This is a genomic window from Allobosea sp. ASV33 (assembly GCF_016428755.1).
GTDB lineage: Bacteria > Pseudomonadota > Alphaproteobacteria > Rhizobiales > Beijerinckiaceae > Allobosea.
The window spans coordinates 1-42804 of record NZ_JAELTI010000040.1; the positions used below are offsets into that span (position 1 = coordinate 1).

Annotated in this window: 41 protein-coding genes and 1 tRNA gene; 22 read left to right on the forward strand and 20 right to left on the reverse strand. The window is 67.2% G+C overall.

Going from position 1 to position 42804, the window contains the following annotated elements; genetic code table 11:
• Together JHD80_RS13595 and JHD80_RS13600 are read right to left on the reverse strand one after the other, a co-directional pair.
• The coding region (locus JHD80_RS13595) for a TolC family protein (RefSeq protein WP_199088111.1) at window positions 1-1251 on the reverse strand (1251 nt) is incomplete at its 3' end.
• Window positions 1248-1466 (reverse strand): hypothetical protein, encoded by a 219-nt coding sequence (locus JHD80_RS13600; protein ID WP_199088113.1) that lies wholly within the window; start codon window positions 1464-1466, stop codon window positions 1248-1250. The genes JHD80_RS13595 and JHD80_RS13600, both read right to left, overlap by 4 nt.
• A 151-nt stretch (window positions 1467-1617) precedes the next feature.
• On the opposite strand from JHD80_RS13600, the gene JHD80_RS13605 reads away from it, so the two are divergent.
• The 3 genes from JHD80_RS13605 (at window position 1618) to JHD80_RS13615 (ending at window position 5597) form a co-directional block, all read left to right on the forward strand.
• Window positions 1618-2412: a response regulator gene (locus JHD80_RS13605; RefSeq protein WP_199088115.1), complete on the forward strand. Its 795-nt coding sequence runs from the start codon at window positions 1618-1620 to the stop codon at window positions 2410-2412.
• Complete coding sequence (locus JHD80_RS13610; RefSeq protein ID WP_199088116.1) at window positions 2409-3779, forward strand: ATP-binding protein; 1371 nt, start codon at window positions 2409-2411, stop codon at window positions 3777-3779. The genes JHD80_RS13605 and JHD80_RS13610 overlap by 4 nt, the downstream gene beginning before the upstream one ends.
• Before the next feature lie 204 nt (window positions 3780-3983).
• The gene (locus tag JHD80_RS13615) at window positions 3984-5597 is read left to right on the forward strand and encodes an FMN-binding glutamate synthase family protein (protein ID WP_199088118.1); all 1614 of its coding nucleotides are present in this window, start codon (window positions 3984-3986) and stop codon (window positions 5595-5597) included.
• A gap of 470 nt (window positions 5598-6067) precedes the next feature.
• Here JHD80_RS13615 and JHD80_RS13620 read toward each other — a convergent pair whose 3' ends face one another.
• The 3 genes from JHD80_RS13620 to JHD80_RS13630 are packed head-to-tail and all read right to left on the reverse strand — an operon-like array spanning window position 6068 to window position 8935.
• A complete protein-coding gene (locus JHD80_RS13620) occupies window positions 6068-6739 on the reverse strand; it encodes a 4-hydroxythreonine-4-phosphate dehydrogenase (RefSeq protein ID WP_199088120.1) in 672 nt (223 codons plus the stop codon).
• A complete protein-coding gene (gene pdxA, locus JHD80_RS13625; RefSeq protein WP_248311544.1) occupies window positions 6732-7769 on the reverse strand; it encodes a 4-hydroxythreonine-4-phosphate dehydrogenase PdxA in 1038 nt (345 codons plus the stop codon). Before pdxA ends, JHD80_RS13620 begins: the two co-directional genes overlap by 8 nt.
• Complete coding sequence (locus tag JHD80_RS13630) at window positions 7766-8935, reverse strand: four-carbon acid sugar kinase family protein (RefSeq protein ID WP_199088122.1); 1170 nt, start codon at window positions 8933-8935, stop codon at window positions 7766-7768. Before JHD80_RS13630 ends, pdxA begins: the two co-directional genes overlap by 4 nt.
• A gap of 75 nt (window positions 8936-9010) precedes the next feature.
• Here JHD80_RS13630 and JHD80_RS13635 point away from each other — a divergent pair, with 75 nt between their 5' ends.
• The gene (locus JHD80_RS13635; RefSeq protein WP_199088124.1) at window positions 9011-9892 is read left to right on the forward strand and encodes a LysR substrate-binding domain-containing protein; all 882 of its coding nucleotides are present in this window, start codon (window positions 9011-9013) and stop codon (window positions 9890-9892) included.
• A gap of 33 nt (window positions 9893-9925) precedes the next feature.
• Here JHD80_RS13635 and JHD80_RS13640 read toward each other — a convergent pair whose 3' ends face one another.
• The 7 genes from JHD80_RS13640 to JHD80_RS13670 form a co-directional block, all read right to left on the reverse strand.
• Window positions 9926-11158 carry an anion transporter gene (locus tag JHD80_RS13640; protein ID WP_199088126.1) on the reverse strand — a complete coding sequence of 411 codons (1233 nt, stop codon included), beginning with the start codon at window positions 11156-11158 and terminating at the stop codon, window positions 9926-9928.
• 6 nt (window positions 11159-11164) lie between these two features.
• Window positions 11165-12478: an MFS transporter gene (locus JHD80_RS13645; RefSeq protein WP_199088128.1), complete on the reverse strand. Its 1314-nt coding sequence runs from the start codon at window positions 12476-12478 to the stop codon at window positions 11165-11167.
• Window positions 12479-12744: 266 nt separating this feature from the next.
• Entirely contained in the window at window positions 12745-13191 is a 447-nt protein-coding gene (locus JHD80_RS13650; protein ID WP_199088129.1) for a hypothetical protein, read from the reverse strand.
• Window positions 13192-13255: 64 nt separating this feature from the next.
• Entirely contained in the window at window positions 13256-13954 is a 699-nt protein-coding gene (locus JHD80_RS13655; RefSeq protein ID WP_199088131.1) for a hypothetical protein, read from the reverse strand.
• A 99-nt stretch (window positions 13955-14053) separates the two neighbouring features.
• On the reverse strand, window positions 14054-15472 hold the full coding sequence (locus JHD80_RS13660) for a sigma-54-dependent transcriptional regulator (protein WP_199088133.1): 1419 nt from the start codon (window positions 15470-15472) through the stop codon (window positions 14054-14056).
• Window positions 15451-16926 (reverse strand): sensor histidine kinase, encoded by a 1476-nt coding sequence (locus JHD80_RS13665; RefSeq protein WP_199088134.1) that lies wholly within the window; start codon window positions 16924-16926, stop codon window positions 15451-15453. Before JHD80_RS13665 ends, JHD80_RS13660 begins: the two co-directional genes overlap by 22 nt.
• 316 nt (window positions 16927-17242) lie before the next feature.
• Entirely contained in the window at window positions 17243-17788 is a 546-nt protein-coding gene (locus JHD80_RS13670; RefSeq protein ID WP_199088143.1) for a MarR family winged helix-turn-helix transcriptional regulator, read from the reverse strand.
• 95 nt (window positions 17789-17883) lie between these two features.
• Between JHD80_RS13670 and JHD80_RS13675 the strand changes: the two genes are divergently transcribed.
• The 8 genes from JHD80_RS13675 to JHD80_RS13710 all read left to right on the forward strand — a co-directional run bounded on the left by JHD80_RS13675 (window position 17884) and on the right by JHD80_RS13710 (window position 25134).
• On the forward strand, window positions 17884-18402 hold the full coding sequence (locus JHD80_RS13675; protein WP_199088145.1) for a flavin reductase family protein: 519 nt from the start codon (window positions 17884-17886) through the stop codon (window positions 18400-18402).
• Window positions 18403-18435: 33 nt separating this feature from the next.
• Window positions 18436-19902, forward strand: coding sequence for a 4-hydroxyphenylacetate 3-hydroxylase family protein (locus JHD80_RS13680; protein WP_199088147.1), 1467 nt, complete (start codon window positions 18436-18438; stop codon window positions 19900-19902).
• A 99-nt stretch (window positions 19903-20001) separates the two neighbouring features.
• On the forward strand, window positions 20002-20382 hold the full coding sequence (locus JHD80_RS13685; protein WP_199088149.1) for a cupin domain-containing protein: 381 nt from the start codon (window positions 20002-20004) through the stop codon (window positions 20380-20382).
• Window positions 20383-20563: 181 nt separating this feature from the next.
• On the forward strand, window positions 20564-21838 hold the full coding sequence (locus JHD80_RS13690; RefSeq protein ID WP_199088151.1) for an ABC transporter substrate-binding protein: 1275 nt from the start codon (window positions 20564-20566) through the stop codon (window positions 21836-21838).
• A gap of 74 nt (window positions 21839-21912) precedes the next feature.
• Window positions 21913-22812, forward strand: a complete 900-nt coding sequence (locus JHD80_RS13695; RefSeq protein WP_199088153.1) for a branched-chain amino acid ABC transporter permease — start codon at window positions 21913-21915, stop codon at window positions 22810-22812.
• A 5-nt stretch (window positions 22813-22817) separates the two neighbouring features.
• A complete protein-coding gene (locus JHD80_RS13700; protein WP_199088155.1) occupies window positions 22818-23741 on the forward strand; it encodes a branched-chain amino acid ABC transporter permease in 924 nt (307 codons plus the stop codon).
• Window positions 23738-24484 carry an ABC transporter ATP-binding protein gene (locus JHD80_RS13705; protein WP_199088157.1) on the forward strand — a complete coding sequence of 249 codons (747 nt, stop codon included), beginning with the start codon at window positions 23738-23740 and terminating at the stop codon, window positions 24482-24484. Before JHD80_RS13700 ends, JHD80_RS13705 begins: the two co-directional genes overlap by 4 nt.
• Complete coding sequence (locus JHD80_RS13710; RefSeq protein WP_199088165.1) at window positions 24484-25134, forward strand: ATP-binding cassette domain-containing protein; 651 nt, start codon at window positions 24484-24486, stop codon at window positions 25132-25134. Before JHD80_RS13705 ends, JHD80_RS13710 begins: the two co-directional genes overlap by 1 nt.
• 278 nt (window positions 25135-25412) lie before the next feature.
• Here JHD80_RS13710 and JHD80_RS13715 read toward each other — a convergent pair.
• The 3 genes from JHD80_RS13715 to mnmA form a co-directional block, all read right to left on the reverse strand.
• Window positions 25413-25489: transfer RNA gene (locus JHD80_RS13715), tRNA-Met, on the reverse strand.
• A gap of 67 nt (window positions 25490-25556) precedes the next feature.
• On the reverse strand, window positions 25557-26213 hold the full coding sequence (locus JHD80_RS13720; RefSeq protein WP_199088167.1) for a class I SAM-dependent methyltransferase: 657 nt from the start codon (window positions 26211-26213) through the stop codon (window positions 25557-25559).
• A 38-nt stretch (window positions 26214-26251) separates the two neighbouring features.
• Window positions 26252-27436: a tRNA 2-thiouridine(34) synthase MnmA gene (mnmA, locus tag JHD80_RS13725; RefSeq protein ID WP_199088169.1), complete on the reverse strand. Its 1185-nt coding sequence runs from the start codon at window positions 27434-27436 to the stop codon at window positions 26252-26254.
• Between the two features lie 251 nt (window positions 27437-27687).
• On the opposite strand from mnmA, the gene JHD80_RS13730 reads away from it, so the two are divergent.
• The 8 genes from JHD80_RS13730 to flbD all read left to right on the forward strand — a co-directional run bounded on the left by JHD80_RS13730 (window position 27688) and on the right by flbD (window position 35587).
• Window positions 27688-29190, forward strand: a complete 1503-nt coding sequence (locus tag JHD80_RS13730) for a flagellar hook-length control protein FliK (protein ID WP_199088171.1) — start codon at window positions 27688-27690, stop codon at window positions 29188-29190.
• 15 nt (window positions 29191-29205) lie between these two features.
• Entirely contained in the window at window positions 29206-29874 is a 669-nt protein-coding gene (locus tag JHD80_RS13735; protein ID WP_199088173.1) for a flagellar hook assembly protein FlgD, read from the forward strand.
• A gap of 107 nt (window positions 29875-29981) precedes the next feature.
• Window positions 29982-30257, forward strand: coding sequence for a CtrA inhibitor SciP (gene sciP, locus JHD80_RS13740; protein WP_038359348.1), 276 nt, complete (start codon window positions 29982-29984; stop codon window positions 30255-30257).
• A 202-nt stretch (window positions 30258-30459) separates the two neighbouring features.
• Complete coding sequence (fliF, locus tag JHD80_RS13745) at window positions 30460-32139, forward strand: flagellar basal-body MS-ring/collar protein FliF (RefSeq protein WP_199088175.1); 1680 nt, start codon at window positions 30460-30462, stop codon at window positions 32137-32139.
• 14 nt (window positions 32140-32153) lie between these two features.
• Window positions 32154-33233: a flagellar motor switch protein FliG gene (gene fliG / locus JHD80_RS13750; RefSeq protein WP_199088177.1), complete on the forward strand. Its 1080-nt coding sequence runs from the start codon at window positions 32154-32156 to the stop codon at window positions 33231-33233.
• A gap of 1 nt (window position 33234) precedes the next feature.
• On the forward strand, window positions 33235-33816 hold the full coding sequence (locus JHD80_RS13755) for a FliH/SctL family protein (RefSeq protein ID WP_199088179.1): 582 nt from the start codon (window positions 33235-33237) through the stop codon (window positions 33814-33816).
• 11 nt (window positions 33817-33827) lie between these two features.
• Window positions 33828-34178, forward strand: coding sequence for a flagellar motor switch protein FliN (gene fliN / locus JHD80_RS13760; RefSeq protein ID WP_199088181.1), 351 nt, complete (start codon window positions 33828-33830; stop codon window positions 34176-34178).
• 44 nt (window positions 34179-34222) lie between these two features.
• On the forward strand, window positions 34223-35587 hold the full coding sequence (gene flbD / locus JHD80_RS13765) for a sigma-54-dependent transcriptional regulator FlbD (RefSeq protein ID WP_199088183.1): 1365 nt from the start codon (window positions 34223-34225) through the stop codon (window positions 35585-35587).
• Between the two features lie 16 nt (window positions 35588-35603).
• Here flbD and JHD80_RS13770 read toward each other — a convergent pair whose 3' ends face one another.
• The 3 genes from JHD80_RS13770 to JHD80_RS13780 all read right to left on the reverse strand — a co-directional run bounded on the left by JHD80_RS13770 (window position 35604) and on the right by JHD80_RS13780 (window position 37845).
• Complete coding sequence (locus tag JHD80_RS13770) at window positions 35604-35912, reverse strand: hypothetical protein (RefSeq protein WP_199088185.1); 309 nt, start codon at window positions 35910-35912, stop codon at window positions 35604-35606.
• A 135-nt stretch (window positions 35913-36047) separates the two neighbouring features.
• On the reverse strand, window positions 36048-37490 hold the full coding sequence (locus JHD80_RS13775) for an MFS transporter (protein ID WP_199088187.1): 1443 nt from the start codon (window positions 37488-37490) through the stop codon (window positions 36048-36050).
• A gap of 67 nt (window positions 37491-37557) precedes the next feature.
• Window positions 37558-37845, reverse strand: a complete 288-nt coding sequence (locus tag JHD80_RS13780; RefSeq protein WP_199088189.1) for a hypothetical protein — start codon at window positions 37843-37845, stop codon at window positions 37558-37560.
• A gap of 223 nt (window positions 37846-38068) precedes the next feature.
• Between JHD80_RS13780 and flhA the strand changes: the two genes are divergently transcribed.
• Window positions 38069-40198, forward strand: a complete 2130-nt coding sequence (gene flhA, locus JHD80_RS13785; RefSeq protein ID WP_199088191.1) for a flagellar biosynthesis protein FlhA — start codon at window positions 38069-38071, stop codon at window positions 40196-40198.
• Window positions 40199-40274: 76 nt separating this feature from the next.
• Entirely contained in the window at window positions 40275-41162 is an 888-nt protein-coding gene (locus JHD80_RS13790; RefSeq protein ID WP_199088193.1) for a DMT family transporter, read from the forward strand.
• 13 nt (window positions 41163-41175) lie between these two features.
• Here JHD80_RS13790 and JHD80_RS13795 read toward each other — a convergent pair whose 3' ends face one another.
• Both JHD80_RS13795 and copM read right to left on the reverse strand, forming a co-directional pair.
• Complete coding sequence (locus JHD80_RS13795) at window positions 41176-42213, reverse strand: lysylphosphatidylglycerol synthase transmembrane domain-containing protein (protein ID WP_199088195.1); 1038 nt, start codon at window positions 42211-42213, stop codon at window positions 41176-41178.
• A 159-nt stretch (window positions 42214-42372) separates the two neighbouring features.
• Window positions 42373-42747, reverse strand: a complete 375-nt coding sequence (gene copM, locus JHD80_RS13800) for a CopM family metallochaperone (RefSeq protein WP_199088197.1) — start codon at window positions 42745-42747, stop codon at window positions 42373-42375.
• Window positions 42748-42804: the final 57 nt, after the last annotated feature.

Genomic DNA, 42804 nt, shown 5'->3' on the forward strand with positions numbered 1-42804 from the left:
CGTGATGTCGTAATGGGCGCGGTAGGCGGTGTAGGCCTCGCGGGCTTCCGAGCGGATGTTGACCGCCTTCTCCGCCAGCCTGTTGGCGGCCTGCAGATAGGTCTGCTCGGCGAGCGCGACCTTGGACTGGCCGAAATCGTAGATCGGGATGTCGATCTCGAGTTCCAGCGTCCGGCTGCGGCTGCTCTCGCGCTCGACATGGCCGTGGTCGTTGATGCTGCGGCCACGGTCGTAGGTGCTTCGGCCGAGCAGGTCGATGTCGTTGACGAAGCGTGTCGCCTGGGTGAGGCCGAGCGACTTGGCGAGTGTGTCGAGTTCGGCCCGCGCGATCCGGAGATCGACGCGCTTGCGCAAGGCCTCGGCCTCGATTGCCTTGACCGATTGCAGGCGTGGCAAGGGCGGGAGGCTGCCGACGCGGAATGTCAGGTCGTCGCCCCAGAGGCCGAGCTGGCGAATGAGCCGCTCGCGCTCCTGGCGCTGCTGCTGGCGGGCCTGCGCGAGCTGCACGGTGAGTTCCGCCTCGAAGGCGAATTCGCGGGCCTGGTCGATCTTGTTGACGCCGCCGGATTCGCCGAGCCGCTTGAGCAGTTCGGAGGCCGCATCGGCGGAGCTTTTCGCCTCCTGATAGAAGGAAACCTGCGCGTTGGCGGCGGCTGCGCGATAGTACTGGCGGCGGGTATCGGCCGCGAGCTTCAGCACCGCCTCGGCCGTCCGCATCTTTGCGGTCTGAAAGCGGTCGCGGGCAATCTCGGCCCGTGCCGGCAGGGTCGCGAGCGCCAGCAGACTGCCGACGATCTGGCGCTCGATCTCGACCTCGAAGCGGCCGGAGAGCTTGGAGATGCCGAGGCGCGGATTGGGCGGCAGGCTCGCCGCGACCATCTGCGCCTCGGCCATGCCAAGCTCGTTGAAGGCGGCCTGCAAACCGCGATTGTTGAGCAGCGCGACCTGCACCGCCGCATCCGCCGTCAATGGCTTGCGCAGGAGCTGGTCGACGCGTCCCTTGGCGGTGAGCGCAGCCTGATCGCCATCGATCTTGGCGACATCCTTGCCGATATCGGCGTAAGTCGCGCTCTGGATAGCGCCCATGCCGCCATCAGCCGAAAAGCTCGCACAGCCGCCGAGCAGCGCGGTTGTGCCGGCGAGCAGGGCCCAGCGCAGCAGGTGGCGTGCCTGCGGAGCGCGAGAAGCGGTCGAGGCCGGCCTTTCGGCGGTCGTGGGCAAAGGCTGGGCGAGCACGTTGGGCAGGGTCATGGTTTCGGCCCGACCTGGCGGTTGAGCTCGCGCCAGTCCTTGGGGTCGGTTGGTCGCAGGGTCGCAGCGCCTGCCGTCACGCTGCCATATGCGACGGCGGGAACACGGATGTCGGGGTCAGCGGGCCGGGCCAGATGGTCCGGAACGGTGATGTTCGAGCAGGCTGCGAGTGCCAGACCGATCGCCGCCAGGAACGGCACCTTCTTCAACCTCACGACTCAGGCTCCCCCGTTTTCGGTGGAGCAGGGGTAGCAACGCCGCTCGGCGGGCGTCCGTTACAAATTGTTTCAAACCGGGGCGGGTCGCGGCGCCGCGGGCGCGCTATTGTCCGCCGCGACGGATGAGGAGAGCCCAGGCTCGCAAGGCATGGACAGTTCAGGCGACGCCCAGCATGAAATCGAGAAGCCGCCCGTCGCGCCGCTTGCCGACGATCACGGCCATATCCTGGTGGTGGATGACGATCCGCAGATCAGGCTCCTCGTCGCGCGCTTCCTGCAGCGCTACGGCTATCGCGTGACCGGCGCGCCGGACGGCCGCGCCATGATGGAGGCGCTGATGCACAGCGCCGTCGACCTGATCGTCCTCGACCTGATGCTGCCCGCGCGCTCCGGCGTCGAACTGTGCCGCGATGTGCGCGCGACCTCCCAGGTTCCGATCGTGATGCTGACGGCACGGACCGAGGAAAGCGACCGCATCACCGGCCTCGAAGGCGGCGCGGACGACTATGTCACCAAGCCCTTCAGCCCGCGCGAATTGCTGGCCCGCATCCGGGCGCTGCTGCGCCGGGCGCGGGCCGGGCAAGGCGCGACCGTTTCTCAGGCGAGCCGGTTCGTGACCTTCGACGGCTGGCGCATGGACCTCCGGCGCCGGGAGCTGCAATCTCCGGCCGGGACATTGATCGATCTCTCGACCGGAGAGTTCGATCTGCTCGTCGTCTTCGTCGAGCATGCCAACCATATCCTGTCCCGCGAGGCGCTGATGCAGTTCGCCAAGGCGCGGACGAGCGACGATCCGTTCGACCGGACGATCGACGTCCAGATCAGCCGCCTGCGCCGCAAGCTGGAGGCCGATGCGGGCGGCGGCCAACTGATCAAGACCGTTCGCGGTGCTGGCTATCTGTTCGCCGCGACGATCGGGCACGAGGAAGGACCGTCCGCTTGACGAGGTTGCTCGGACGCTTCTGGCCCGACACGGTGGCAAGCCGCGCGATCCTGATCCTGGTCGCGGCGCTGCTCGCTTTCCATCTGCTCGGCTACTGGGCCTTCCGCGTCGGCGTGGAGAGCTTCGCGTCGGCCGGGCGTGACGGCAGCCTCGCCGAGCGCATCGTCTCGATCAAGCGTGCGATCGCGAGCCTGCCGGACGGCGCCGAGCGCGATCGCGTCGCGCATGACCTGTCGAGCGCCAGCCTCGACGTGCACTGGAGCAAGGGAAGCCTCGTGCTCGGGAGCACCCCGGCCACCGAACGGACGCGCGCGCTGGAAGCGCGGCTGCGACAGTTCGCGCCCGATCTCGCCGCCGAATCCGTCCGCGTCGGGCCGGCGGATGAGGGGGCGGCCGCAACGGGCGCGGACGAGGCCGACAGGCACATGATGCTGGTCTCGATCCGGCTCGATGACGGCAGCTGGGTCAATTTCTCCTCGTCCACGCTCGGCGCCACGCAGCATCCGGACTGGAGCCTGACCGCGATCATGATCTGTTTCGCGGTCGGGATCGTCGTCGTCGCGCTGCTATTGCTGCGTTGGGCGACCCGGCCGCTGCGGGACCTGGCTGTTGCGGCCGAGCGCTTCAGCCTGGATCAGGCGCCGCAACCCCTGCCGGAGGACGGCCCGGCCGAAGTGCGCCGCGCCGCGCGGGCCTTCAACACCATGCGCGAACGCATCCAGCGGCTCGTCACCGAGCGGATGCAGGCGATGGCAGCCGTCTCGCACGACCTGCGCACACCGATCACCCGATTGCGACTACGCTCCGAACTCCTCGACGACGACGCGACCCGGCGCCTCATCGATGCCGATCTCGGCGAGATGGAGGAGATGATCGATTCGACGCTGGAATATCTGCGCGGCGGCATTTCTCGCGAAGCGCTCCGGCCGATCGATCTCGCCTCGGTGATCGAGACCATCGTCGACGAACACCTCGACCAGGGACACAAGGTCAGCCTGTCGGGCCTGAATTCGGCTCCGATTCTCGGGCGCGTCCTGCCGCTGAAGCGCGCCTTCTCGAACATCATCGGCAACGCGGTCAAATACGGCGGATCGGCCAGCGTCGCGATCGTCGAAGCCGGTAGCCATGTCGTCGTCACCGTCGAGGACGAGGGGCCGGGCATCGCGCCGGCCGAGATGGAGCGTGTCTTCCATCCCTTCGTGCGGCTGGAGGAGTCGCGCGGCCGCGAGACCGGTGGCTCGGGGCTCGGCCTCACCATCGCCCAGGCGGTCACCCGGTCGCATGATGGGACGGTCGTGCTGGAAAACCGGGCCGAAGGAGGGCTTCGCGTCGCCGTGTCCTTACCGAAGCTTGGTGATGGTGCGTGAGCCGACGCAGGCCATGCTGGCCGCGATCTGAAGGAGTGAGCCATATCAGATCGAGCCTGCGGCATCGGGGTCTTGACCGGGGCGATCCGATAACAGTCGACCTTCCGCGCTTTTATGGCGATGCTGACCGAAGCCATGCAGGCGAGACAAGGCATAGCCCCCCGGCTGTGCAGCGATCAGACCGATATCGGACGAGCTACCATCATGACATTGCGATTGAATCGGTTTTCGACGCTCGCCTTCTGCCTTCTCGTCGCGGTTGTGACCGTTCCTCTGGCCTTCCGATATCAATGGCTCTGGCTGCCAGCCCTCGTCGCCGCGGGCCTGACGCTGGTCGGCCTATGGGATCTCGTCCAAAGCGAACACGCGATCCGGCGCAACTATCCGGTGATCGGCCATATCCGCTGGTTCGCCGAGCTGATCCGCCCGGAGCTGCGCCAATATCTGTTCGAGGCCGACGAGGAAGCGGCGCCGTTTTCGCGGTCGCAGCGCTCGCTGGTCTATCGCCGTGCCAAGGGGATCGCCGGCGATCACCCGTTCGGCACCCTGCTGGACGTCTATCGCGACGGCTACGAGTTCATCAGCCACTCGACGCGACCGAAACCGGTATCGGATCCCGAAAGCTTTCGGATCGTCATCGGCAACGATCAATGCCTGCAACCTTACTCGGCCTCCATCTTCAACATCTCCGCCATGAGCTTCGGCTCGCTCTCCGCAAACGCGATCCGTGCCCTCAATACCGGCGCTCGCCTGGGCAAGTTCAGCCATGACACGGGCGAAGGCAGCATCAGCCCCTATCATCGCGAAGGCGGCGGAGACATCGTCTGGGAGGTTGCCAGCGGCTATTTCGGTTGCCGCGACGATCAGGGACGCTTCGACCCCGATCGCTTCGCGCGGCAGGCAGCGTCCCCCCAGGTGAAGATGATCGAGATCAAGCTCAGTCAGGGTGCCAAGCCCGGGCATGGCGGCATTTTGCCGGCGCCGAAAGTGTCGGCGGAGATCGCCGAAACGCGCGGTGTCCCTGTCGGGCAGGACTGTGTTTCGCCCCCGAGCCACAGCGCTTTCTCGACACCGCTCGAAATGATGAGCTTTATCGCGCAACTGCGAACCCTTTCCGGCGGGAAGCCTGTCGGATTCAAGCTCTGCCTCGGCCATCCCTGGGAGTTCATGGGCATGGTCAAGGCCATGCTCGCGAGCGGCATCGTGCCCGATTTCATCGTCGTCGACGGCGCTGAGGGCGGCACCGGCGCCGCGCCGGTCGAATTCAGCGATCATATCGGCCTGCCGATGCGCGAGGGCCTGCTGTTCGTTCATAACGTGCTGGTGGGTGCGGGGCTGCGCGACAAGGTCAGGATCGGGGTTGCGGGGCGCATCGTCAGCGCTTTCGACATCGCCAGCGCCCTGGCGATCGGCGCCGACTGGACGAATGCGGCCCGGGGTTTCATGTTCGCGCTGGGGTGTGTCCAGTCCCTCTCCTGCAACACCAATCGCTGCCCGACCGGCATCGCGACGCAGGACAAGGTCCGGCAGCGGGCTCTGGTCGTCCCGGACAAGGCGCAGCGGGTCCACCTTTTTCACGCCAATACCGTCAAGGCCCTGGCGGACATGCTGGCGGCGGCCGGCCTTTCGCATCCCTCCGAGCTCGGCCCGCACCATCTCGTGCGCCGCGTCAGCGCCACGGAAATCCGGATGTTCTCCGATCTCCATGTCTTCCTCGAGCCGGGCGAATTGCTGACGGGGGCATGCGAGCATGCCTTCTATCGTCGCAACTGGGACATGGCCCAGGCAGAAAGCTTCGACCGCCTCCCATCGCAATAGGCCGCCCTGCGCCCTAAGGCGACGAGAAGGGCTCCGGCAGCCGGCGATCGTTGAACCGGTCGACCCAGGTCGGCTTGGCGAGCTCGACGCACCGCCACGGTCGCTCCTCCCGGCTCGCAGAATGTGCCGCTGATCGTGTGGACCATCGCCTTCGCGGTCTGCGCGGTCGCTGCTGCCGCCGCCTGGTCTGCGCGTGAAACCTACCGCGTCCAGATGAGCGATCTGGGCAATCCCGATGCGGTTCCGGTCCGCGTTGCCAATCTAGATCATCCACCAGCGCGTGATGGCCGAGGCGCAGCGCTGGCTGCTCAAAATGACGGCTCCCGTCGGCTCGATCGCGGACGCGTCGGGCTTCAGGGATATCAGCTCCGTGGCGCCGCTTGTTTCGCGCGAATTCGCAAAGGGGGCTCGAAGGAATGGATACCTGCTCGGCAACCGATACCGCCAAACTGGACATCGCACCTGTTCGCTTAGAGACAGGAGGAGATCGCTTCGAGCTGAAAGCCTAGCGCTGATCCACGCGCCGGAAAGCGGCCGTCCAATGCCGATGTCCCGATGGTAAATCCGGCGGCACCCGCCCGGCGTACCGCCTCGATCTGCGCGGGCTGGTCGATCGAGCCTGCGATGATCACGGGCTTGTCCGTCGCTCCGCAGACGGCCGTCATCAGCGCCGGAACATCGACGGCGGAACGATAGGCTAGGAGATCGAGCCCTGCGACGCCGGCTCGGCTCGCAAGCGCGCGGGCACTGGCGGCGATTTCGGCGATCGAGCCGTTCAGGACGCTCGGATGGCCCGTAACCCGCCCCGGAAAGGGATAGTAGCGGATGCCGGTGTCCTGAAGCAGGGGCAGGACATCATCGACATGCGTTCCACCCAGCAGGTGATCGACGCCGATATCGATGGCCGCACGTACCGACATGATCTCGCTTGCACGGTCCAGCGAGACGACTTCGAGATAGCTCGATGCACCACCGGCCTTGATCGCGCGGCTGAGATTCCTGAGCTCGGCAATGGGCACTCCGACATCCTTGAAGCCGATATGCCGGACGCCCGCGGCGAGCGCGGTCTCCAGGTGGCCGGCGGCGCCAGGCACCGTCCGGTCGTTGCGTGTCAGCATGAAGATGAAATCGAGGTCAGCCATCGCGACGATCCTGGTCAGGCGTGGCCGCGAGGCGGCACGCATAGTCGAAAGCGGTTTCCAGACTGGCGGGATCAGCGATTCCTCGCCCAGCAATGTCGAAAGCCGTGCCGTGATCCGGGCTCGTGCGGACGAAGGGCAGACCGAGCGTGATATTGGCGCCGCGGTCGAGCCCGAGATATTTGACCGGAATGAGCCCTTGATCATGGTACTGGGCGACGACAACATCAAACCGGCCGGTGCGCGCCTGCATGAAAACGGTGTCGCCGGGCCAGGGGCCACTTGCATCGATCCCTTCGAGCTGCGCTGCCCTGACGGCCGGTGCGATAATCTCACGCTCCTCGAACCCGAACAGTCCGCCTTCGCCGGCATGCGGATTGAGACCAGCGACCGCGATGCGCGGAGCGGCGATGCCGAGGGCCCGCCCGCCTTGATGGGCCAAACGGATCGCCGACATTTGCGCCGCGAAATCGCCCCGCCCGATCGCCTCGCGCAGCGAACAATGGATGGTGACGAGCACCGTTCGGATTTCGTCGTTCACAAGCATCATGGCTACACGGCCTGCGCCGCCCCGCTCGGCCAGGATTTCCGTATGACCTGGATACTTGAAACCCGCAGCGGCCAGCGATTCCTTATGGATCGGGGCGGTGACGATTCCCGCGACCTGATCCTCCCTGGCGAGATCGATCGCCATGGCGATCGCAGCGAACGCGGCCTTGCCGCTCTCGGCGCTGACAGTCCCGAGAGTTGGGAGCACCTCAAGATGGGAGGATGCGATGATATCGATCGTACCCTGCTCGAAACGAGCCTCGCCAACCCTTGCGACGGTCCGAAGCCGGGGTGCGTCATGCCGCGACTGCAGAGCATGGCGCATGACCAACGGATCACCGACGACGAGGGCAGGCTGCACCCCGCCTTGGGCGAATGCCGCGGCATCGACCATCCGCCGGGCGAAAAATTTCGCCGTGATCTCTGGGCCGATGCCGGACGGGTCCCCCATGGTGATCGCAATGGGCAAAGCTGGAGACCTCATCGGGTAGCCTCCTGGGGCAAGCGAAGTCGCAACCGCAGCGCCGCATGGAGCAATGTCGCCGGATGGCCGAAGCCACCGGCCTTCATCGCCAGGAGGAGCGGCGAAGCTGCCTCCGCCATTGCTGCGTAGCCAAAGGGAAAGCCTGGCTCGAATTCCCCCGAAAGAGCGAGGCTGCTGATCGAGAGCCGCTGCAACACTGCGCCCATCGTGTCTCCGCCCGTGGCGAAGATCGCGTCGAAGTGCCAAGCTCTGACGGCCGCCCGCACCTCGTCCGTCAAGGCAGCCAGGATCGCGGCAGGATCGTCGCCGCGCGCTTGCGGAGCGCGCAGGCAAGCGATCTCGGCATCGGCAGCGAGGTCGGTGGAATGCTGCGCCACTTGGACGCCATTCTCCGCCAGAAACTCGCATTGCTGCCGGCTGACGGCGTTGGCGCTGCCGATAACGATCAGGACGCGACGGGCAAGTGGTTGGGGAGCTGAGGGGCGCTTGGGCAAAGCCGCGATCTGCGTCGCCAGCGCTTGCGCGAGGCCCGGAGAGCCGACCCACAGGATCGAGTCCGATTGAATAAGCAGAGCGACCCGACGATCGAGAACTTCCTGGCGGTCAGCGTCGAGGACCAAGATGCGGGAGTGGGCCAGCGCGGCGAGGACGGCCTCGTCGCTCATCCGCTGGGATGCGATGGTGACCGGTCCCAGCGTGGGATCAACGAGGTCGAGCAGGCGCGAGGTTCGCGCCGGGTGCAGTGGATCGCGGCCATAGTCCGTTTCCGAGACCGGGCGCCCGCCGACGAACTGAATGCCGCCGACCGTCTGACGTCCCGCTGCGGGAAAGGCCGGCGCGATGACGAGACGATCCCTGCCGCTGGCGTTGAACGCCGCCGCTATCTCCACCCTGACGTGACCGCGCAGGGTGGAATCCATCGTCTTGTAGAGGAGACTCCGTCCCGCCAGAGCAGCGATGGCCTGCCCGGTTGCCTTTCCGGCGGCACCCTCCGGCAGGCCGCGGCTGCCCGTATCGACCGCGACGACCGCCTCGGCCGTCTGCGCATGGGATCCGCGATGAATATGCGGCGTGAAACCGCGTTTCAGGAACGGGCCCGCTCCATCGGCCGCGCTCGTCAAGTCATCCGCTACGATGCCGATCTGCAGGGAATTCGTCGTCGCCATGATGGTGAGAATGGCAGAATAATTCTCGTTTAAAATCCATATGATCTGACGAATATTGGTGATAATTTCTGACGAATGAAGCGTTCTGAAATTCCCTCTCTCGACGATCTGCGCGCCTTGGAGGCGGTGGCCCGGCTAAGGTCGGTGCGGGCGGCTGCGACCGAGCTTGCCCTGACCCATGGCGCTGTCAGCCGGCGGGTTTCGAAGCTCGGCTTCGAGATTGGCATTCCTTTGCTCGAAGCGGATGGACGCGGCGTGCGGCCCACGCCGGGCGGCGAAACCCTGGCGCTGGCCACAGGCCAGGCGCTCGGCTTGATCGCGGGCGCGCTCGCGGCCATCCGGACAAGCGCCGCGCCTGCGCCCATCGTCCTGTCCTGCGAGCGCTCGCTGGCCATGCGCTGGCTGATCCCGCGCCTGTCCGAGTTCCAGGATGCCTATCCGGACATCGAGGTGCATCTCTCGACAGGTGGAGGCGCTCTGGATTTTGCGCGGGAAAGGGTGACGCTCGCGATCAGGCGGCTCGATTTCGCACTCGACCCGGACTGGGCGGTCACACCGCTGATGCCCGAGCGGGTCGGTCCCGTGATGCCGCCGTCGCTACGCCGAGCTTTCGATGGTGGCGACTATGCCGCACTGGGATCGAGAACCCGGCCGCAGGCGTGGCAGGCCTGGCTCAAGGCGCATCCGGACGTGCCTCGACCTCGCTCGATCCGGCTGCTGGACCATCATTTTCTGATGATGGAGGCTGCGCTCGGCGGCCTCGGCGTCGCGCTCTCGCCGCAAGCGATCGCGGTAAATGACGTCGCGGCAGGGCGGCTGGAGGCGCCGGCCGGCTTCACGCCGGACGGAACGTCCTATGGTCTCATCCATCCCCGTTCCGCGATGGTGACTCAACAGGTCGCGGCGCTGCGGGAGTGGCTCACCGCTCAGGCGAACCTGTTCCCAGCCTCGCCCTAGGGCGGGTCCTGACGGCGCCGGCGCCCTTCGAGTTTACGGTAGCACGATGATTCCGATCGCCAGGGTCGCGATCGTCAGGGGGGCGCCGACTTTGAAATAGGTCCAGAAGTCGATGGTGATGCCGTCCTTGGCGGCACGCTCGGCGACGATCAGGTTCGCGACGGAGCCCAGCAGTGTGAAATTGCCGGCGAGTGTCGAGGCCATCGCCACGACGAGCCAGGCGCGCTGGGGATCGTGCAGATGCTCGACGAAGGGCTTCAGTACGAGAACCGCCGGGACGTTGCTGACGAGGTTGGACAGGATCGCCGTCACGCCGGTCAGGATCGCGGTGTTGCCGAGGTCGAGGCGGGCGGCCTGCGCCAGCAGGTCGGGCGTCAACACGGCGTGCTCGAGCCCCCGCACCACGACGAAGAGGCCGGCGAACATCAGCAGGAGCGGCCCGTCGATCTCGGCATAGACCTTGCGCGGTTCGATCCTGCGGGTGAGCAGCAGCAGCGCCGCGGCGCAGATCGCCACCTTCGCCACCGGCTGGCCGAGGAAGAACAGGGCGATCATCGAGACGGAGACCAGCGCCGCCTTCGTCGCGAGCCAGCCGTGATAGTGAGCGGGAACCGTGACGCTGCGCAGCGCCTGCCGTGTCATGTACTCGCGCGGATTGAGCAGCAGCACGAACAGGATCGTCACCAGCAGCCCCAGCGCCGCGACCGGCAGCAGCGCGCCGGTGAAGGCGCCATAGGAGATGCCCGAGAGATTGCCGATGATCATGTTCTGGGGGTTGCCGGTGATCGTCGCCGTCGAGCCGACATTCGAGGCGAGCGCCACCGCGATGAGATAGGGCACCGGATTGCGGTCAAGCGCGCGGGTCAGCGTGATGACGATCGGCGCCATCACCAGGCAGATCGCGTCGTTGACGAGGAAGGCGGAGAGCACGCCGGTCGTCATCACCACGACCGAGAGCAGCAGCACCGGATGCCGCGCCCGGCCGGCTGCCCAGCCGGTCACCATGCGGAAGAAGCCCGAGAGCCGCAGATTGGCGACGACGATCATCATGCCGAGCAGCAATGTGATGGTGTCGAGGTCGATCGCCCGGTAGGCGTCCTCGAGCGAGAGCACGCCGCATCCGACCATGAGCGCCGCACCGATCAGCGCCGCCCCAGCACGGTCGACGCGCAAGCCGGGCATCCGGCCGATCGCAATGGCGACATAGGTCGCGAGGAAGATCGCGATCGCGAGGATCTGCGTCGCGTTGAGGCCCCAGCCGGTCATGTGCGATCAGGCCATTCTCTCGCTCGCCGCCGGCACCGGACGAGCGCCGTGGTCGGTCGGCGGCTCATAGCCGCGCGTCTCCGGCATGGCAACGAGATAGAGGACGAGGCCGCAGGCCGCGATGGCCGCGAGCGTGACGAAGGCGGCGGAATAGCCGGCGGTGACGATGATCACCCCCGCCAGCGACGCGGAGATCGAGGCCCCGACGCCCTGGACCGTCGCGACGGCGCCTTGCGAGACGTTGAAGCGGCCGGTGCCGCGCGTCAGGTCCGCCACCACGATGGGAAACAGAGCGCCGAAGATGCCGGCGCCGACGCCGTCGAGCGCCTGCACGGCGACCAGCCAGAACGGGTTGTCCGAGACGACATAGAGCGCACCGCGCAGCGCCAGCACGCCGAAGGCGACCAGGAAGATCGGCTTGCGGCCCCAGGCATCGACCTTGGCGCCGACCATGATCGCCATCGGCACCATGACGCATTGCGCCGCGACGATGCAGATCGCGATCAGCGAGGTCGCCTGCTCCTTGCCGGCGACGCGGGTGAGCAATTGGCCGACGGAGGTGAGCATCGCGGCATTGGAGAGGTGGAAGATGGCGCAGAGCAGCGCGAACAGCATGAGATAGCGGTTCTGGAGCAAGGCCTTGAGGCCGGATGGCTTCTCGTCGTCGACGGCCTCGTCGAGGCCGCGGGCGAGATCGTCGTCGATCTCCTTCTCCGGCACCATCAGCATGGCGCCGATGCTGAGGACCGCGAGCACGGCCATGAGCCAGAATACCACGATCGGCCCGAAGAAATAGGCGGTCGCGCCTGCGATCGCGGCCGAGGCCGCATTGCCGAGATGGTTGAAGGCCTCGTTGCGGCCGATGCGCTTGGAGAACAGCTTCGGCCCGACGAGGCCGAGCGTGATCGCGGCCAGCGCCGGCGGGAAGATCGCGCCCGCGATCGCGGCGACCGATTGCGTGCCGACGACGAGATAGAAATTGCCGATGAAGGGAAGCGCCAGGCAGGACAGCGTGACCGCGATGGCAGAGGCGATGACGATCGCCGGCTTGTGGCTGCCGCGATCGATCAGCGCGCCGGCCGGCGTCTGCGCGATCAGCCCGACGATGCCGGCGATGGTCATGACGAGACCGACCGTCGCCTCGTTCCAGCCCTGCTCAGGCCCGCGTACCGCGACCAGATAGATCGCGAGATAGGGGCCCAACCCGTCGCGCACGTCGGCGAGGAAGAAGTTCAGGGCGTCGAGGCCGAGAAGTGCCCGGGGGGACGGCGAACGTTCGCCCGATTTCGCCGGGGCGCCTGACTGGCTTTGCGTGGGCATGGGAGCGTCTCGCGGCAAGGAGAGGGGACGGAGGCGAAGAGACAGTCCGGCATGCGCCGGACAGGGTCATGGCGAGGACGTGGTGCGAAGGCCTTGTTCGGCGGGCGCGCCGCAACGCGCCGACGATCGACATGAGAACGGGACCAGCCGCGAGGGACCGGGGATCGTGTCGAGAGCTTCGGTCAAGACGTCCCGACACGGCCGCGGCTTCAAACCCGCGGAGCGTGCGGCGGTTCCCGCCCGATCCGCGAAATCCTGTCCATGCGTCACTCGGTGCCGAGGCGCGGCTTCGCATGCCGCACCTCGCCGGCGAAGGTGACGTGCATTTCGAAAAGCCTGCCGCCCTTCGCTGCATCGATTTCGAAGTGCTTCGGCTTGCGGCGCGGCTCGCCATTCGGCTCGAAGCCGGCCTGGCGAACGGCATCGATCGCCTTGTCCGGATCGGCCTCCGCCTCGGGGCCATGATGTTTGCCGGGCTTGGGCTTCGGCGTGATGTCGATCGCGGTTTCACCGCGCGTCAGGCGGCGCACCTTGATCTCGGAAGGTTTGCGCTCGCCTGCGATCTCGATGTTGTCGCCTGCGGAGAGGCTGATCAGAGCGAGACCTTCGGGCGTCAGGTCGGCCAAGAGCAGACCCTGGTCGGTTTCGAGGGTGAAGCGGTGGGCGAAGAGATCGCGCACCGTGCCACGGACATGAATATCCTGATGGGGCATTGGAAGATCCTGTCTTGAGGATGCCGGCCGCGTCTGAAATGGGCGGCCGGCGCGTTTCGGAAGGTCAGCCGCGCGGCCCGGGAGGCGGCGGGGGCGGAGCGCGGTCATCCGGACGCGGCGGCTTAGGACGGCGCGCGTCCAGTTGCGCCAGGCGGTCCGGCGTGGTGCCGAGCGCGGTCGCCTCGATCACGGTGCCAAGCGCGCTCTTCGTGCTTTCGCCGCGAACCGAGATCGTCTGATCCGGCTTGAGCAGGTCGGCGAAGCGCTCAGCCTCATGTGGCGGCAGCCGCAGCTGAGCGCCGTTGTCGAGAGCCGCCCCGTTGACCTCGCCGCGCTTGCCATGCAGCACGGCGACGATCTTGCTGGTGACGACCTCGGAGGCGGTCGAGCGTTCCTCGGGGCGGCCCTGGTCGAGCACCACGGCGCCGGTCGCGTCGTTGGTGACCGAGACGGCGTCGATCAGCGGCAGGGCCCGCGCCTTGAGGCCGCGAACCGTGACCGCATCGCCCGGCCGCAGCGCGAATGCCGTCTGGCTCGAGAGATGCGGCGGCAACTTGATCTCGGTTCCATCGGCGAGCAGCAGGCCGTCGATGTCGCCGCGCGGGCTGAGCGTGTACTGCTTCACGACGCCCTTGGTCTGCGGAAGCTGGGAAGCGTCATAGGCCAGGCCGCCGCGGGCCTGCGCGAAGACGGTGGCGGCCCCAAGTGCCGTGCCACCCAGCAACAAGAGGGCGGCGGCAGTGGATCGAACGCTGTTCGTCATGATTTCACCTGCTGTCGTGCCGGATGTCCGGCGGGATGACCATTCATCCGCAACCGGTGTGCCAGCAGGCAGGCTGTTTAATTTCAAAGGCTTACGCGATTAGTCGAGCTCTCGACCGTCCGTATTCCTGACGGCGCCCGTCACGGATCCGGACGCCTCGCCGGCGTCGAGGCCGTAGCGCTCGATCTTGGTGTAGAGGAGCTGCCGGTTGATGCCGAGGCGCCGGGCAGCCTCGGTGCGGTTCCCGGCGCAGGTCAGAAGCGCGCGGCGGATCATCTCGGTCTCGAGCCTAGCCACAGCGGTCGGCAGGTCTCCATCAAGCCATCCGGCAGGCGGGGCGGTCGCGCCCGTGTCGACGCCGGCATCGCCCATATCCGCAACGTCGAGCGTATCGCCCCGCGCCAGCACGACAGCGCGGTCGATGGCGTTCTTGAGTTCCCGGATGTTTCCCGGCCAGGAGCGCGAGAGCAGATAAGCCGCGAGAGCCCCGGTCATCCGTTTCGGACGTTCGCCCGGACGCGCCGCCAGGCGCAGGAAATGCTCGGCCAGCGGCACGATATCGGCGAGCCGTTCGCGCAGCGGAGCGAGCGGGATCGTCAGCACGTTCAGCCGGTAATAGAGGTCTTCGCGGAAGAGGCCCTGCGCGACGCGCTCGGGCAGCTTGCGATGCGTCGCCGCGACGATGCGGACATCGACCTGGACCGGGCGCCCCCCGACCGGCGTGACGATCTTGTCCTGCAGCACGCGCAGGATTTTTGCCTGCATCGCAGGCGGCATGTCGCCGATCTCGTCGAGGAAGAGCGTGCCGCCATCCGCATCGCGAAACGCTCCGTTGCGATCGGTGGTCGCGCCGGTAAACGCGCCCTTCACATGGCCGAAGAGCTCGGATTCGAGCAGATCGGAGGGGATGGCGGCGCAGTTGACGGCGATGAAGGGCTTGGGCTTGCGCCTGCTGTGTTCGTGCAGGGCGCGAGCGACGAGTTCCTTGCCGGTCCCGGTCTCGCCGGTGACGAGGACGGTGGTGTCGCTGTCGGCGACGAGCCCGATCGCCTTCTGCACCATCCGCATCGGCTCGCTCAACCCGACCAGGGTGAAGCGCGAGGCAATCTGCCCGTCATCCGTTGCCGCCGGAGCCGTCTGCTCCATCGCCCGCAATGCGAGCATCCGCGTCAGGTTGTCGGCGAGGTCGGCGCGGCCGATCGGCTTGGTGAGATGGTCGAAGGCGCCGAGCCTGATCGCCTCGATGGTGTTTTCCGCCGTCGCATAGGCGGTCAGGATCGTGATCGGGGGCGGCACGGGGAGCGCGCGGATCGCCTTGAGGACCGCAAGGCCGTCCATGTCGCCACCCAGGCGCAGGTCGAGCAGGACCGCGTCGATCGTCTCGCTGCGCAGGCGGTCGAGGCCGGTTCGCCCGGATGCGGCCGTCGCGGCGTCGTAGCCGAGATCGCGCACCGTCTCCTCCAGGCTCTCCCGCAGCCCGGCCTCGTCGTCGATGATCAGGATGGTCGATGGCGCCATGGCAGCTCGATCTCGAAATGGGCTCCTCGATCCGAGGGCAGCAGGCGCAAGGTGGCGCGATGGACGCCGGCGATCTCCCGGGCGATGGCGAGGCCGAGGCCGGTGCCTTCCGGGTGCCCGGTCACGAAAGGCTCGAACAGACGTTCGCGGATTTCCGCGGGCACACCGGGGCCGTCGTCGCGCACGGCGATCACGAGATTCTCGCCGCGTCTCGCGACAGCGAGCTCCACGCTGCCGCCGGCTGGCGTATGCCGCAGCGCGTTACCGACGAGGTTCTCGACGATGCGTCCGATCTCGCCGGCATCGAAGATGGGGAGCGATTCCGCGCCCGCAGCCGGATCCAGACGATCGATCAAGCTCACCTCGGCCGCGGCTGCACGATCGCTGAAGGCGGTGACGATCCCGGCGAGGAAGCGGGGGAGGTCTACGGCCTCCGCCTTGGGTTCGCGCGGCTGGCTCATCGTCAGGAGATCGCGCAGCAGGCGGTCGAGCCTGGCGATCTGGTCGAGGATGAAGCCGAGCGCAGAAATGCGGCGCTGCTCGTCTCCCGCGGCAAGCGCGTTCTCCGCCTTGAGCCGCATGGCGGCCACCGGGTTCCTGACCTCATGAGCGACACCGGCGACGAGGCGGCCGACCGCCGCCAGCCGCTCGGCGCCGGCGGCGCGCCGCCGCGCCTCGGACAGCCTCTCGCCGCTGGCGTTGAGCGCATGCACGAGGCGATCGAGCTCGGGCAGACCCGTCGGCGCGAGGCGGGGCAGATCGGCGTCATGGCCCGCCGCGAGATCGGCCTCCAGCCGCGCGATGCGCCGCGACCACGCGACCAGGAGCCAGCCCAGCCAGAGCGCGGAGCCCAGGACGGTCACTGCGAGCACCGCGAAGCCGGTCATCAGCCGGTCGTAAGCCGGCCCCACGGCGGCGGCGATACGGGTCATCGTCCAGCCGGTCAGGCCCGTATCGGCGGATCCTCCGAGCGGGCAGGCATGCAGCAGCAGGATTTGCGAACGCCCCCGCCGCTCCAGCGTCGCCGGCTTGCCGGCAGCCGCGGCGGCGGCATTGACCTCGCCGATCGTCGGCTGCTCCGCCGCCGGCAGGTCGGTCTTCGGGCCGGTTCCCTCGTAGGTCGGAAAGGCATAGCCGAGCGAGCCCTCGGCTTCGCGCCAGATGCCGCCCTCGATCTCCGGGGAGCGGGCCAGCGCGAGCTGGACGAGATTCGTCAATTGCCGGCGCAGCTCCTCATCCGTCCTAGCCGGCCATGGTCCGCGCCAGCCGGACGCAAAAAATGCGTAGCGATCGGCGATGCCGCGGCAGGCCGAGGCCAGCCGATCCTGCGCCCGCCCGGCCTGGACGCTCGCCGTCTCCCGGTAAAACGAGACGAAAAGAAAGCCTGTCGCGCCCGCCGAGAGGACGATGAGAAGCCAAAGCCCGATCAGCAGGGAGCGCAGGGAGATCGACATGTCACTCTGTGGCCAGCATCCGGTTGCCGCGGCGGGCACTCTATCGTCCGGTGAACGAGTCACTCAAACAAACGGGACGGTCAATCGCAACGATTGCAGGGCCCAAAGCAAGCGGGGCCGGCGGGAATCGCCGAGAGCCAACCAACGACCGCCTTCGGGGTTCATATCGAGTACTCGTCCGGTCCCGCACCGAACGTCGAAGCAGCCGGGCGGCCGGCTGAGAGCGCTCGATGCCGCGACCATCCGGCGCATGTTCCTGTGATGCTGTCGTCGACCTCACCATCGTCGGTTTCGCGTTGAACGATCATGCCGACCCTTAGTCGCGCGGAGCGGCTGTCTCGCTTGCGATGATGTGATCGGCGAGATGAATGGCCTGCTTCGCCCCACGGGCGAGACGCTGCATGATGCCGCTCAGCGCCGCGAAATCCGCCCGGTCGAGCGAGGCGAACAGCGCATCGTTGACCGGCCGCTGCAGCGCGGCCAGGCGCTCCAGCATCTCTGAGCCGAGCGGCGTCACCGAGAGGTTGACCCGGCGCTTGTCGCTGGGGTGAGGGCGCTTCTCGACCAGCCCGCTCTTCACCAGCTTGTTTACCTCGATGGTGACGAAGGCGCCGCTGAGATGCAGCCGATCGGCCACCTGCGCCACGCCGAGCTCGTGCTCGGGCGTGCCGCGGCCGATCGCGATCAGGATCAGATATTGCGGCGGCGTCAGCCCGATATAGGTGGCGAAGCGGGAGCGCGCCTCCTCCAGCCGGCTGCCGAAGGCGAAGAAATCATAGAGTAGGTCGCGGAAGCGCAGGTCGCTTTCCCCGTCCAGCAAATCAGGCTTCGCCACGGTCAGGCGCCGGTTTTCGGTCGACATGAAATGTCCGCTCTCAGGGCTGTTGACTCATTATATTAGCTTTGTTACAAAGCTATTCAACAAATCAAATAACGACACCGCAACGGGAGGGAGCGATGGACGGCAGGGCCTTCAGGCAATCCCTGGGCGAGTTCGCGACCGGCGTCGCGGTGATCACCGCGCAAGGCAGTGGCGAGGAGCTCATCGGCATGACCATGAGTTCGTTCAACTCCGTTTCGATCGATCCGCCGCTCGTTCTGTTCAGCGTCGACAGGCGGGCGAACAGCCTGCCGGCCATGCTTGAAGCGAAGGGCTTCGCGGTCAATGTGCTGGCACGCGAGCAAGAGCAGATCTCCAACCGTTTCGCCCGTGCCCTCAGCGACAAATGGGCCGAAGTCAAGCGCACGGTGGGCCATGCCCAGGCGCCATTGATCACCGGCGCGCTCGCCCATTTCGAATGCGAGCCCTACGCCCATCATGACGGTGGCGACCACGTCATCTTCCTGGTGCGGGTGCTGCGCCATGCCGTGCGTGCCGGCAACCCGGCGCCGCTGATCTTCTTCCGCGGCCGCTACCGCGACCTCGTCGACGAGACCGAGCGCGAGCCGTCCTGGCCGCTGCCCATCCACTACTGAACATCGAACAGCAATCGCAGAGGAAACGCCGCCATGACCAAGTCGGGACAGGAGCATCTCGCCAGCATCCGCGACGGCCGCTCGATCTATATCGACGGCGGCCGCGTCGAGGACGTGACCACCCATCGCGCCTTCCGCAACGTGGCGCAGTCGGTCGGCGGCCTCTTCGACTTCGCCAACGATCCCGCGCGCCGCGATCTCATGACTTTCGAGACCGAGACCGGCGGCCGGGCCAATCGCATCTGGCAATTGCCGGCCTCCTATGACGATCTGGTCGAGCGCCGCCGGGCGCTCGAGGCCTGGACCGCGATCCATGGCGGCTTCCTGGGCCGCGCGCCCGACCATGTCGCCTCCTGCATCGCCGGCATGCGCATGGGCCTGCCGGTGTTCGAGGGCTACGACCCTGCTCGCGCCGCGGCGCTGGAGAATTACTACCGCCATGCCCGCGACAACGATCTCTACCTGACCTATGTCATCATCAACCCGCAGGCGGACCGATCCAAGAACGCGGCCGAGCAGGCCGATCCCTTCCTGACCGCCGGCGTCGTCGACCGCGATGCCGAGGGCATCACCATCCGCGGCGCCAAGATGCTGGCGACCGGCGGCGTCGTCGCCAACGAGGTCTTCGTCACCACGATCCAGCCGATGCAGCCGGGCGAGGAGCGCTACGCCGTCTCCTTCGCGATCCCGATGAACAGCAAGGGCCTGAAGATGCTCTCGCGCAAATCGTACGAGGCGCAGGCCGGCTCGATCTTCGACAACCCGCTGGCCAGCCGCTACGACGAGAACGACGCCGTGCTGTTCTTCGACGACGTGAAGGTGCCGTGGGACCGCGTCTTCATCGATGGCAGCGTCGAGATGTGCCAGAAGCAGTTCCACGCGACGCCGGCCCATGTCTACCAGAACTACCAGGCGATGATCCGCCTGAAGGTGAAGCTGCAGTTCCTGATGGGCATCGCCCATCGCACGACCCAGACCAACGGCATCACCCAGTTCCCGCAGGTGCGCGAGATCCTCGGCCAGCTCGCCGCGGAAGCCGCGATGGTCGATGCCTTCGTCAACGCGATGGAGGCGAAGGGCACGCAGGTCGGCCCGTATTTCGTGCCCGACCGGCATATGCTCTATTCGGCGCAGGTGCTGACCCAGCAGATGTATCCGAAGATCCTGAACTCGCTGCGCGAGCTCGCCGGCGGCGGCATGATCATGCTGCCCTCTTCGATTGCCGATTTCGCCAATCCCGAGATCGCGGCGATGATCGAGAAGACCCAGCAGTCGCCGGCCGCGAATGCGCATGATCGGGTGAAGTTCTACAAGCTCGCCTGGGATGCGGTCGGCTCCGAGTTCGGCTCGCGGCACCACCAGTACGAGATGTTCTACGCCGGGGCGACCTTCGTGACGAAGGGCCATTCCTTCCGCACCTACGACTGGGGCAAGGCCGGCGGCATCGTCCAGCACATGCTGGACTCCTACGACATCGACACGAAATCCGCCGCCGCCTGAGCCTGCGCGGGTCCGCAAGCCATCCCTTCGAACACGCAGCGCGGCCCATCCGGGGGCGGTTTCCGCCTTCCGCCGGGCGCTATCGCGAAAGGCCAGATCATGCCCGTCAACAAGAAGCACGACGAATTCTACACGCTCGACATGGCGAGCGGCTGGGAGGTTCCGGCCGGTTATCCGGCCGGCATCGAGCAGAAGATTCTCTCCGGAGCGCTGGACGAGACGAACAGCCGGGGCACGCGCACCCGCCTGCTGCGCTTCCAGCCCGGCGTCTACACCACCGCGCCGTTCTCCCACGACTACTGGGAGGAGGTCTATCTGGTGGAAGGCGACCTCACCGTCGGCAACGACGCGAACGGCAACGGCGGAACGGCTTTCCCGCCGCACACCTACGCGGTGCGCCCGCCGCACGCGAAGCATGGCCCTTTCAAGTCGCAGAGCGGCTGCCTGCTGCTCGAGATCCATTATTTCGACCCGGTCTGAGCGGCCGGCCGGACGATAGCGCCGCTGCTCGGAAAGGGCTCGTTCAGAAGCCCGCCCGGCGGCGCTCCAGGCACCGAACAACACACAGGGAACGGCCGCAGGCCACAGCACGTCCGGGAACGCCCCGGTCGACAGGAGAGGACGCAGGATGACCAAGTCAGGTTGGACAAAGTCAGGTTTCATGGCCGCTCTCGCGGTTTCGCTCGGCGCCTTGATGGCGGCGGCCTTCGCGCAGGAGAAGCCGGCCGCGCTCGGCGTCGGCGTGCTGACCTTCACCTCCGGCCCGGCCGCGGCCTATGGCATGCCCGGCAAGAACGCGGCCGAGCTGATGATCGACGAGATCAATGCCAAGGGCGGCATCGGCGGCGTGCCGCTGAAGGCGACCTATGTCGACGAGGCGCAAGGTACGCAGGGCGTGATCGCCGAGTATCGCCGCCTCGCCGAGGACAAGGCCAACCAGGTCATGATCGCGGCCCTGTCGAGCGCCAACTGCCTGGCGCTGGCGCCGCTCGCCGAGCAGCTCCAGGCCCCGACGATCGGCTGGAACTGCGACACGCATCAGCTCCTGCTTGATGGCAAGAGCCGCTATTATTTCCGCCCGAACGGCAACACGATCCCCGAATTCGTCGCCTATGCGCTCTACCTGCTGCAGCAGAAGCCGGACGTGAAGCGCATCGCCATCGTCAATCCGGACTACGCCTTCGGCCATGACGCGGCGCTGATCTTCAAGACTGCGATGAAGGCGTTGAAGCCCGATGTCGAGGTCGTCGCGGAGCTCTTCCCGAAGCTCGGCTCGGCCAATTTCCAGACCGAGATCTCGAAGCTCTCGGCTTCGCGTCCGGATGTGGTCTTCTCTAATCTCTGGGGGGCGGACCTCGAGAATTTCGTGCGCCAGGCCCAGCCGCGCGGGCTGTTCTCGTCGAGCCAGGTCGTGCTCGCGCTGGGCGAGACCGTGCTCCAGCGCGTCGCGCTGCCGGAGGGCGTGATCGTCGGCGTGCTCGGCGATGGCTGGTGGATGTCGCAGGACGCTAAGGCCAATCCCGACACGAAGAGCTTCGTCGAGGCCTATCAGAAGCGCTACGGCGAATACCCGGTCTTCCCGTCGATCAAGATGGCCAATGCGATCGTCTACATGAAGGCGGGCTACGAGGCCGCGCTGAAGAAGAACGGCGGCAAATGGCCGAGCCGCGACGAGCTAGCCGAGGCCATGCGCGGCAGCACGGTCAAGACGCTGACCGGCACCACCGTAACCCGGACGGACAATGACGGCCTCGTCGACCAGATCGTCGGCATCACCACGAAATCGGCCGATTACAAGTTCCCGGTCATCGGCGGCATGGTCCGCTACAAGGGCGATGCGCTGATGCCGCCGCAGGGCGAAGACGCGATCAAATGGGTGGGCACGCTGACACCGGCCTTCCTCGCCGCGCAGCCGAAGCCCGGCAGCTACCAGTAAGCGACGTGCCCGCGGGGAGGGCGGCTTGAAGCCCTCCCGCTCATTCCCTCATCGTCATTGTCCAGGTGCCGCCCATGCTCGACACCCTGATTCCGCTCGCCGTCGACGGCCTGGCCAGCGCGGCGCTGATCTTCTTCGTCGCGGTCGGGCTGACGCTGGTCTTCAGCGTCCTGCGCGTGCTCAACGTGGCACATGGCAGCTTCTATTCGATCGGCGCCTATGTCGCGGCCTCGGTCGGGCTCTGGATCGCCGGTGCGGGGCTGAATCCCTGGTTGTCCTTCCCGGCGTTGATCCTCAGCGCGGCCATCGTCGCGGCGCTGTTCGGCCCGCTGGTCGAGCGTTGCCTGATGCGCTGGACCTACGGCAAGTCGGAAGCCATCCAGATCCTCGTCACCTTCGGCCTGTTCCTGATCCTGGAGGACCTGCAGCGCATCGTCTTCGGCGTCTCGTCGCTGGCCGAGGATACGCCGATGCAGCTTCTCGGCTCGACCCGGATCGGCGGCGTGATCTACCTCAACTACCAGCTCCTGCTGATCGCGCTGGCGGCCCTCGTCGTCATCGGCCTGCGCGTGTTGCTGACGAAGACCCGGATCGGGCGCCTCGTCACCGCCGTGGTCGCCGATCGCGAGATGGCGCAGAGCATCGGCATCAACACCAACCGCGTCTTCATCCTGTCCTTCTCGCTCGGCGTCTTCCTCGCTGCCTTGGGCGGCGCTCTCGCGACGCCGACGGCTGGCGCGGCGCCCGGCCTCGGCGCCGAGACCATGGTGCTCGCCTTCGCCGTCGCCGCCATCGGCGGGCTCGGCCAGATCGAGGGCGCGGCGCTGGCGGCGATCATCGTCGGCCTTGCGCGCGTGCTGGCGATCTATTTCGCGCCCGAACTCGATGCCGTCGCCCCCTACATCGTCATGCTGGTCGTGCTGCTGATCCGCCCCTACGGGCTGTTCGGCCAGGCTGCGACCCGGAGGATCTGACCGCCATGCGTGCCGCCCTCTTCCTCATCGCGCTGGTCGTGCTGGCGCTTGCGCCCGTCGCCGCGCCCTGGCTGCAATTCGTGCTGACGCTCGCCATCGCCAAGGGCTTCGCCGCGCTCGGCGTCGCCGTGCTGCTGCGCGGCGGGCTGATCTCGATCGGCCATGCCATGTTCTACGCCGTGAGCGCCTATGCCATCGCCTTCCTCGCCCGGGCCGGGGTGAACGAATTCGTCCTGCTTCTCCTGCTCGGTACGTTTGCCTCGGCGGTCGCCGGTCTCGTCGTCGGCGCCTTCATGGTGCGCTACCGCGCGATCTTCTTCGCCATGCTCAACCTGGCCATGTCGATGGTGCTCTACGCGCTCATCTCGAAGCTCTACGGCATCACCGGCGGCACGGACGGCATGCGGCTGGCTGTGCCGAGCTTCTTCGGCGTCACGCTCGACAAGGCGCGCTTCGACACGGCGCTCTACTATGCCGGCATCGTGCTGATGGTCGGTGTCGGCTACGGCGTGCAGCGCTACCTCGCGAGCCCGCTCGGTCATGCGCTCTCGGCCGTGCATACCAACGAGCTCCGGCTCGAATATCTCGGCGTGCCGGTCCGGATCGTGCTGCTGATCGCCTATACCATCTCGGCCGCGCTCGCCGGCATCGGCGGAGCGATCGCGGCCATGGCGATCGGCCATATCTTGCCGGAATTCGCCTTCTGGACGGCGTCCGGCCATCTCGTTCTGGTCGCGGTGCTCGGCGGCATCGGCGGCGTCGCTGGCCCGTTCATCGGCTCGCTCTTCCTCGAAGTGCTGCACACCGTCGCGGTCGGCATCACCGATGCCTGGAACCTGATCATCGGCGTCGCGCTGATCGGCGTCATCTTCTTCCTGCCGAGCGGGCTTTACGGCCTGCTCCGGCGCCGCAGCGGAGAACCGGCATGACCACGCCTCTCCTCCAGGCCAAGGACCTGCGCATCGCCTTCTACGGCGTGAAGGCGGCTGACGGCGTCAATCTCGAAATCCGCGAGGGCGAGTTCCTCGCCATCATCGGCCCGAACGGCTCCGGCAAGACGACCTTCCTTAATCTCTGCACCGGCTATCTCCGGCCGAGCTCGGGCGAGGTCTATCTCGACGGCAAGCCGATCACCGCGATGGCGCCGCGCACGATCGCAAGGCGCGGCATCGCGCGAGCCTTCCAGATCCCGCAGCTCTTCCTCGACCAGAGCGTGCTCGACAACCTGATGATCGCGGTCGCGGCCAAGCGCGGCATCTGGGTGCCCTTCAAGGCGCTCGGCGCCGAAGGGCGGCGCCAGGAGGCGGAAGAGCTGCTGGCGCTGGTCGGGCTCGACCGCGAGGCTGGGCAGTTGGCCGGCACCTTGCCGGAAGGGCGGCGCAAGCTGCTCGACATCGTCATCGCACTCGCCCTGAAGCCCCGCCTCGTCCTGCTCGACGAGCCGACCAGCGGCGTCAGCACGATCGAGCGCTTCACCCTGATGGAGACGCTGATGGGCGCCTTGCGCCAGGCCAAGGTCACCGCGCTCTTCGTCGAGCACGACATGGACGTGGTGCAGCGCTACGCGGACCGCGTCGTCGTCTGGGATTCCGGCAGCGTCATGGCCGAGGGGCCGCCCTCGGTCGTATTCAAGGACGAGCGGGTGCTGCGCAACGTCGTGGGGGTGGCGTGATGCTTCGGATCGAAGGAGTGAGCGCCGCGATCGCCGGCGTGCAGGTGCTGCGCTCGGTCTCGCTCGGGCTGACATCGGGCAGGACGACGATCCTGATCGGCCGCAACGGCGCCGGCAAGACCACGACGCTGCGCGCGATCATGGGCTTGCTGCCGGTGCAGGGAGGCTCGGTTCGGCTCGACGGTGAGGAGATCGGCACGACGCCGGCCTATCGCCGGGCGGCGCAAGGCATCGGCTATGCGCCGGAGGACCGGCGGCTGGTCCCCGAATTCAGCGTCGAGGACAATATCGTCCTTCCGGCGCTGGCGCTCAGCCTGCCCGCGGCCGAGCGGACGCGGCGGCTCGACGAGGTCTATGCGTTGCTGCCGCAGCTCAAGACCATGCGCAAGCGGCCGGGCGGCGGCGTTTCGGGCGGGCAGGGCAAGATGGTGGCGCTCGGCCGCGCGCTGATGGTCGCCCGCACGGCGCTGCTACTCGACGAGCCCTTCCAGGGGCTCGCCCCCGCGCTGGCCCTGGACTATGCGCGGACCCTCGGCGATCTCAAGCGCAGCCGTCCGGACCTCGCCATCCTCGTCACGGAATCGACTCCGGCGCTGCTCGACGCGATCGCCGACGAGACCTTGCAGATCGAGCGCGGCGAGATCGGCTGAGGGCGACGCGGCGGAACTCCGGCTACCCGGAGCCGATGGCCCAATGCTAACCAATTCCTCGCTTCACTGTCAGAACCTGACGGTGAAGCGAACGTCTCGATACGACGATCGCGGCTCGCGAGGAGAATGGCGGCGAGGCGAAGACCGCGCTCCGCGACCCGATCCGGGCGACGACTATCCAACCGGCGTCGGCCGGAGAATTCCCGAAACGCGATGTGCTTGGGGAGCTGACAGCCCTTATCGGGGGCACTTTCCGACGACACTGTCGGGGAGAGGAGTGGTAGCGGGAGAGGGACTTGAACCCCCGACACGCGGATTATGATTCCGCTGCTCTAACCAGCTGAGCTACCCCGCCACAGGGCCGAGGCCGGCAGAGCCGGCTCGTCTTCGAGGCGCGATATAGGCGTCGCGGCGGGGGGCCGTCAAGCCTTCGATCGCGCGTTATCGGTAGAAGCCTGCTTGCGCAGCCGGACGACCTTGAAATAGCCGCTGCCGATATGGACGGTCTCGTAGCGGCCCGTCTTCAGCGCCCAGTCGGTCAGGCGGCTGACCTTGAAGTCGGAACTCCAGCCGATCGCCTTCGATAGCGGGGCGACCGCGCGCCAGAAAGGCGCCAGGAAGCCGCCATCGTCGACGAGGCGGCTCGAGATGATGATCTCGCCGCCGGGCTTCAGGACGCGGTCCATCTCGGCCAAGGCCTGCTCTGGGTTCGGCACGAGCGTGATCACGAATTGTGCGGTGACCGCGTCGAAGCGCTCGTCTCCGAAGCCGAGCCGGCAGGCATCCATCACCATCAGCCCGCGGACATGGGCGAGATTCTGGTTCTCGACCTTGCGATGGGCGACCTTGAGCATGTCGAGCGACAGGTCGGCACCGAGCACGCGGGAACCGGGAGTGAAATAGGGCAAGGTGAGCCCGGTACCGACGCCGATCTCGAGGATGTCGGGACCGCAGGCGCAGGCCGCTTCGACCGCCTCGCGCTGCGGGCGGGCCAGCATGCGCTGATAGATCCGGTCGTAGAATTTCGCCCAGGTCGCATAGACGCGCTTCTGGCCGTCGAGATCGTAGGTCACCGGCATGGCATGGAAGTCCGAACGGAAGAGCGAGGCCTGAGCGATCAGGGCAGGGCGAGGGCGGCCGGTGCGGGCGCGGCCGGCAGGGCGAGCGGACGGCGCACGATGGTGCCGCCGCCGAGGACGCGGGAACCTGGCCCGGCATCGGCATAGATCACGCAAGCCTGGCCGGGCGAGACGCCTTCCTCGTCGCCGGCGAGCTCGATGCGCAGGCCGTCCGTGTCGCGGAACAGGCGAGCCTCGCGCGGCGCCCGGGTCGAGCGCACGCGCACCGCGACCTCGAGCCCGTCCTGGGGCAGGGCGTCGAGCGAGATCTCGCCGATCCAGTTGAGATCGCGCAGGCGGACCTCGCGCACGCTCAGCGCCTCGCGCGGGCCGACGATGACGCGGGCGTCATCGGCGTCGAGGCGCAGGACATAGAGCGGCTCGCTCGCACTGATGCCGAGCCCCTTGCGCTGGCCGACGGTGTAGTGGAGCACGCCGTCATGATGGCCGAGGATGCGGCCGTCGAGATGGACGATGTCGCCGGGGCGGGCGGCACCGGGCTTCAACCGCTCGATGACGTCGGCATAGCGGCCGTTCGGCACGAAGCAGATATCCTGGCTGTCGGGCTTGTCGGCGATGGCGAGGCCGAGCTCGGCGGCAAGCGCGCGGGTCTGCGTCTTGTCGACATGGCCGAGCGGGAAGCGCAGCAGGTCGAGCTGCTCTTGCGTCGTCGCGTAAAGGAAATAGCTCTGGTCGCGGCTCGCATCTGCGGCGCGAAACAGGCCGCGATGACCGTTGCCGAGATCGCGGCTGAGCACGTAATGGCCGGTCGCCAGGGCATCGGCGCCGAGCTCCTTCGCCAGATCGAGCAGGTCGCGGAACTTCACGGTCCGGTTGCATTCGACGCAAGGGATCGGCGTCTCGCCGGCGAGATAACTCTCGGCGAAGCGCTCGATCACCGCATCGCGGAAGCGGCTCTCGTAGTCGAGCACGTAATGGGGGATGCCGATCGTCTCGGCGACGCGACGAGCGTCGTGGATGTCCTGTCCGGCGCAGCAGGCGCCGGCCCGGTGGACGGCGGCGCCGTGATCATAGAGCTGGAGCGTCACGCCGATGACGTCGTAGCCCTCGCGCTTGAGCAGCGCCGCGACCACGGAGGAATCGACGCCGCCGGACATCGCCGCGACGACGCGCGTCGCCGCGGGCGGCTTGGCGATGTCGAGGGAATTGCGGATAGCGGTCATTCTCGGTCGTGTCGTCGCTGGCTCGGGGGCAGGCGCGGGCATCGGCGCATGTGCCGGCTCTATACCGGCTTTGGCCGGATGCCGCCAGCAGGATCGGCAAATCCTGCCGGGCTGGGCTGCGCAGCCGGGCTCATATTGCCCGCCGGCGGCCGCGCGGTGGCGCTAAATCCTTGATTCGAAACGGCACGTTTCTGGCTTGCAACTTGCTGGACAGGGCCGGGCGCGTTGTTGCCCGCGTCACGGGACCGTTCATGCCGATCCAGTCTGCGTTCACCAGCCAGGCCACTGCCGAAGCACCGGCCGCCCGGTCGCGCGCCGCTCAAACCGAGCCGCGCGAGGGCGGCGAGGTCTTCACGCTGCCCGAGACCGAGGCGGTCGACACCGGCGGGGCCAAGGCCGGCGCGGCGGGGAAGATCGCTGCCTCCGGGGAGGTCGTGGCGGCCAAGGAAGCCGCGGCGACCGAGACGGTTGTCGATCCCGCCAAGGTCCAGGCGCAAGCGAAGGCATCTCAAACGACCAACGCGCCCGCTGTGCCGGTCACGGCGCCCGCTGCCTCCGGTAAGCCCGCTTCGCAGGCCGCCAAGACGGATGCGACCGGAATCGCCTTCCTGATCGCGATGGCCGCCGCCCAGGCCGGTACCCAGCCCGAGGCGGCCGGCGAAGGGAGCGCGACGAAAGCCGGGGGAGCCGATGGCGAAGCCGGCAAGGGCGAGACGAAGAAAGAGGGCAAGGCTGCGGCGGAAGACAAGGGCGAGGCAGCAGCGGCCGCCGCTGTTCCGGTGACCCAAAACCAGGCCGTGGCGACACCGGTCGCGGTTACGATCGTGCCCGCCCTGCTTCAGCAGGGGGCGTTGATCGCCGTCGATGGGGCTGCGGGAGACGCTACGGAAGCCATCTCGGCCGAAGGCGGAGCGAAGAAGGACACTGCGAAGCCAGCCCTTGCCACTGCGACCGCAGGGCTGCCGCTGGTGACGACCGCGACGCCGGAACAGCCGCAGGCCGGGGCCGCCCTGGCGGCGGATGGCAAGGCCGCCGCGGGCGGCGTCCATGTTGCCGCGATGGCTGGGCAGGGCGTGCAGGAATTCGCCGACATCCGGGCCAAGGCCGATCAGCCGGCTGCCGCCAATGGTGCACCGGCCCCTGCCGATGCGAAGGCGCTCGACGCTCTCCAGCAGCAGCCGGCCGCTCCGTTCGACCTGTCGAGCCTGTTGCAGGTGCCCGGAAAGCCCGGGCATGATCGCCTGCTCCAGCCATTCGATCCGAATGCGGCGGCGGGCACGGCGCCGGGAACCCCCGGGCAGGGCACGGCGAACAGCCCGCCGACACCGATCCATGTCGTGCCGATCGAGATCGGCCTGCGGGCGATGTCGGGCTCACGGCAGTTCGACATCCGGCTCGATCCCGAAGAGCTCGGCCGCGTCGACGTCAACCTGTCGATTTCCGACAAGGGCGAGGTCAGTGCCAAGCTGGTGGTCGACCGGGTCGAGACCCTGCACCTGCTGCAGCGCGACGCGCGGACGCTGGAGCGCGCCTTCGAGCAGGCGGGCCTGAAGCCGTCCGATGGCGGTGTCGACATCACCTTGCGCGATCCGTCCGACCAGTCGGCCTTCCGCCAGAACCGCCAGCAGGACGAGGCGCCGCAGCGCCAGCGCCAGTCCGGCGGTGCCGAGCTTACCGAGGACACCACCCTTTCGACCGACCTCGCCCCGCAGCGCCGTGTCATTCGGCTCGGCGGCGTCGATCTCAGCATCTGAACGAGGACAAGCGCCATGGCTGTTTCCGGAACATCAGGCACGTCCGGCACATCGGGCACCAGCAGCAGCGTGACCGGCTCGACGAGCGGGATCGCCAATAATTTCGACCAGTTCCTGACGCTGCTCACGACGCAGCTCAAGAACCAGTCGCCGCTGGACCCGCTCGACACCAACCAGTTCACGGCGCAGCTCGTGCAGTTCGCCGGCGTCGAGCAGCAGCTCAAGACCAATGAGACCCTGGGCTCGCTGCTCAGCCTCAGCGCGGCCGGCACGGCGACGAACGCGGTCGGCTTCATCGGCTCCACGATCACCGCCGACGGCACCACGACGCGGCTCGCCAACGGCAAGGCCGACTGGAAGGTCAACATGGCCTCGGCGGGCACCGCGACCATCACCATCAAGAATTCCAGCGGCAGCGTCGTCCAGACGATGACCCGGACGCTGACCGCCGGCGATCAGACCTTCAGTTGGGACGGCTCGACATCGCTCGGCACCTCGGCGCCGGACGGAGAGTACAGCATCTCGATCGACGCCAAGAACGTGTTGGGCGAGAGCGTCACGGCGAAGACGCAGATCAGCGGCGTGGTCGACGGCGTCGATTTCACCTCCTCGATCCCGATGCTCAAGATCGGCTCGATCACCGTCCCGATCGACAAGGTCAAGAGCGTGGTGCGCAGCGAGTGAGCGGCGGCGAATCAGTCGTGGACATCCGAGGCGATCGTTTTAGCCAATTCTTAAAGCCGCCCGCCTATGCTGCCCTCAGTAGCTCTGTTGAGTTGTGTGAGTGTACCATGACCGAGCCATTGCGACCGCGGGTTAAGTACGTGATCGGACCGGACGGAAGTCCGCTGACGATCGCGGACCTCCCGCCGATGAATACGAGGCGCTGGGTCATCCGGCGAAAGGCCGAGGTGGTCGCTGCCGTGCGCGGCGGGCTGCTGAGCCTGGAAGAGGCGTGCCAGCGCTATACGCTGACCGTCGACGAGTTCCTAAGCTGGCAGATGTCGATCGACCAGCATGGCCTCGCGGGCCTGCGGACGACCCGAATCCAGCACTACCGCCAGTAAGAAGCAGATATTTCCGTTTCTTTTCAAAGGCATCGGCCCCGACAGGGCCGGCGCCTTTGGCGTTTGCGCGCGATCTCCCGCGATAAAGTTAACGGCCAGCCCCGAAAAATTAACCGCCCGCTAACCATGCACTGGGAAAAACTTGCCTAGTGGGGCGGGACAGGTGTGCCGTACCCCGCGATTCTGTGGGACGGATGGCGGCGTGAACGGCCTGATCGAGCAGTTTGCCAAATTCGGAGCGGCACGCCTGGCGGCCATGCTGGCCGTCACGCTGGTGCTCGTCGGCTTCTTCGGCTTCGTCATGCTCCGGATGTCCCAGCCGGCGATGAGCGTGCTGTTCTCGGACCTCGGCAGCCAGGACGTCAGTGCCATCCTCAAGGATCTCGATGCGCGCGGCATCAAGTACGAATTGCGCGGCGACGGCCAGACGGTGCTGGTGCCGAAGGCCGACGTGCCGCGCCTGCGCCTGGACCTTGCCGGCAAGGGCATCCCGGCCGGCGGCGGCGTCGGCTACGAAATCTTCGACAAGGGCGACGCCTTCTCCTCGACCAGCTTCGTGCAGAACATCAATCATCTGCGCGCGCTCGAAGGCGAACTCTCGCGCACCATCCGCTCGATCGGTCGGGTGCAAGCGGCGCGCGTCCATCTCGTCATCCCGGAGCGGCGGCTGTTCGAGCGTGACCGCGAGCCGCCGCGCGCCTCGATCGCGCTCAAGCTCGCGGGCGATCTCGACGCCGCGCAGGTCCGGGCCGTGCGCCATCTCGTCGCCTCGGCCGTGGACGGACTGAAGCCGGAGCGTGTCTCGATCGTCGACGAGCGCGGCCGGTTGCTGGCGGATGGCGCCCAGAGCGACCAGGGTATGATCGGGCTCGGCATCGAGGAGCGCCAGACCGCGATCGAGAAGCGCATCAAGGGCCAGGTCGAGGACATCGTCGCCAGCGTCGTCGGATACGGCCGGGCGCGGGTGCAGGTTTCGGCCGCGCTCGACACCAATCGCGTCGAGAGCCGCTCCGAGAGCTACGACCCGGAAAGCCGCGTCCTGCGTTCCAGCCAGAACCGCACGGAAGCCTCGACCACGACCGAGGGCGGCAACGGCGCGGTGACCGTCGGCAACGAGTTGCCGGGCGCGCAGCAGACGCAAGGGACACAGCAGAACCAGCGCGAGAACTCCTCGAAGAACGAGGAAGTCGCCAATTACGAGATCTCGCGCACGACCCGTACCGAGGTGCTGGAAGGCGGACGGGTCAAGAAGCTCTCCGTCGCCGTGCTCGTCGACGGCAATTATACGCGCAGCCCGGCCGGCGAACTCTCCTACCAGCCGCGCAACAACGAGGAGCTCGATCGCATCGGCGAGCTCGTGCGCACCGCCGTCGGCTTCGATCAGGGTCGCGGTGACAAGGTCGAGGTCGTCAACCTGCGCTTCGCCGAGGCCCCGCCGGCGCCGGCCGAGCTCACCGACCAGACGCTGATGCAGCAGCTGCTGTCGTTCACCCGCGAGGACCTGGCGCGCTTCGCCGAGCTCGGCGTCATCTCGCTGCTCACCGTGATCGTGCTGATGACCGTGGTGCGCCCGCTGCTGAAGCAGGTGCTGGCCGCCGACAACAGCAATGTCCGGGCGATCCCCTCCTTCATGCGCAATGGCGCGGTCCTCGCTGGCGAGACCGGCGATCCTGCCGGCAGGGCCGTGACGGTCGGGTCCGATGGCGAGCACCTTCCAATCGAGGTCGACGCCGCGCCTTCCGAGCGGATGCTGGCGATCGCCCAGGTCAAGGGGCAGCTCAAGGCACAGTCCGTGGAAAAGATCGGGGCTCTGGTCTCGCAGAACCCGGCCGACTCGGTCGCTGTGCTGCGGAGCTGGATCCACGAGAAGTCCGCCGCGTGACGGGGCGCTGAGACATGGCCGATACCCGATCCATCGCAACGCGGAACACCGGCTTGGAGGACGCCATCGAGGGCGGCGGCTTCGGCGTGACGACCGTCGCCGAGATGACCGGCCCGCAGCGCGCCGCCGTCATCCTACTGGTGCTGGGCGAAGAGCACGGCCGCCAGATCTGGCAGGAATTCGACGACGACGAAATCCGGATCATCACGCGGGCCATGGCCGAGCTCGGCACGGTCGATGCCGACGAGGTCGAGCGCCTGATGCTCGATTTCGTCGGCAAGCTCTCCAGCGCCGGCGCGGTGACGGGCTCCTTCGACCGCACGATCTCGCTGCTGGAGAAGATCCTCCCCACCGATCAGGTCGCGCTGATCATGGAGGAAATCCGGGGCCCTGCCGGCCGCAACATGTGGCAGAAGCTCGGCAATATCGACGCTGTGGTGCTCGCGAACTTCCTCAAGAACGAATACCCGCAGACCATCGCCGTCATCCTGTCGAAGATTCGGCCCGAGCATGCCGCCAACGTGCTGCGCAACCTGCCGAACGAGCTCTCGATCGAGGTCGTCGGGCGCATGCTGCGGCTGGAAGCGGTGCAGAAGGAAGCGCTCGACCATATCGAGAACACGCTGCGCACCGAGTTCGTCTCGACGCTGACCCAGACGCGCCGGCGCGATCCGCACGAGATGATGGCGGAAATCTTCAACGGCTTCGACCGGCAGACCGAACTGCGCTTCCTCTCGGCGCTCGATGCCTCGAACCAGGATTCTGCGGAGCGCATCCGCGCCCTGATGTTCACGTTCGACGACCTCGCCAAGCTCGACCCCGCCGGGTTGCAGACGCTGGTCAGCCAAGCCGACAAGACTGCGCTGGCGCGCGCGCTCAAGGGCGCCAGCCAGTCGATGCGCGACCTCTTCTTCGGCGCGATGTCGCAGCGTGCCGCCAAGAACATGCAGGACGACATGGCGAGTCTGGGTCCCTTGCGCCTCAAGGAGGTCGACGAGGCCCAGACGATGCTCGTCCAGATGACCAAGGAGCTCGCCGACAAGGGCGAGATCGTGCTGTCCAAGGGCGGCTCCGACGACGAGTTGGTGTACTGAGATGGCCGCGACCAAGTTCATGTTCGGGACCGATTTCCGCGAAGGCAGCCGCAAGGCTGCCGGCGAGGCGGAGCTCGCCGCGGCCCGTGCCGAGGGCTTCCATGCCGGGCAGGAACAGGCCCATCGCGAAGCGCAGGGCCAGCTCGTCGGCCTGACCGGGCAGCTCGCGCGCTCGGCCGAGCGGCTCTTCGCGCAGGAAGCGGCGCGCACGGCGGCGATCGAGGAACATGCGGCCCATGTCGCGATCGCGACGGCGAAGGCACTGGCCGGAGCCGCTTTGGCGGAGAAGCCGCTGGCTGCCCTGGAAGGGGCCGTCCGCGAAGCCTTGAACCATGCCCGCACCGCGCCGCATCTGGTGCTGCGCGTGCATGAGAGCGTGGTCGAGGCCGCCGAGGAGCTGGTCCGCAAGCTCGCGGCCGAGCACGGCTTCGCCGGCAAGCTGATCGTGCTCGGGCAATCCGACATCGTGCCCGGCGACGGGCGCATCGAATGGGCGGAGGGCGGCTTCGTCCTCGACAGCCAGCAACTCACGGCTCTGGTCGAACAGGCGGTCGCGCGCGTGTTCGGCCATGGCCAACCATGAAGGTCTGAGCGATGAGCCCGGAGAACGATCTCAACCTGCCGCCGCTGAACCAAGCCGACCTGTCCTTCGACCAGGGTGACATGTCGGTCGCCCGTTCGGGCCCCGTGCCGATCAAGACAGCCGAGGACCTGGAGCAGGTCTTCGACGTGCCGGTCACGGTGTCCGCGGTGCTCGGCTCCTCGAAGGTCGCGGTCGGGGACCTCCTGCAGATCGTGCCCGGAGCGGTTCTCGAACTCGACCGGCGCGTCGGCGAAGCCATCGACATCTTCGTCAACGAGCGGCTGGTCGCGCGCGGGGAGGTCGTCGTCGTCGAGGACCGGCTCGGCGTGACCATGACGGAAATCATCAAGGCGGACCGGTGAGAGCCGGCCTCGCCCTCGTGACCAAGAACGAAAGGACCTGAGCCATGCGCCTCATCATTGCCGGCGGTCTCAAGGGACAGATCATCGCAGCCGCCAAGATCGCCATGTCGCATGGCGCGGCGGTGACCCATACCGAGAGCCTCGAGCAGACGCTCGCCGTGTTGCGCGCCAAGGGCGCCGACCTGTTGATGGTCGATGTCGTCCAGCCGATCGCAGCCTATGTCGCGGCGCTGGAGGCCGAGCGCATCCGCACGCCGCTCGTCGCCTGCGGCACCTCGACGGATACGCGCGCGGCCGTCGCGGCGATCCAGGCCGGTGCCCGCGAATACGTGCCGCTGCCGCCCGATCCGGAATTGATCGCGGCCGTGCTGGAGGCGGTCGCCGCCGACCAGTCGAGCCTGATCTGGCGCGACCCCGCGATGGAACGCGTCGTGCAGCTCGCCACTCAGATCGCCCGCTCGGAAGCGCCGGTTCTCGTCACCGGCGAGAGCGGCACCGGCAAGGAGGTGATCGCGCGTCATCTCCACCAGAAATCGGGCCGGAAGGACCGTCCTTTCGTCGCGGTGAACTGCGCGGCGATCCCCGACAACCTGCTCGAATCCGAATTGTTCGGCCATGAGAAGGGCGCTTTCACCGGCGCCATCGCACGCCGCATCGGCAAGTTCGAGGAGGCCCATGGCGGCACGCTGCTGCTGGACGAAATCTCGGAGATGGATGTCCGCCTGCAGGCCAAGCTGCTGCGCGCTCTGCAGGAGCGCATGATCGACCGCGTCGGCGGCACGCAGCCGGTCAAGGTCGATATCCGGATCATCGCGACCTCGAACCGCAACCTGGCCGACGCCGTGCGCGAAGGCTCGTTCCGCGAGGACCTGCTCTACCGGCTGAACGTTGTGCATCTGCGCCTGCCGGCGCTGCGCGAGCGGCCGGGCGACATCTTGGTGCTGGCCGATCATTTCGCCAGGAAATATGCGGATCTGAACGGGCTGCCGCCGCGGCCGATCGCTGCCGATGCGCGCAAGCTGCTCCTCACCAGCGCGTGGCGCGGCAATGTGCGCGAGCTGGAAAATACGATGCACCGGGCGGTGCTGCTGGCGAGCGGGCCGGAGATCGCGGCTGCGGCCGTGCTGAGCCCGGAAGGAGAGGCGCTGGCGCCGGCCCCGTCACGCGATCCGGCTGCGCGCGCGGCCCAGACGGCGGAGGCGATGACGCGCTCGCTGGTCGGGCACACCGTCGCCGATGTCGAGCGCGAGCTGATCCTCGATACGCTCGATCATTGCCTCGGCAACCGCACGCACGCGGCCAAGATCCTGGGAATCTCGATCCGCACGCTGCGCAACAAGCTAAGCGAGTATACGTCTGCGGGGATCACCGTCGCCGAGCCGGGCCAGACGCGCATCAGCGCGGCCTGACCCGGGCGATCAGCTGTTACCAGTAGCGCCTGCGGTAGTAGTAGCGCGGCCGGGCATAATAGCGCGGACGGTAGTAGTAGCGCGGGCGATAATAGGGGCGCCGATAATAGCGCGGCCGGCGGTAGTAATAGTACTGGCTGAATTCGGCATCGGTCTTGTCGAGCGCCTCCTTCATCTCGGCTGTCACGGCCTCGTCGCCCTTGGCGGGCTCGGCGTCCGGCAGCGGTGCCAGCTTGGGCTGGGCCGCTTCGGCGACGGCGATGCCGCCCATGCCGGCTGCGGCAAAACCACCGACCAGTGTCATCAGGAATGAGCGTCTGTCCACGACGGCCTCCAGGCTGTTGTCACCACATCTCCCAGGGCATTCTTAACGAGGGAATGCCGGTGTGGAATAATGCATTTAAAGGATGCTTTGTTCCATCGAGGCGCCTTTCACGCGCTATGGTTACGCGTATCGCGCTCAATCCACCGCATTGAGCGGTCTCGCCACACTTTCGAGCGGCTGGCGCTCAGCCCGGACGGCGAAGCGCGCCGCGACCAAAGCCGCAGTCAGCATCAGCACGGCCCCGAGCAGATAGCCGCCGAAGACGCTGCCGCGCGAGCCGGTGTCGATGAGTATGCCGAAGAGCCAGGGGCCGGCGATGCCGCCCGCGCCGGTGCCGACCGCATAGAACATCGCGATGGCGAGCGCGCGCATCTCCACCGGGAAGGTCTCGGAAACCGTCAGATAGGCCGAGCTCGCCGCGGCCGAGGCGAAGAAGAAGACGACGCTCCAGCACAGGGTGAGCTGCGAGGCCGTGAGCCAGTCCTTCCAGAAGAGGTAGCCCGTGCCGGTCAGCAGCAGGCCCGACAGGGCATAGGTCGCGGCGATCATTACGCGCCGGCCGAGCGTGTCGAACAATCGGCCGATCAGGAGCGGCCCGAGGAAATTGCCGGCGGCGAAGGGGAGGATGAACCAGCCGACCTGCTGCGAGGGAACGGCGTAGAAATCGGTCAGGATCAGCGCGTAGGTGAAGAAGATCGCGTTGTAGAAGAAGGCCTGCGACAGCATCAGGGTGAGCCCGACCAGCGCGCGCTCGCGATGCACGACGAAGAGCGTGCGGAAGACTTCACCGAGCGGCGTCGCGGCGCGCGGTCGCAATCGGGTCAGTGGCAGGGCCTCGCCGGCCGGCGGAACGAAGCCGGCGCGGCGCTCGATATCGGCGACGATCTCGGCGGCGCGCTCGGGCTGGCCATGGCTGATCAGCCAGCGCGGGCTTTCCGGAATCCATTGCCGCATGAACAGGATGATCAGCCCGAGCGCGGCGCCGATGAAGAAGGCGAGGCGCCAGCCGTATTCAGGGTCGATGCGGGCGGGATCGAGCAGGACGATGGCGCCGAGCGCACCCAGCGCCGCGCCGATCCAGAACGAGCCGTTGATGACGAGATCGGTCCAGCCGCGGACGCGGGCCGGGACGAGTTCCTGGATCGTCGAATTGATCGCGGTGTATTCGCCGCCGATGCCCATGCCCGTGAGGAAGCGGAAGAGGATGAAACTCCAGACGTTCCAGGAGAAGGCGGTGGCCGCGGCGGCGGTGAGATAGACGAGCAGCGTGATCGTGAAGAGCTTCTTGCGCCCGAGCCTGTCGGTCAGCCAGCCGAAGAAGACCGCGCCCAGCACCGCGCCGGCGATATAGGCGGCGCCGGCCATGCCGATCTCGGTATTGGTGAATTTGAGGTTTGGGCTCTCCTTGAGGGCGCCCGAGACCGAGCCGGCGAGCGTGACCTCGAGCCCGTCGAGAATCCAGGTGATGCCGAGCGCGATTACGACGAGCGTGTGGAAGCGTGACCAAGGCAGGCGGTCGAGCCTGGCGGGCACGTCGGTCTCGATCGTGCCGCTCTGAATGTGCCCCGGCGCTGTCATGCCGGATGCCTCCCGTCATCTCTCGAAATGAAAAGGCCGGCACCGAAAGGTGCCGGCCCGGAACAGGTCAGCGGACCCAGTAGACCCGGCCGTTGCGGACCACGCGGCGCGGCCGGCGATGATGGACGGGCGGGGGCGGGCGCCGGTGATGGCGCGGATAAGGACGGCGATGATACTGCGTGAACTCGGCATCGGTCTGATCGAGGCCGGCCTTGAGGGCGGAATCGATTTCGCCGGCGGCGACTTCCACGGGCTTGGGGGCGGCCTCGGTCAGGCTCTTCGCCATGGCGGTGCCACCGATGCCGGCGACTGCGATGCCGCCAAAAAGACTGGTGATGAAAGAACGTCTATCCACTTGATCCTCCGTCGAGCTCGGCTCGAAATGCGGGTTTGTCGGCCCAGTCCCCAGTCTCGGGGCGAATGCGGCCGCAACACGGCCTTTCGATAACAGGTCGTTCAGGAAAAGGTTCCAGATGGAATTTTCAGGTCGATCTTAACCACTCGTTCACCATGTGCCCGGCAAGAATTGCCGAGCTGCGCCCTGCTTCGGGGCGCGTGGGCGCGGGGCGGAGCGGTCGATGACCGATGTGACGGCAGGTCAGGGCGGAAGCTTCGCCATTCCCGATCGCGGGGCGATGGGGAAGCTGCTCAACCGTCCCGATCTCTTCCTCGCCATCGGCGTCATGGGCATCCTGGTGGTGCTCATCTTCCCGATGCCGGCGGTCCTGCTCGACCTGATGCTGGCGCTTTCGATCATCGTATCGGTGCTGGTGCTGATGACCGCGCTCTTCATCGAGGAGCCGCTCGAGTTCTCGGCCTTCCCGACGGTGCTGCTGATCGTCACCATGTTCCGGCTGGCGCTGAACATGGCCTCGACGCGCCTGATCCTCGCGCATGGCCATGAGGGCTCCGCGGCGGCTGGGCACGTCATCGAGGCCTTCGCCGGCTTCGTGATGAGCGGCAATTTCGTGATCGGCGTGATCGTCTTCACGATCCTGATCATCGTGAACTTCGTCGTCATCACCAAGGGCTCGGGCCGCATCGCGGAGGTCGCTGCCCGCTTCACCCTCGACGCGATGCCGGGCAAGCAGATGGCGATCGACGCCGATCTCTCGGCCGGGCTGATCGACCAGGATACCGCCAAGGCCCGCCGCAAGGCGCTGGAGGACGAATCCTCCTTCTTCGGCTCGATGGACGGTGCCTCGAAATTCGTGCGCGGCGATGCCATCGCCGCCCTGCTGATCACCTTCATCAACGTGCTCGGCGGCATCATCATCGGCGTGGCGCAGCAGGGCCTGAGCTTCGGCCAGGCGGCGACGAACTACACCCTTCTCACCGTCGGCGACGGCCTCGTCAGCCAGGTGCCGGCGCTGATCGTCTCCACCGCGGCCGGCCTGCTCGTCTCGAAGGCGGGCGTGCGCGGCGCTGCCGACAAGGCGCTCGGCAAGCAGCTCTCCGGCTATCCCAAGGCGCTCGGCATGTCGGCCGCCGTCATGCTGCTGATCGCGCTGCTGCCGGGCATCCCGATGCTGCCCTTCCTGCTTCTGGCGGCCGGCGCAGCTTTCCTCGCTCGCCGCTTCGGCCAGGCGGCCAAGGCCCGCGAGGCGCAGCAAGCCACGATCGATGCCGGCCAGGCCAGCGGCACGCTGGCGGCGGACGGCACGCCGCGCGAGGAGACGCTGAACGACCTGCTCAAGATGGACGAGCTCAAGATCGAGATCGGCTACGGGCTCTTGCCGCTGGTCAATGCGCCGAGCGGCCAGGACCGGCTCACCGATCAGGTCAGGGCGCTGCGCCGGCAGCTTGCGGCCGAGCTCGGCTTCGTCATGCCGGCGGTGCGCATCGTCGACAACGTCCAGCTCGACGCGAACCACTACTTCATCAAGATCAAGGAGATCGATGCCGGGCAGGGCATCGTCTATGCCGGCCAGTACATGGCGATGGACCCGATGGGCGGGGCGGTGAACCTGCCGGGCCACAACGTTCTGGAGCCGACCTTCGGCCTGCCGGCGACCTGGATCGACGCGGCGCTGCAGGACGAGGCGCAGCTGCGCGGCTACACCGTAGTCGACGCCGCGACCGTGATCTCGACGCATCTCACGGAAGTGCTGAAGTCGAACATGCCGGAGCTGCTCTCGCATTCCGAGGTGCAGAAGCTGCTGCGCGAGCTGCCGAAGGACCATGCCGATCTCGTCAAGGAGATCGTGCCGAGCCAGATCTCGACCACCGGCATCCAGCGCGTGCTGCAGCTCCTGCTCTCCGAGCGCATCTCGATCCGCGACTTGCCGACCATCATCGAGGGGATCGCCGAGGTCGCGTCGAGCGTGCGCAATCCACGCGAGATCGCCGAGCATGTCCGCGCCCGGCTTGCCCGCCAGATCTGCGCCCAGTTCTCGAACATGCAGGGCGTGCTGCCGATCATCACGCTGTCGCCCGCCTGGGAAGGCGTCTTCGCCGAGTCGATCATCGGCCAGGGCGAGGATCGCCATCTCGCCATGCAGCCCTCGCGCCTGCAGGAATTCGTGCATCACGTCCGCGACAAGTTCGAGGATGCGGCCCGCATTGGCGAGATGCCGGCGCTGGTCACCTCGGCGATGGCGCGGCCCTTCGCCCGCCAGATCATCGAGCGCTTCCGCCGGGAGACGCCGGTGCTGTCGCAGGCCGAGATCCATCCTCGCGTCCGCCTCAAGACGGTCGGCAGCGTCTAAGAGCCTCCCGTTTCCACGGCCCCCCGATGCCTGCGGCGCAATGGTCAGCGCCTCGGGCTGCGGCTAAGCGGAGATCATGTCGCGCAACGCTGCCCTCTTCGCCGTCATGTGCCTCGTCTGGGGACTGACCTGGCTGCCGGTCAAGGTCGGGTCGACGCATGTGCCGCCGGTCTTCCTGGCGGCGGTGCGCTTCTCGATCGCCGGGTTCCTGATGCTGGTCTGGGCCGGGCGTGACGCGCCCAAAGTGCCGGCTGGCGCCTGGCCGCGCCTGATCGGCACGGCACTGCTGCTCAATACCGTGAATTACGCCCTGCTGTTCTGGGGCACGAAACATGCTCCGACCGGGCTCGCGGCCATCGTCAATTTCGCGACCATCCCGATCTACACCCTGCTGGCGAGCCGGGCGATCGAGGGCGTGCGCATCGACGGGCGCAAGATCGCCGCGATCGCGCTCGGAACCGTCGGGCTCTGCTTCCTGTTTGCGACGCGGGCGATGGGCGGACTCTCGGCTGCCCATGGCGATCCGCTGGAGATGATGGGCCTTGCGGCCGTGGCCGCGGGCACGCTGTTCTACTGCGTCGGCGCCGTGCTCTCGCGGCCGATCGCCGGGACGATGCCGACGCTGACGCTGGCCGGCTGGCAGACGCTGATCGGTGGCATCGGCCTCACGATCGTCTCGCTCACGCTGGAGCCCGTCACGCTTGCCGATGTCTGGAAGCTCGCGAGCTGGCCGGTCCTGCCCGCCGTGGTCTTCCTCGTCATCGGCGGGTCGCTGATGGGCTTCACCATCTATATGCGGCTGCTGCGCGACTGGGGCGCGTTTCGGGCCGGGCTCTATGCCTTCGTCAGCCCTGCGATCGCGGTGGCCGTCGGCGTCGCAGCGCTCAGCGAACCCTTCGGCTGGTCGGAAGCGATCGGCGCGCTGCTCATGTTCGGTGCGGCGGCGATCGCCCTCAAGCGTTAGGGCATGGCCGACACTACGGCGGCGGCGCGATGCGGGTGCTGCGCTTGAGCTGCGCCCGCTCGAAGGCCAGCACGATCGGCAGCGAGAAGACCAGCGGCAGGATCAGGTAGAACATACGCCAGACCAGCAGCGCCGCGAAGACGGCCGGCGCCGGGACGCCGGGCATGACTGCGAGGAAGACCGCCTCCATCACGCCGACGCCGCCCGGGACCTGGCTGAGCAGGCCGGCCGAGAAGGAGAGCAGGAAGGCGCCGAGCACGATCAGGAAGCCCGGATTGCCCTGGTCGGGCAGCGCGAAATAGATGATGCCGGCGGCGCCGGCGAGCTCCAGCGGAGCGGCGAGATACTGCCTGAAGACGATCGGCAGCCGCGGATAGATGACCTCGAGCTTGCCGATCTTCAGCGGCTTGAACCGCAGCCAGGAGCCGATCGTGTAGAGCGCGACGAAGGCGAGCATGCCGACGCCGATCAGGCGCGCGGTACCGTCGCTGATCGCGAACCATTTCGACATCCGCTCCAGCGGGTGGAGGATCTGCGGTTCGTAGAGCAGCACGAGCCCCATCAGGAAGATCGTGCCGAAGGCGAAGGTGAAGGAGCAGAGCGCGACGAGCACGGCGACTTCCGCCGCCGTCAGCCCCTTCGCCGTGTAGGCCCGGTAGCGCACCATCCCGCCGGAGAAGACCGAGGCGCCGATATTGTGCGAGAGCGCATAGGTCACGAAGGAGCAGAGCGAGATGTAGAACCAGGAAATGCCCTTCTGCTTGCCGAGATGGATCAGGGCGATGCGGTCGTACCAGGCGAGCGCGGCATAGGCGACCAGCGTCGCGAGCGCTGCGTGGAAGAAGGCTTCCGGCGGGATTACCGCGATCTTGTGGCCGATGCGGTGGGCGATGATCTTGATGCTCTGCCAGAGGCTGGCATTGGCGAGCAGCGCCTCGATCGTGGCGTCGGAGCCGGCTTCGGATTTGAGCTTGCTCCAGAGCAGCTCGACGGACCAGACGACCGCGACGAGCCCGATGATCGGCCAGAGATAGTCGAGATAACGTTTCATGGAGGCCGCGGGTTCGGGGCAAGAAGGTGACAGGCAACGGCTGGCCCACGTCGTCACCGCTGCGGCGCGAACCTTTTCCCTCTCTGCCAGTGGGGAAGGGCGAGGGCAAGCATTTGAGGCTGCCGGTCCTCGCCCAAGGTCATGGGAGCGGAGAAGCGGCTACTTGGCGTTCTTCTTCAGCCAGTCCTTCATCATCGCGACCTCCTTCTCCTGGTCGCGGATGACGCTCTCGGCGAGCTTGCGGATCTCGGGGTCCTTGCCATGGGCGAGGACGATCCGGGCCATGTCGATCGCGCCCTGGTGATGCGGGATCATGCCGCGGACGAAATCGGCATCGGCATCGCCGGAATAGGGGATGTCCATGTCCTTGTGCATCTTCATGTTGGCGTCGCGATAGGCTTTGGTCGAGGCGCTGTCGCCGGGTTTGGCGGCCGCAGGGGTGCCGTGACCGGTATGGGATTGCTGGGCCTGGGCCGCGCCGGCGAGCAGGCCGGCGGCGAGAAGGGCGGCGAGAGCCATGGAAGTACGCTTCATCTGTCTGGATCCTTGATCGATGGATAGGCGGACCGCGCCGCGAGGCGGCGTCGTGAT

Excerpts from the sequence above, each read along its gene's own strand:
- JHD80_RS13605 (WP_199088115.1), top strand. The coding sequence starts at position 1,618 with ATGGACAGTTCAGGCGACGCCCAGCATGAAATCGAGAAGCCGCCCGTC.
- JHD80_RS13615 (WP_199088118.1), top strand. The coding sequence starts at position 3,984 with ATGACATTGCGATTGAATCGGTTTTCGACGCTCGCCTTCTGCCTTCTC.
- JHD80_RS13620 (WP_199088120.1), bottom strand. The coding sequence starts at position 6,739 with ATGGCTGACCTCGATTTCATCTTCATGCTGACACGCAACGACCGGACG.
- pdxA (WP_248311544.1), bottom strand. The coding sequence starts at position 7,769 with ATGAGGTCTCCAGCTTTGCCCATTGCGATCACCATGGGGGACCCGTCC.
- JHD80_RS13630 (WP_199088122.1), bottom strand. The coding sequence starts at position 8,935 with ATGGCGACGACGAATTCCCTGCAGATCGGCATCGTAGCGGATGACTTG.
- JHD80_RS13635 (WP_199088124.1), top strand. The coding sequence starts at position 9,011 with ATGAAGCGTTCTGAAATTCCCTCTCTCGACGATCTGCGCGCCTTGGAG.
- JHD80_RS13640 (WP_199088126.1), bottom strand. The coding sequence starts at position 11,158 with ATGACCGGCTGGGGCCTCAACGCGACGCAGATCCTCGCGATCGCGATC.
- JHD80_RS13645 (WP_199088128.1), bottom strand. The coding sequence starts at position 12,478 with ATGCCCACGCAAAGCCAGTCAGGCGCCCCGGCGAAATCGGGCGAACGT.
- JHD80_RS13650 (WP_199088129.1), bottom strand. The coding sequence starts at position 13,191 with ATGCCCCATCAGGATATTCATGTCCGTGGCACGGTGCGCGATCTCTTC.
- JHD80_RS13655 (WP_199088131.1), bottom strand. The coding sequence starts at position 13,954 with ATGACGAACAGCGTTCGATCCACTGCCGCCGCCCTCTTGTTGCTGGGT.
- JHD80_RS13660 (WP_199088133.1), bottom strand. The coding sequence starts at position 15,472 with ATGGCGCCATCGACCATCCTGATCATCGACGACGAGGCCGGGCTGCGG.
- JHD80_RS13665 (WP_199088134.1), bottom strand. The coding sequence starts at position 16,926 with ATGTCGATCTCCCTGCGCTCCCTGCTGATCGGGCTTTGGCTTCTCATC.
- JHD80_RS13670 (WP_199088143.1), bottom strand. The coding sequence starts at position 17,788 with ATGTCGACCGAAAACCGGCGCCTGACCGTGGCGAAGCCTGATTTGCTG.
- JHD80_RS13675 (WP_199088145.1), top strand. The coding sequence starts at position 17,884 with ATGGACGGCAGGGCCTTCAGGCAATCCCTGGGCGAGTTCGCGACCGGC.
- JHD80_RS13680 (WP_199088147.1), top strand. The coding sequence starts at position 18,436 with ATGACCAAGTCGGGACAGGAGCATCTCGCCAGCATCCGCGACGGCCGC.
- JHD80_RS13685 (WP_199088149.1), top strand. The coding sequence starts at position 20,002 with ATGCCCGTCAACAAGAAGCACGACGAATTCTACACGCTCGACATGGCG.
- JHD80_RS13690 (WP_199088151.1), top strand. The coding sequence starts at position 20,564 with ATGGCCGCTCTCGCGGTTTCGCTCGGCGCCTTGATGGCGGCGGCCTTC.
- JHD80_RS13695 (WP_199088153.1), top strand. The coding sequence starts at position 21,913 with ATGCTCGACACCCTGATTCCGCTCGCCGTCGACGGCCTGGCCAGCGCG.
- JHD80_RS13700 (WP_199088155.1), top strand. The coding sequence starts at position 22,818 with ATGCGTGCCGCCCTCTTCCTCATCGCGCTGGTCGTGCTGGCGCTTGCG.
- JHD80_RS13705 (WP_199088157.1), top strand. The coding sequence starts at position 23,738 with ATGACCACGCCTCTCCTCCAGGCCAAGGACCTGCGCATCGCCTTCTAC.
- JHD80_RS13710 (WP_199088165.1), top strand. The coding sequence starts at position 24,484 with ATGCTTCGGATCGAAGGAGTGAGCGCCGCGATCGCCGGCGTGCAGGTG.
- JHD80_RS13720 (WP_199088167.1), bottom strand. The coding sequence starts at position 26,213 with ATGCCGGTGACCTACGATCTCGACGGCCAGAAGCGCGTCTATGCGACC.
- mnmA (WP_199088169.1), bottom strand. The coding sequence starts at position 27,436 with ATGACCGCTATCCGCAATTCCCTCGACATCGCCAAGCCGCCCGCGGCG.
- JHD80_RS13730 (WP_199088171.1), top strand. The coding sequence starts at position 27,688 with ATGCCGATCCAGTCTGCGTTCACCAGCCAGGCCACTGCCGAAGCACCG.
- JHD80_RS13735 (WP_199088173.1), top strand. The coding sequence starts at position 29,206 with ATGGCTGTTTCCGGAACATCAGGCACGTCCGGCACATCGGGCACCAGC.
- sciP (WP_038359348.1), top strand. The coding sequence starts at position 29,982 with ATGACCGAGCCATTGCGACCGCGGGTTAAGTACGTGATCGGACCGGAC.
- fliG (WP_199088177.1), top strand. The coding sequence starts at position 32,154 with ATGGCCGATACCCGATCCATCGCAACGCGGAACACCGGCTTGGAGGAC.
- JHD80_RS13755 (WP_199088179.1), top strand. The coding sequence starts at position 33,235 with ATGGCCGCGACCAAGTTCATGTTCGGGACCGATTTCCGCGAAGGCAGC.
- fliN (WP_199088181.1), top strand. The coding sequence starts at position 33,828 with ATGAGCCCGGAGAACGATCTCAACCTGCCGCCGCTGAACCAAGCCGAC.
- flbD (WP_199088183.1), top strand. The coding sequence starts at position 34,223 with ATGCGCCTCATCATTGCCGGCGGTCTCAAGGGACAGATCATCGCAGCC.
- JHD80_RS13775 (WP_199088187.1), bottom strand. The coding sequence starts at position 37,490 with ATGACAGCGCCGGGGCACATTCAGAGCGGCACGATCGAGACCGACGTG.
- flhA (WP_199088191.1), top strand. The coding sequence starts at position 38,069 with ATGACCGATGTGACGGCAGGTCAGGGCGGAAGCTTCGCCATTCCCGAT.
- JHD80_RS13790 (WP_199088193.1), top strand. The coding sequence starts at position 40,275 with ATGTCGCGCAACGCTGCCCTCTTCGCCGTCATGTGCCTCGTCTGGGGA.
- JHD80_RS13795 (WP_199088195.1), bottom strand. The coding sequence starts at position 42,213 with ATGAAACGTTATCTCGACTATCTCTGGCCGATCATCGGGCTCGTCGCG.
- copM (WP_199088197.1), bottom strand. The coding sequence starts at position 42,747 with ATGAAGCGTACTTCCATGGCTCTCGCCGCCCTTCTCGCCGCCGGCCTG.